Here is a 57,671-nt window from a genome sequence, read left to right as displayed (position 1 = left end):
CTGAACGGCCTGGTCAGCGAGCTGCTGATCTTCCTGGGACTGCTGCAGGGGGCCGCAAGCAGCGTCGGCAGCGCCGCCACCGCGCTGGCCGTGCCCGCCCTGGCGCTGATCGGGGCGCTGGCCCTGGCCTGCTTCATCAAAGTCTTCGGCGCCGTGTTCCTGGGACAGGCGCGCACGCCCGCTGCCGAGGGGGCCACGGAGGTTCCCTGGAGCATGCGCCTGCCCATGCTGGTGCTGGCCGGTGGCTGTCTGACCATCGGGCTGGCGCCCGCGCTTGTGGCGCCGCTGCTGGACCGGACCATCGACGCCTGGCTGCCGGCCGCTCCGCTGCTCAGCCCGCCCCTGGCCGGCGTTGACGCCCTGGGCGCCCTGGGTGTCCTGCAGCCGCTGCTGGCGCTGCTGGCCGCCCTGCTGCTGGCCGGCCTGCTCCGCCTGGCGTCCCGGCCGGCCGCGGCCCCCACCTGGGACTGCGGCTACGCCCGGCCCGACGCCCGGATGCAGACTAGCGCCTCCGGGCTGGCCCGCCCGCTGGTCCTGCTCTCCGGGGGCATCCTGCGCGCCCAGCGCCAGGGCCGCGAGGTGCAGGGGACCTTTCCGGGTCCGGCCACCCTGCGCACCGAGGTCCGCGACGGCGTGCTGGATCGCCTGCTGCTGCCGGCCCTGCAGCGGCTTAGCCGGCGGCTGAACTGGTTCCACCGCTTCCAGCAGGGACTCAGCCAGACCTACGTGCTCTACATCCTGATCGCCGTGGTGCTGCTGCTGGGCACGCTGCTGCCCGTGCAGGATCTGGCCGAACTCTGGCGCATGCCGGCCCAGCCGGGAGGGACGCCGTGAGCCCGTCCCTGCAGCTGATCCTGGGCGGTCTGGCCCTCTACGCCCTGAGTGGAGCCGCGGGACTGCCGGTCTCCACTCCGGACGGCCGGCGGCGCGCCCAGCGCTGGGCGGCCGGGCTGATGCTGGGGGGCGGAGGGCTGGGTCTGCTCGGGCTGGCGGCCTTTCTGCCCGGCGGCGACGCCGAGCTGCTGGAGGCGGCCTGGGGCATCCAGGGCAGCCGGCTGGCCCTGCGGCTGGACGCGCTGGCGGCCGTGTTCCTGGTGCCCGTGTTCCTGGTGCCGCCTCTGGCCGCGCTCTACGGCTTGGGTTACCGTCCCGCCCAGCATTCAAGCCACGGCAGCCGGCGGCTGGACGGCGCGCTGGGTCTGCTGGGCGCCTCCATGGGCCTGGTGCTGCTGGCCCGCGACGGCCTGCTCTTCCTGGTGGTCTGGGAGGCCATGGCGCTCGCCGCCTGGCTGGCCGCCACCGTGGAGGAGGAGGACCCCGCCGTGCGCCAGGCGGGCTGGATCTACCTGGTGGCCACCCACGCCGGCACCCTCTGCCTGATCGCCTTCTTCGCGCTCTGGCAGCGCCTCACGGGCTCGCTGCTGCTGGACGCCACCAGCCTGCCGGCGGTCGGCGCGGGCGTGCTCTTTCTGCTAGCGCTGCTGGGCTTCGGCTTGAAGGCCGGCCTGATGCCCCTCCACGTCTGGCTCCCCGGCCTGCACGCGGGCGCGCCCAGCCAGGTCTCGGCCGTGCTCTCGGGCGTGATGCTCAACGTGGGCTTGTACGGCCTGCTGCGGGTCAGCAGCCTGCTGGCGGGCCTGCCGACGGAGTGGGGGGCCGTGCTGCTGATTCTGGGCGCCGGCAGCGCCGTGGCCGGGATGGCGCGGGGTCTGGGGGAGCCGCAGCTCAAGCGCCTGCTGGCCTGCAGCAGCATGGAGAACATGGGCGTGATGGTGATGGGCCTGGGGCTGGCCCTCTTGGGGCGCGCGCAGCAGCAGCCGCTGTGGATCCTGCTGGGGCTGGGCGGCACGCTCCTGCACATGTGGAATCACGCGCTCTTCAAGTCGCTGCTGTTCTTCGGCGCCGGCGCGGTCCTGCACTCCACGGGCACGGGTCGGCTGGATCAGCTGGGCGGGCTGGGCGGGCGCATGCCGCGGGTGACGGCCCTGTTCGCGCTGGGTGCCCTGGCCGCCTGCGCCCTGCCGCCCCTGAACGGCTTCGTGAGCGAGTGGCTGCTCTATCTGGGTTGCTTCCGGGCCCAGGCGGCCAGTCCCGCGGGTCTGACGGGCGCGGCCGCCGCCGGCCTGGCCCTGGCGGGCGCGCTGACCCTGGCGGCCTTCGGCAAGGCGCTGGGCACGGGTTTTCTGGGCACGGCCCGCAGCCCCGGGGCGGAGCGGGCCCACGATCCCGGCGCCCTGATGCTGGCGCCCATGACCCTGGCGGCGACCCTGGCCCTGGGGCTCGGCCTGGCGCCCGGGCTGGCCCTGCCCAGCCTGCTGGCCGCGGCGGGGGTCTGGTCCGGCGCCCCGAGCGGTGGCTTCCCGGCCGACGCCCGGCTGGCCCTGGGCTGGCTCAGCGCCTGCGCCCTGTTGCTGCTGGTTCTGGGTGGGTTGATCGTGTGGCTGGGCCGGGGGCGCTTCCGCCGGGCGGCGCGCGGCCCCACCTGGGACTGCGGCTACGCCCGGCCCGACACACGCATGCAGACCACGGCCGGCTCCCTGGCGCAGACAGTGACGGGGCTGCTGGCTCCGGACCTCGGCCTGCACGCGCACCCGGCGCGCCCGCAGGGCCTCTTTCCCGCGCCCGTCCGCCAGCCCGCGCCCAAACCTGAATTGCTGCTGGAGCGCTGCCTGCGCCCGGCCTGGAAGCGCGTGACCGGTCTGCTGCAGGGCCTGCACGTCTTCCAGCAGGGCCTGACCCAGCACTACATCCTTTACCTCCTGGCCGCCCTGCTGGGACTCATGCTCCTGGCCAGCGTGGGGGAACCGCGATGAACCATCTGTTGCACATCCTGCTCCTGCTCAGCCTGCCGCCCCTGTTGTTTGGGGTGATCAACCGCACCAAGGCCTGGTTCGCGGGCCGGACGGGCCCGCCCCTGCTGCAGCCCTACCACGACCTGCTCCGCCTGCTGCGCAAGGACATGGTGTTGAGCACGACCAGCACCTGGATCTTCCGCGCCGGTCCGGCCACGGCCCTGGCCGCCACGCTGCTGGCCGGCCTGCTCCTGCCGCTGGGACCGCTGCCCGCCGTGATCTCCTTCCAGGGGGATTTGGTGTTGTTCGCCTACCTGCTGGGCCTGGCACGGTTCGCCACCACCGCCGCGGCGCTGGACACGGGCTCGGCCTTCGAGGGCATGGGGGCTTCGCGCGAACTGACCTTCGCCTGTCTCACGGAACCGGCGATCTTCCTGGCCCTGCTGGTGCTGGCGCGTCTCTCCGGCTCCCTTTCGCTGGGGACGATGCTGCAGCCCCTGGCCTCCGTCGGGTCGGCCGGTGCGGCGCCCCTGGCGATGATCTCCATCGGCCTCTTCGTCGTGCTGCTGGCGGAGTGCAGCCGCATCCCGGTGGACGATCCCAACACGCATCTCGAACTGACCATGATCCACGAGGTGATGGTGCTGGATCACAGCGGTCCGCTGCTGGGCGCCATCCACTACGGCGCGGCGCTCAAGCTCTTCGTGCTGGGCAGCCTGCTGCTGCAGGCGGGGCTGCCCTTCCACGCGGATTCCGGCTGGCTGGACGGACTGTGGCTGGCCCTGGAACTGCTGGGACTGGCCGTGCTCATCGGCGTGGTGGAGTCCGTCATGGCGCGGCTGCGCATGCGGCAGGTGCCCTACTTCCTGATGGGCGCCCTGCTCTTCTGTGGCTTCGGCTTCCTGTTGCTGGTGAGGTGACCGGTGATTTCCCTGCTCAACGCACTGCTGATGGTCGTGCTGGCGCTGAACCTGTTCGCGCTGGCCACCAGCCGCATCCTGACCGTGATCCGCACGGTGGCCGTCCAGGGCGCGCTGCTGGGACTGATCCCGCTCCTGTTGCACCACGACCTGGGCCTCGCCTCGTGGGCGGCGGCGCTGGCCGCCGTGGTGCTCAAGGGGGCCGTCTTTCCGCTGATCCTGGCGCGCACCATGCGCAGCGTGGACATCAAGCGCGAGGTCGAACCGCTCATCGGCCTGATGCCCTCCATGCTGCTGGGGGCCCTGGGAACGGTGTTCGCGCTGGTGGCCACTAGTCGCCTGCCCCTGGCGCCCGAGCACGCGGCCACGCTGCTCGTGCCCGCCTCCATCGCCACCCTGCTCACCGGGTTCATCTTCATCACCACCCGGCTCAAGGCCGTCAGCCAGGTGATCGGCTACCTGACCCTGGAGAACGGCGTCTTCATCTTCGGCATGCTGCTGGTGGAGGCCATGCCGCTCATCGTCGAGATGGGCGTCCTGCTGGATCTCTTCGTGGCCATTTTCGTCATCGGAATCATCGTCAACCACATCAGCCGCACTTTCTCGTCGCTGGACACGAGCCGGCTGGTGGCGCTGAAGGACTAAGCCATGGCCCTCGCCCTGATCCTCGCTCCGCTGCTGCTGGCCGCGCTGGCCTGGCTGCTGCCCGCCGGGCGGCGGCCCTGGCTGCTGCCGCTCTCCGCGCTGGTCCACGCCCTGCTGATCTGGGCCGTCCTCTTGTGGCCGGACCTGCTTCCCGCCGGCGAGTGGCTGGCGCTGGACGCACCGGGGCGGTTGGTCCTGCTGCTCATCTCCGTGCTGGATCTCAGCTGCGGGTTCTACGCCGTGGGCTATCTCAAGCGGCGGACGGAGCGCCCCAACCGCGTGTTCGTCTCCTGCCTGACGGCCCTGCCCGGCGCCATGGCGCTGGCGATCCTGGCCCAGCACCTGGGTCTGCTCTGGGTGGCCGTGGAGGCGACGGCGCTGTTCTCCGCGCCGCTGATCTGGTTCAACCGCACGCCGCGCTCCATCGAGGCCACCTGGAAGTACCTGCTGGTGGGTTCCGTGGGCATCGCCTTGGCGCTGCTGGGGACCTTCTTCCTGGCCTATTCCTCCTTCTACGGCGGTGGCGGGACCACCCTGACGGTGGGGCGTCTGCTGGAGCAGGCGCCGCTGCTCTCGCGGCCCTGGCTGCGGGCGGCCTACATCCTGCTCCTGGTGGGCTACGGCACCAAGATGGGCCTGGCGCCCATGCACACCTGGAAGCCCGACGCCTACGGCGAGGCCGCCGGCGTGGTGGGCGCCACGCTGGCCGCCGGAGTCACGGCCTGCGCCTTCCTGGCCCTGCTGCGGGTCACGCACCTCTGCCAGGTGGCGGGCGAGGGCCCCTTTGTCTCACGCCTGCTGCTGGTGATGGGGCTGTTCTCCATGGCCGTGGCCGGGGTCTTCATGATCGGGCAGCGGGACCTGAAGCGGCTGCTGGCCTGGTCCAGCGTGGAACACATGGGCATCCTGGCGCTGGGACTGGGTTTGGGGAAGGCGGCGCTCTGGGGCACCCTGCTGCACGTGCTGGCCAACGGACTGGGCAAGGGCGTGCTCTTTCTCTCCGCCGGCAACATCCATCGCGTCTACGCCAGCAAGCAGGTGGACGAGATCTCCGGCGTCCTGCGCCGCATGCCGGTCTCCGGCTCGCTTTTCCTGGCCGGGTTCATCGCCATCACCGGCTCGCCGCCCTTCGCGCCCTTCATCAGCGAGTTCTCGATCCTGCGCGGGGCCTTCCAGTCGGGTCAGTATCTGCCCGGCGCGCTGTTCCTGGGCTTTCTGTTGATGGTCTTCCTCGGGATGGGCGCCACCGTGCTGCGGGTCGTGCAGGGACCGGCGCCCCGGGACGACGCGGGCGTCGCGCAGGCCGCGGACGTGGAGGACCGGTTGACCGTCACGCCCATCCTGGTGCTGATGGCCCTGGTGCTGCTGCTGGGGCTCTGGATCCCCGCGCCGCTGCAGGCCCTGCTGGAGGACGCCGTCCGCTACCTGGAGGTGCCGGCATGAGCGCGAACCGGACCCGCGTCGAGTTGATGAACGGGTTGGCCCTGCCGCTGGATCAGGTGCCGCAGGTGGAGTTCCCCGCCTTCCGCGACCAGCTGCTCGAATCCGTCGCGGCCGGGCAGCGGGTCTCCGCGCTGTTCGCCCGCCGGCCCCAGCCGGGGCCCGAGGTGGAGCTCCTGCTGGTCTTGGCCGACGATGCGCGCAGCCGGCTGCACGTCTCACGCTGCCCGATCAGGTCGGCCGGCTATCCGTCCCTGACGCCCGACTGTCCCCAGCTCCACCTCTTCGAGCGCGAGATCGCCGAGGAGACGGGCCTGCGGCCGGAGGGCCACCCCTGGCTGAAACCCGTCCGCTACCTGGCCGCCCGGGAGGGCGATCCGGAGCTGCCGCCCGGGACGGGGGATTTCTACCGGGTGGAGGGCGACGAGGTCCACGAAGTGGCCGTGGGGCCCGTCCACGCCGGCGTGATCGAACCCGGCCACTTTCGCTTCCAGGTGCTGGGCGAGGAGGTGCTGCATCTGGAGATCGCGCTGGGCTACCAGCACCGCGGCGTGGAGCGCGCCCTGGCCGGCCACTCCGCCCGCGGCCTGCATCTGGCGGAGACGCTGGCCGGGGACAGCAGCGTGGCGCACGCCACGGCCTGGTGCCAGGCCCTGGAGGCGCTGGCCGACTGTCCGGCGCCCCTCCGCGCCCAGGCCCTGCGGGGCGTGGGACTGGAACTCGAGCGGCTGGCCAACCACGTGGGCGATCTGGGCGCCCTGGCCGGCGACGTGGGGTTCCTGCCCACCTCCTCGTGGTGCGGACGCCTGCGTGGCGACTTCCTCAACCTGAGCGCCCTGCTCTGCGGGAACCGCTTCGGGCGCGGGCTGGTGCGGCCCGGCGGGCTGGGTTTCGACGTGGACCCCGCGCGCATCTCCCTGATCCTGGAGCGGCTGGAGGGCTTCGAGCGCGACACGCGGGCGGCGATCACGCTTCTCTGGGACACGCCCTCGGCCATGGCGCGCTTCGAGGACACAGGCGTGCTGGCGCAGGAGACGGCACGGGAGCTGGGGCTGGTGGGACCGGCGGCCCGGGCTTCGGGTCTGGCGCGCGACGTGCGGCTGGATCACCCCGCGGGCATCTGGCGCTTCAGCCACATTCCGCTGGCCTCCGCCGGCGCCGGCGACGTCTTCGCCCGGGCCCAGGTGCGCTGGACGGAGATCCAACGCTCCCTCGAGTTCATCCGGGACCAGTTGCGCTCGCTGGCCGGCGGTCCCATCCGGGCCGCTGCCGCCGACGGGGCAGACCGGCTGACGAGCGGACTGGCGCCGGACATGCTGGCGGTCTCCCTGGTGGAGGGCTGGCGCGGCGAGGTCTGTCACACGCTGCTCACCGACGGGGCGGGCCGGATCGCACGCTGCAAGGTGGTGGACCCGTCCTTCCACAACTGGAGCGGGCTGGCCCTGGCGCTGCGCGGTCAGCAGATCTCCGACTTCCCGCTCTGCAACAAGAGTTTCAATCTCTCCTACTGCGGCCATGACCTGTAGGATTTCCGGGAGGATCCCCGCGTGCTGAAGATTCTGCTGGAGCGTCTGCGGCAGGGACACCGGACCATCGAGTGGCCCCAGGGCCCGCCGCCCGAGTTGTCCGACCGCTTCCGCGGGCGTCCGCGCCTGGAGCGCACCCGCTGTCCGGCGGAGTGCCAAGCCTGTGTCGACGCCTGTTCCACGGGGGCCATCGACCTGGCCGGACCGGGCCGCATCGATCTGGGCCGCTGTCTGTTCTGCCCGGACTGCGCCGAGGCCTGCCCCGCGGGCGCCATCGCGTTCGGGCCGGACCACCGCCTGGCCGTGCGACAGCGCGGCGACCTGGAATTGGCGGGGACCGAGGAGCTGCGGCTGGCCACGGCCCTGGACCACCGGCTCAAGCGGCTCTTCGGCCGCTCCCTCAAACTGCGCCAGGTGAGCGCGGGCGGCTGCAACGCCTGCGAAGCTGACATCAACGTGCTGGGGACCGTCGGCTGGGACCTGGGGCGCTTCGGCATCCAGCTGGTGGCCTCGCCCCGCCACGCGGACGGGCTGCTGATCACCGGCCCCGTGACACAAAACATGGCCCTGGCCCTGCGCAAGACCTGGGACGCCGTGCCGGCGCCCAAGCTGGTCATCGCCGTGGGGGCCTGCGCCATTAGCGGCGGCCCCTTCGCCGGCCGACCCGAGCAGCAGGACGGCGTCCACGACCTGCCCGTGGACCTCTACATCCCCGGTTGTCCGCCGCATCCGCTGACGATCCTGGACGGCCTGCTGCGCCTGCTCGGGCGGCTGGAATCAAACTGATTCACACCACAGAGGCACAGAGACACAGAGACACGGTTAAGTAAAGAGAGGGATGCGCGGGCATCCCTCTCTCGATCTGGTTTTGCTGTGTCCCTGTGTCTCTGTGGTAAAAACCAGAGACTCGGCAAGCGCTCAGGCCATCAGCGAGGCGATGGCCGCCACGTTGGCGATGTCGCTCCAGGAGCAGCCGCGCGACAGGTCCATGAAGGGTGCGGACAGGCCCTGCACCGTCGGCCCGATGGCCTCGGCGCCCGCCAGCCGCTGGGTCAGCTTGTAGCCGATGTTGCCCGCGTCCAGGTCCGGGAAGACCAGCACGTTGGCGCTGCCCGCCACGGAACTGCCCGGCGCCTTGGAGGCTGCCACCTTGGGCACGATGGCCGCGTCCAGCTGCAGCTCGCCGTCCACGGACAACTCCGGGTCGGCCTGGCGGATGATCTCCAGCGCGGCCAGCACCTTGTCCACGTCCGCGTGCTTGGCGCTGCCCTTGGTGGAGAAGCTCAGCATGGCCACCCGCGGCTCCGTGCCTGTCAGCGCGCGGTGGGTCTTGGCGGAGGCCATGGCGATGGAGGCCAGCTGCTTGGCGTCCGGCTGCGGCACGATGGCGCAGTCGGCGAAGGTGAACAGGCGCCCGTCAGGCATCACCATCAGGAAGCTGGAGGAGACCGTGTCGATGCCCGGCGCCATGCCCAGGGCGTGCAGGCCGGCGCGGATCACGTCGCCCGTGGTGTGCAACGCGCCGCCCACGCTGGCGTCGGCGATCTTGCGCCGCACCATGAAGGCGGCGAAGTACATCACGTTGTGCACGGCCTCCGTGGCCGCCTCCAGCGTCATGCCCTTGGCCTTGCGCAGGTTGAACAGCTCGTGGGCGAACTCCGAAGTCCACTCGCTGGCGGACGGGTCCACGATCTCGCGCGCCAGCAGGCTCAGGCCGTGCTCGGCGGCCAGCCGCTCCACCTCGGAGCGGCGACCCAGCAGGGTCACCCGGCAGATCTCCTTCTCCTTGAGGAACTTGGCCGCCTGGATGGTGCGGGGATCCTCGCCCTCGGGCAGCACCACGTGCTTGCCGCGTTCGCGGGCCTTCTGCTGGAGCGTGTCCAGGATATTCATGAGGCACTTCCTTTGAGTTGGTCCATGGCGCTGCGCACCACCTCCGGCACGAAGCGCGAGTAGTCGCCGCCGAATCGCCACAGCTCGCGGACGATGGAGGAATTGAGGTAGCTCCACTCCTCGCTGGGCATCAGGAAGACCGTCTCCACCTGGGGAGCCAGTTTCCGGTTCACGATGGCCATCTGGAATTCGTAGTCGAAATCGCTGATGGCCCGCAGTCCGCGCACGATGGCCGTGGCCTGGACGCGCTGGGCGTACTCCACCAACAGGCCGTCGTGGCAGTCCACCCGGACGCCGTCCAGCCCGGCCACGCTGGCGCGCACCAGTTCCAGCCGCTGCTGCAGGGAGAAGAGCGGGGTCTTGCCCGTGTTTACGGCCAACAGCACGACGACCTCGTCGAAGGTCCGCCGCGCCCGCTCCACAATGTCCAGGTGACCCAGGGTCAGGGGGTCAAAGGTGCCGGGGTAGATGGCCCGTCGCACGGCCGTCTCCTTCGCTTGGCGCGGCTCACTCATCCGCGCAGACCAGGGCCATCAGGGTCAGGTCGTCGGGAAAGCGCGTCACGCGCTCGTGCAGCCCGGCGTGCAGGCGCAGGGCCGCCAGCTCGTGCTGCAGCAGGCCGCGCGCGTCCAGCCGGCCCGCCTCGCGCAGGGCGTGGGCGATGCCCTCCAGCCCGAACTCCCGCCCGCCGGCGTTCTCCGTCTCGTTCAGGCCGTCGGTGTAGAAGAAGAGGCGGTCGCCGGGTTCCAGGTCCACCAGACCCAGTTCGTAGTGCACGTCGCGGAAGGCGCCCAGGATCAGGCCACCCGTCTCCAGGGACTCCAGCGCGCCCGTGGCCCGCCGCAGCAGCTGGGGCGGGTTGTGGCCGGCGTTCACGTAGGTCAGCCGGCGACTGGGGCGGTGATACACGCCGTAGAAGACCGTGACGAAACTGTCGGCCGCGGTGACCTCCAGCAGGTGCTCGTTCAAGTGGCTCAGCATGCCGGCCATGTCCAGCCGGTACTGGGTGAGGATGTGGATGCCCGTGCGCACGCTGGCCATCAGCAGGCTGGCGGGAATGCCCTTGCCCGCCACGTCGGCGATCACCAGCCCGATGTCCTGGGGCGTGATCATGAAGTGGTCGAAGTAGTCGCCGCCCACTTCCGTGGAGGGCAGGTTGAGCCCGGCCACCTCCACGTCGTGCAGGTGCAGGTCCGCCTTGGGCAGGAGCGAGCGCTGGATGCTGCGGGCCACCTTGAGGTCCGCCTGGACGCGGCGGCGCTCCTCGCGGTCCGCGCGCAGCAGCGTGTGCTCCACGGTCTGGGCCACCTGGCTGGCCAGCACTTCCATCAGCAGCCGTTCCTGTTCGCCGTAGCAGGCGGGGCGGTCCGATTCCAGGTTGAAGAAGCCGATGACCCGGTCCTCCAGCAGGATGGGCACCACCAGCTCGCTCCGGGTGCGGTCGCGGGCGTTGAAATAGCGCGGATCCACGCGCACGTCCGGCACGACCACGGATTCCTTGTGGCGTGCGATCCAGCCCATGATGCCGCGGTCCAGTTTCTGGCGCACCAGGTGCAGCTTGTCCGTGTCGTAGCCGCGCAGGGATTCCCAGCGGATGGTGGCGTCTTTGGGGTCGAGGAAGTAGATGCCGGCTGCGTCGAAGTCCACTACGCCGCCCAGGGTGTCCATGATCAGCAGGGCCAGGGATTCGCTGCCCAGGTCGCGCCCCAGCCGGCGGCCGATCTCGCGCAGTAAGCGGTTCTCCCGCAGGGTGCGGGCGGGTTCCAGCAGGTCGCGCAGGCGCGCCGTGCTGCCGTCCAGTTCCTCCAGGGCCTGCCGGACATGAAGCAGCCAGGCCGACGAGGCCTGGCTGCTCGGGGCGGGTTCTTGCTGCCGCAGCGCTTCCAGCCGCTCGACCAACTGGCGCAGGGCGTCCAGGACGTCGCGCCCGGGACCGGAGTAGTGGACGGACGAGGCCGACTCCGGCCCGGCGGGGTTCATTCGAAGGCTCGGCTCGCCTGCTCCACGTCGGGGAAACTCTTGAACACCTGGTAGAGCTTGGTGATCATGAACAGCGAGTCGATTTTTTCCGTCACCGAAGCGAGATGGAAATCGCCTCCGGCTTCGCGCACGGGTTTGAGGGCCTTGATCAGGATGCCCAGGCCTGAGGAATTCATCAGTTTGACATTGGACAGATCCAGGACGAACTGGCGGTTGCCCTTGTCCAGGAAGGACTTCACCTCATTGTAGAAGGAGTCCGCGTCAGGGCCCCCCAACAGGTTGCCCTTCAGGGTCAGCACCACAAGGTTGTCCCGGCTCTCGGCTGAGATCTTCATACACGCCTCCTTATGGGTCGAATCTATCAATCACCCCTGCCGGTGTCAATTTGAACCGGCGTTCCCGGACCCCTGCCGACGGCTGGCGGCGGGAGGGTGGCGGACGGGTGGGGTGCGGCGCCGCGTCCGGCCCCGGCCGACGGAAGGGCCAGTGGGCAAACCTGCCGGATCCGTTGTTACCTTGCAGGTGCCCGGCGTGGAAGGCTATGACAATCAACGACCCTTCCCGCGTTTTGCACAGGTTGAACGCCGCCGGCTACAGCTGCCGGCCCGGGCTGTCGATGACAAAGGAACACTACGGGAGTATCCATGCCGACCTTCAATGAGATTCGCGCCATGATCAAGGCCCGGGGCATCAAGCAGCCGCCCGGCGCCACGCGCGTGGAGCTGGTCCGCCTGCTGCAGGCCAGCGAGGGCAACTTTGACTGTTTCGCCACCGCCGTGGACGGCGTCTGCGACCAGCTGGACTGCGTCTGGCGGGAGGATTGTTTCAAGGCCGCCGGCACCAGCAGCTGAGCGCCGGATCCGGCGGCGGCCGGCCCGCCGTCCCGGACCCCGAGAACCCATAGCAGGCGCGAGACTCGATTCAGCAGCTCCGGGAGGCGCATGCCCGAACTTCGTCACGACCCCATCCAGCGGCGCTGGGTGATCATCGCCAAGGAGCGGGGGGCCCGCCCCCTGCAGTTCGAAGGTGAATTGCGCTTTCCGCGCAACCCCAGCTGTCCCTTCTGCGAGGGGATGGAAGGCACCACGCCGCCGGAGATCCTGGCCCTGGGCCCCCCCGGCCGCCAGCCCAACACGTCGGGTTGGGAGCTGCGCGTGGTGCCCAACAAGTTTCCCGCCCTGCAGGTGGAAGGCAACGCCGACCGCCGCGGAGTGGGCTATTACGACGTGATGAACGGGATCGGCGCCCATGAAGTGCTGATCGAGACGCCGCGCCACATGCAGCACATGGCGGAGATGAGCCCCGAGCAGATGGCGCGCATTTTCTTCGCCTATCAGGCCCGGCTGGTGGACCTGAAGCGTGACCCGCGCTTCAAGTACGTCATCATTTTCAAGAACTACGGCGCCGACGCCGGGGCGACCATCGCCCACCCGCACACGCAGATCATCGCCACGCCGGTGACGCCGCGCACGGTCTCCAACGAGCTGACCTCGGCGCGCGAGCACTTCCGGCTGAAAGAGCGCTGCCTGTTCTGCGACATCCTGACCCAGGAGCTGGAGTCCGGCGCGCGGCTGGCGGCCCTGACGGACCACTTCGCCGCCATCTGTCCCTACGCCTCGCGCTTCCCCTATGAATTGATGATCCTGCCCCGCGTCCACTCCTTCGATTTCGCCGTGGAGCGGCCGGAGATCGTGCAGGACTTGTCGAAGATCATGCACATCGTGCTCAAGCGTCTGCGCGGCGCGCTGGGGGATCCGCCCTTCAACTTCATTTTCCACACCGCGCCCAACACAGGGCACAGCCTGCGGCGCAGCAACTACTGGGACACCATCCAGTACGACTGGCACTGGCACGTGGAGATCCTGCCGCGCATGACCCAGCCGGCGGGCTTCGAATGGGGCACGGGCCTGCACATCAACCCGGTGGCGCCGGAGGTGGCGGCGGACCACCTGCGCAAGGTGCAGGTGGCATGAAAGAACCCCGGCGGGGCGTGCTGCGCGTGCTCTTCGTGGCCGCGGAAGCCGTGCCCTGGATCAAGAGCGGGGGCCTGGGCGACGTGATGGGCGCCCTGCCGCGCGAACTCTTCAACCTGGGACACGAGGTGGCCACGGTGCTGCCGCTCTTCGCCTCGGTGGACCGCGCCGAGGCCGGGCTGGAGCTGCTGGCCACCATCCACGTGCGCTTCCTGGGCAACGATTTTCCCACCCGCATCTTCGCCGCCAGCTATCCGCGCAGCGAGTGCCGGGCCCTGTTCATCGAGAACCAATACTACTTCGAGCGCACGGGGATCTACGACGATCCGCTGACCGGCAAGCCCTGGCCCGACGACGACGAGCGCTGGTTCTTCTTCCAGACCGCGCTGCTGGAGCTGGTCCGCCAGACCGACATGCAGCCGGACCTGATCGTCTGCTCGGACTGGCACACGGCGCTGATCCCGGCCCTGCTGCGCATCCGGCACCAGGAGAACCGCGCCCTCCAGCAGACGCGCTCGGTGCTGAGCCTGCACAATCTGGGCTACCAGGGCGTGCTGCCGGCGGAATCCATCACCAAGCTCGGCCTGCCCCGGGAGCTGCTCTTTCCGCTCAGTCCTTTTGAATTCTACGGCCAGCTCAACTGCCTGAAGGCCGGCATCAGTTTCGCCGACGAGGTGGTGACGGTCTCGCCCACCTATGCCCGGGAGATCTGCACGGCCGGGCTGGGCCACGGCCTCGACGGCGTGCTGCGCCAGCACGGCGAGCGCGTGCGCGGCATTCTCAACGGCATCGACGTGGAGGAGTGGAACCCGGCCACGGATCCGCTGCTCGAGGAGCCCTTCTCCAGCTCGCACCTGCCGCGCAAGGCGGGCAACCGGCCGCGCCTCCTGCGGGAGTTCGGCCTGGACCCGGGCTTCGGCGGGCCCGTGCTGGCCATGGTGACGCGGCTGACGGGGCAAAAGGGCATGAACATTCTGGCGGGCTGTCTGGATCGGCTGCTGCAGCGGGATCTGCGGCTGGTGATCCTCGGCTCGGGCGAGGCCCAGTTCGAGAAGTTCCTCAGCGACGTGGCCGCGGCCCATCCCGAGCGGATGGCCGTGCGCGTGGGTTACAGCGAGGCGCTGGCGCACCTGATCTACGCCGGGGCCGATTTCTTCCTGATGCCCAGCCGCTATGAGCCCTGCGGGCTCAGCCAGATGTACTCCATGCGCTATGGCACGCTGCCCGTGGTGCACGCCACCGGCGGCCTGAAGGACACGGTGATCCCCTTCCTGGAGGACGCCGACCGGGCGACGGGCTTCGCCTTCGAGGACTATAATGCCGAGGCGCTGCTGGAATCCGTCGACACGGCGCTCAGCGCTTGGCGCAACCCGCGCGCCATGCGGCGCCTGCAGAAGAACGCCATGAAGCAGGACTTCTCCTGGGCCCACAGTGCCAAGCTCTACGAGGAGCTGTTCTACCAGGTGCGCGAACACAGCCGCTGGGGCGAATAAGGAAGCCGCCATGACCTGCCCCGACGCCGCCCCGCCGGCCGACGTGGAATCCACCCCTCCCGCCGTCTGGGCCCTCAGCCAGGAACAGGTGGAGGCCGCTTGGGACCGGGCCGAAGCGGCCCAACAGAACGAGTCCTCCACGCGGGTGGAGAATCTGCTGCAGCAGCAGCGCGACCTGACCGCCTACCTGCTGGAGATGCTGGCCGGACACGACGAGGACGCCGCCGCGCTGGGTCTGCACCTCCTGCTGGTGGCTGTGGAGGCCTTCCAGGCCGCCCATCCCGGCCTGAAGCGCGTGCGCCGCCCGGCCATCCTGCGTCGCCACGCCGCCACCCTGGCGATTCTGGACTCCCTGGCCGCCAGCCCGGAGGCTGGCGGTCCGCCGGACTTCGCCGAACCGATCCTGATGGAACTGATGCTGGGCGTGATCGGCGAGGCCACTCCGGAACACCAGCCCGACCAGCCCGACGAACTGCGCCTGCAGTTGCTGCACGCGCTCTGGACCGTGAGCGAGGTCCTGCACGAGGCCGTCACCGCCGCGCCCGGCCACGCCCTGCCGGTCATGAAGCGCCGGCGGCGCTAAGCCCGGCGCCGGCAGGCCTTTCCGCAGCCTGCTCTGGCATGATGCCTGACACTACTTCTCGGATTTGTCCACTTTCCCGCCCGCATGCCGTCGCGAATCGATTTCGCTGGACGCCTTGACAAACCAAGTCAATCCTTAGTTTCTTTCCAGCAACACAGCACGCGCCGACTGCACGCACACACAGCATCCCCCCAGACCCTGCACCGGCTCCCGCGTCGCGCCCTCTCATGTCGCGCGCCAGAACCGGGAGAGAAAGGACTCCATGCCACCTCTTGCTCCGGCTGCGCTGGCGGCCATCGCCCCGGAACTGGCCAAACGCGGACTGGATCTGCTCAGCGGCGTCTTTCGCGGCGGGCCTGGCCCCCGCCTGCAGGAAACCACGGCGCTGATCCTCGAGCGGACCGGAATCGACATCCACGACGTGGCCGAGCAGAAGCTGAGCCCTGAGCAGTGGGGCAGCCTGAAGGAATTCGAACTGCAGCAACAGGATCGCCTGCTGGAGAGCCGCCAGGAAAGCGAGGCCGGCAGCCTGGAGCGCGAACAGCTGGCCGCCGCCGACCGCGCCGACGCCCGCAGCCTGCAACGCATCGCCCTGAGCAGCGACGACGTGGTGGCACGCCGTTTCATCTACTACTATGCCACCCTGCTCACGCTGCTCACCTTCGCCTTCATTTTCTACGCCGCCTTCGGTCCGGAGAACCGCTCGGAGTCCCAGCAGCGGATCATCGACACCGTGCTGGGCTTCCTGCTGGGCGTCTCGCTCTCGGCCATCATCCAGTACTTCTTCGGGTCGAGCGTGGGCAGCAAGGACAAGGATGAGAAGATGAGCCAGATCCGCCGCCAGCTCCCCGCCGCCACCGCCCCGGGCGGCGCCCGGAGCGCGCGCCGGGCGGGAGACCCGGCATGAGCCTGCTGCACGACCAATCCACCTTCCTGCTCCAGGTCACGGAGCTGATCTGCAAGGCGAACGAGCTGGGCTTCCACGTCACCGGCGGCGAACTGTACCGGACGCCCGAGCAGCAGGCCCTGCACGTGAAGAACGGGCGCAGCGCCACGCTGAGCAGCCAGCACGTGAAGCGCCTGGCCGTGGACCTCAACTTCTTCACCACCAAGGCCGACGGCCAGTGGAAGCTGACCACCGACCTGGAGGAACTGCGGCCGCTGGGCCGCTTCTGGGAGTCGCTGGACCCGGCCAACCGCTGGGGCGGCCAGTGGAATTCCTTCAAGGATGCGCCGCACTTCGAGCGCCGGGAGACGGAAGGCGCGGCCCCGGCACTGGCCCCGGCTGCGGCGCCGCCGGCGGAACCGAGCCCGGCGAGCACCGGTGGCACGGGTGGCGTGCCACGGGGTCTGGGTTTGCTGCAGAGCGCGGTGGGACCCCGGCGCGCCAACCCGCGCGACGACGTGGAGACCATCCAGCGCCTGCTCAATCTGGCGGCGAAGCAGGGTCAGTTCGCCCTGGACGCTGGTCCGCTGAACCCCGACGGCGCCTTCGGCACCAAGACATTGGGCGCCATCCAGGCCTTCCGGCGCGCCGTGCTGGGGGAGGCTGCGCCGGCCGAAAGCATCGAACCGCGCAGTGCAGCCCTGGCCCGGCTCTGCGAGAACCTGCCCGCAACCTGCGACACCACGCTGCTGGAACTGGCCTATCTGCGGGCGGCCCAGCGCGATGTGACGGAACTGGCGGCGGGGGTGAGCCGGACCCTGGCCGCCCGAAACATCGACACGCCGCTCCGGCAAGCGCACTTCCTGGCGCAGATCGGCCATGAATCGGGCGAACTGCGCTTCCGCGCGGAGATTGCCAGCGGCGAAGCCTATGAGGGACGGCAGGATCTGGGCAACACCCAGCCCGGCGACGGCCGGCGCTTCAAGGGCCGCGGGCTGATCCAGCTCACCGGGCGCGCCAACTACCGCGAGTACGGCCGCGCCCTGGGTCGCGAGGCCGAATTGCTGGAGCAGCCGGAGCTGGTGGAGACGGATGCCACCCTCTGCGTGGACGTGGCCGGCTGGTTCTGGGCCAAGCGCGGACTGAACGCCCTGGCCGACAAGGACGATCTGACGGCGCTCACCCGCCGGATCAACGGCGGCGTGAATGGACTCGCGGATCGCCGGCGCCTGCTCACTCGCTTGAAGGGCCTGCTGGGCTGCGCGTGAAGGTCGGCGCGCTCGCAATGTGCCGGCGTGGCTGACGCGCGCCGGCCTTTCCCCCGGCGGGGTCTCGCGCGCCGCCCAGCGAGCCACTGAGCATCAAGTTGATGCTCCGCGCTCCCGATACTGAAGCGTCTTCAGGTGGGCGTGCGCCAAGTCACGGCCCACGTCCGACCAACCGCGCACAACAGGCAACAAGGGAGCACACCGTGGCACAAATGGGTTGGTTGCCGGCGTACGATACCGGCGTTGAAGCCATGGATAAGCAACACCATCGGTTGCTTGAAATGTTGAACGAATTGAGTGCCGCGATCCACAGCGGCAAGGGAAATGCGGAAGGTGCCGTCTGGACTACGATCAACCAACTTTTTGACTATGCCAAGGTCCACTTCCACGATGAAGAAGAATTCATGCGGCGCTATTTTTACCCGGGATTACAGGAACACATCGTACAACATGGAATATTAGTCGAGAAGCTGGTTGAGCAGTTAGAGCAATTCAAACATGGAAAATTACCGCCAGTAAAATTGGGTATGTTCTTACGTGACTGGATTGTCAAACACATGGTGGAAGAGGACCAGAAGTACGGTGCGTTCTACGCCAAGCGGAAGCGCAGCTTGAGCTGATGATTGTGCGCCCCATGCGCGCCCCCATTCCACCGGCGTGCGTCCCGCGCGCCGGCCCAGCGCTTCACCACAGGCCCAGCAGGAGTTTCAAGGCCTGCTCCACTTGGCGCAGTTCCGACTCACTCAACCGCGTCAACGGGCCCTCGCCCAGCCGGGCCCGGTCCAGCGTGCGCGGCTGATCCACCAGGATGCGGCTGGGCTTGAGCAGACGATCCCGGGCGGGCAGCGCCAGCTGCCAGCGGGTGGGGGAATCCACCAAGGAACTGAGGGGCAGCACAACCACATAGGGCGTAGTCTCGGGACCCAACTGGTCGGCTTGGATGATCAGCGCGGGCCGCACCTTGCCCGTTTCCCGTCCGCGCGCCGGATTGAAGTTGGCCACCCAGACCTCACCCCGACGCGGGTTGTGGCATCCCTGCCTGCCCGCTGCAGCCGGGGTTAGCTCCACCAGGGGTCATCCGGATTCAACCCCGCCCGCCGTTCGGCGTCGATCCGGGCATCCAGGCCATCGAAGGGCGAGTCCGCCAGTTCCTCCAGCTCAGCCAAGCGAAGCGGATCCCCATAGCAGCGCTGCAATTCGGCCACCAGACCGCTCATCTCATGGCTCCGCTCCAGACGCAACAGATGAACCACCAGCGCCTGGCGTGCCAGCTCGGATTTGCTGAGCCCCAAGCGCTGTGCCACGCTGGCAAGGCGCACCTCCAGGGGCTCGGGCAGGCGCAGAGTCAGCAGGCTCATTCCACTCTCCTGTCTTACAAAACGTCGGACAAAAATGGAAACCCAGGCCATAGTCACAAGCAAATCCCAGGGGATATCAAAGACAGCGCTCCACGGCGCGCGTGGATTTCAGCAGAGCGCGGAAGGCGCGCAACATGTACGGAACCATTTCGCCAAGTTGACCCCGTCGCGCCCAATGCGGGAGTCCCCAGCGAATGTCCATCCCCTATCCTGACTTTTGCGCCCGCTGGTCTCAGGCCACGGGTGGTGAACGCGCCAACTACCAGCTCTTCCTGACTGAACTCTGCGAGCTGCTGGAGCTGCCCAAGCCCGAGCCCGCCCAGGCCGACCACCAGGAGAACGCCTACGGCTTCGAGCGCCGCGTGACCTGGTCCGGCGCCGACGGCAGCGTCACACCCAACTTCATCGACCTGTACCGGCGCGGCTGCTTCGTCTGCGAGGCCAAGCAGAGCGGGCTGGAGCTGGACACGGGCGGCTGGGACAAGGCCATGCTCAAGGCCCAGGCCCAGGCCGAGCGCTACGCCCGGGCCCTGCCGGCGGCGGAGGGCCGTCCACCCTTTCTCATCGTCACCGACGTGGGCCGCAGCCTGGAGCTCTACGCCGACTTCACGCGCTCGGGCGCGGCATACACGCCCTTTCCTGATCCCCGCAGCCACCGCATCCGCCTGACCGATCTGGTGAAGCCCGAAATCCGCGAGCGCCTGCGCGCCGTCTGGCTTGATCCCTTGAGCCTGGATCCATCCCGCGTCAGTGCGCGGGTCACGCGCGAGATCGCCGCGCGGCTGGCCGAGCTGGCCAAGAGCCTGGAGGAGGCCGGCCACCCGCCCGTTGCCAGCGCCAACTTCCTGATGCGCTGCCTGTTCAGCATGTTCGCCGAAGACGTGGGCCTCTTGCCCGCCGAGACCTTCAGCGGCCTGCTGCACGATCTGCGGGACACTCCGGAGGTGCTGGCCGCGATGCTCGAGCAGCTCTGGCACACCATGGACCAGGGCGGTTTGTGGGGCCGCACGGCCAAGTTCCTGTTGCATTTCAACGGCGGCCTCTTCCGCGACTGCCAGGCGCCCGTGCTGGAGAAGAAGCAGATCGACCTGCTGCTCCAGGCGGCCCGCGCCGATTGGCGCCACGTCGAGCCCTCGATTTTCGGCACGCTGCTGGAGCGCGCCCTGAACCCGCGCGAGCGCCACAAGCTGGGCGCGCACTACACGCCGCGGGCCTATGTAGAACGGTTGGTGCTGCCCACGCTGGTGGAGCCCTTGCGCGCCGAGTGGCTGGATGCCAAGACCGCCGCCCTGGCCCAGGACCAGCAGGGCCGGCCCAAAGAGGCCATCGCCGAGCTGATGGCCTTCCAGCAGCGCCTCTGCCGCGTGCGCGTGCTGGACCCGGCCTGCGGCAGCGGCAACTTCCTCTACGTGGCGCTGGAGCACCTGAAGCGCATCGAAGGCGAGGTCCTGACCCTGCTGGACGACCTGGGCGCCACGGGCAGCCTGGAGCTCGAGCACGTCACGGTGGACCCGCACCAGTTCCTGGGCCTGGAGCTGAACCCGCGCGCCGCGGCCATCGCCGAGATGGTGCTCTGGATCGGCTACCTGCAGTGGCACTACCGCGTCCACGGCCACGTGCAGCCGCCCCAGCCCGTCTTGCGCGACTTCCACAACATCCTGTGCCGCGACGCGCTGCTGGACTGGGACGAGCGCACCGTCGCCACCGACGCCGCCGGCCGCCCGCTGACCCGCTGGGACGGCAGCACGACCAAGCCCCACCCCGTGACCGGCCAGCCCGTCCCCGACGAGAGCGCCCAAGTCCCCGTCGAGCGCTTCGTCAACCCGCGCCAGGCCGCCTGGCCGGAGGCCGACTTCGTGGTGGGCAATCCGCCCTTCATTGGCGCCAGCACAATGCGACGGGCACTGGGCGACGGCTACGTGGACGCTCTGCGCGCCACCTGGAAGGCCGTGCCCGAGTCCGCCGACTTCGTGATGCACTGGTGGCAGCGCGCCGCCGAGCTGGCCCGCGCCGGCCGGATCCAGCGCTTTGGTTTCATCACCACCAACAGCATCCGCCAGACCTTCAACCGCCGCGTGCTGGAAGCCCAGTTGTCCGCCACGCCGCCGCTGACCCTGGCTTTCGCCATTCCCGACCATCCTTGGGTGGACAGTGCCGATGGCGCCGCCGTGCGCATTGCGATGACGGTGGGGACGGCTGAAAAGGTGGAAGGCGAGTTGCGCTTTGTGACGGAAGAGCGCGCCGAGAGCTTGGATGAAGTGGCCGTGACGTTTCGACAGCACCACGGCGTGATTGGTGCGAGTTTGTCGGTCGGCGCGGATGTGACACAGGTTTGTGCACTCCAGGCGAATGCTGGAGTCAGCTCGCCGGGAGTCAAACTCCATGGAGCCGGATTCATCGTTTCGGATGACGAGGCGCGGCAGCTGGGACTGGGGACTGTTGACGGTTTGGAACGGCACATCCGTCCCTATCGAAATGGCCGCGACTTGATGGATCAGCCGCGTGGTGTCATGGTCATTGACTTGTTCGGACTGACCGCGGAAGCTGTGCGCAATCGTTTCCCAGCCGTCTACCAACGTTTGATCGAGCGAGTGAAGCCGGGGCGGGATGCGAAGGGGAACACGAAAGATGGAGCGGGCTACGCTCGTCTGTGGTGGTTGCATGGCAAACCGCGCCAGGAACTGCGGCCCGCACTGGCAGGACTTTCTCGTTACATCGCAACGGTGGAAACATCCCGCCACCGGGTCTTCCAGTTCCTGCCCGCCGAAATTCTGCCGGACAATATGCTGGTCGCCATCTGTGTCACGGATCCAACCGTGCTTGGTGTTCTGTCTTCTCGAGTCCATGTCAGCTGGTCGCTTGCCACTGGCGCAAGGCTTGGCCTAGGCAATGATCCGCGTTACAACAAGAGTCGGTGCTTCGATCCCTATCCCCTTCCCGCTGTCACTCCACTCCAACATATCCGCTTAGCCGAGCTCGGCGAGGCCCTCGACGCCCACCGCAAGGCGAGCCAAGAGGCCCATCCCGGCCTCACGCTGACCGGCATGTACAACGTGCTGGAAGCCCTGCGCCAGGGCCAGCCCCTGTCCGCCAAGGAAAAGGATATTCACGAGCAGGGCCTGGTCTCCGTGCTGGCCAGCCTACATGACGACATCGATCGCGCCGTGCTGGCCGCCTATGGCTGGGAGGATCTGGCTCCCCAGCTGGTGGGCAAGCCCGGCGGCACCTTGCCTCTGGCCGATCCCGCTCCCGAGCAGGCGGCCGCCCAGGAGGAACTGCTGACCCGCCTGGTGGCCCTCAACGCCCAGCGCGCCGCCGAGGAAAAGCAAGGCCTGGTGCGCTGGCTGCGCCCCGAGTTCCAGTGCCGCGGGAAAGCTCCCGCCGCCCAAGCCGCAACCGGCGCCCAGGGCGAGCTTGCAGTTGCCACGCCCGCGCCAGAAGCCCCCGTCACCGGAAAAATGCCCTGGCCGAAAGATCTGGTAGACCAAGTCCGCCTGGTCCGCCAGGCCCTGCAGGCAGGCGCCAAGTCGCCGGATGAGATTGCCGCGCAGTTCAAACGTACTCCAACAAAGGGTGTGGCGGTCGTGCTGGAAGCCATGCGTGCCATGGGGATTGAATCGTAGTATTGGGCAATCACAAGTAAGCGGTATAAGAGAATGAAGCGCGAACCAACAAAAGATCAGAATATAGAGGCCATCCTTGGTCGACTTAATAGGCACCTAACCGTTGACCATGGCAAGCAGGTCTCATTCGGTATGTTTGAACTAGAGTCTGCAAAGACGGCACTGTGTTCAATATTTGAATTTAGAAGAGGATTTCCAGGTTTTTTGAAGCTAAATACCGTCTCAAAAGCACTATTTGAAACAGGAAAAGCTGGCAAACTAGATCTAATGCGTTTCAGACAAGCTGTAAATAAGGGGCAATCAGACTATTTTAAAAAGGAGGAGAAGCACTTTAGAGTAATCTATCGAGTTGCGCTCAAACCTGGGCATGATATTGGTACGTTCAGGTTTAAACATTGCACAATATCATTTAGGAATTCCAAAATCAATTATGATCTAGAAGAAATTGATGAAGCTAGGAAGAAATTGCAAATCCCTAGACTAAGTGCTTCAACACAGATTTCCGTTAGTGTAAAAGCGCGTTGTAAAGATAGTGCGGAGGAATTGGCTTCACACTATCTTAATCTATTACTAGGAATGATGAACTTCAGTCTTACCTATAATAGAACAACTTATAATTTTGGTGGATATAGAGTAGTTTCGAGAATACGACTGGACCCTGTTCACTCAGTTCACTCGCTTGATGGAAAAATGGAAGAAAATGGCATTTATTATAGAATTCATGTAGACGAAGATGTTTTAATTTTTGATGCCATTGGGAAAGAGAATTCGATTTGCAAGAATGTAAATAAAATGCGGAAGTTAATTTACAATCATCCTTACAAAGAAAGGATGGAAGAAGTTTTGTTGAAGTATTCTGCCATTTTTGAGTCCTCAGATCCGAGCGTTGTTTTTGGTGATTTATGGTCTCTTCTTGAGAAGTTAACTGGAGCGTATAAGCAATATGAATGTGTTAGAAGAGCTTCGTTCAGATATAGTGAAAGAGATTTTCATAAGGCAATTTTGAGTCATTTGCGCGAACTGAGAAATACTATTACACATGATAGTATTGGAATCGGACAGCAGTGGTATTCTATACATCAATTGAAAGCATATGTTGACAATCTTATTATTACTCATCTATTTTGGGGAAGAAAGTTCGGTGACTTTAATTCGGCTATAAGAGTTCTAGATTCAGACATGAGTTTAAAGGAACTGAAGATTGCTGCAGATTTGCTAAGCCGCTAACATTATATGCAGGCGTAATTACATCTATCACGTCGCTTGCCAGTTGGATTTGAAAAAACGTCGGTAGGAGTAAGACAAATGCCGCGCCAAGCGCGTCGCGGCTGAGGTTCACGATAGGTTGACTAAAGGACTACTCAGATCATGCTTCTCAATGACATCCCCCCCGGAATAGCTGCTCTAGTGGGAGCGATTACTGGTGGAATCATTGCCGAATTGCATTATTCTATGCAAAATGCAAGAGAGAGAAAGAAAGCGCTAAGGGTTCTCCTGTTTGAGCTATTAGAATTGCGATTTAAAATCGTAACAAACAATCCGAACAAAGTGATAGAAGAAGTGTTACGCTTCATGAGTGTTAGATATTGTTCTGATGGTTTCGGCGAACATCAAAATGAAACTCGCGAGATGTTGTTATCTTTGATGAAATTCTCGCAGGAAAACTCATTTTCAGTTTCTTTTAAAGTCGCAATTAAAGGATTAATACCACACGATCCAGTGCTTGCGTATCAGCTTTATGATATTGAGGAGATATCTAATCATGATAAGAGAATGCATGAATATTTTGAATCCATAAAAGTGAAGTTTTCAAGTAAGATGGCAGAAACTGATTTAAAATTGGTGGAAAACATGAAGGATGCAACGATAGATTGGGGTCGAGATCTCGCAACAGCAAGACTGTCAGAAATCATACTTGAGATTGCTCGAAAGATATCATGCCGGCTGTGGTTTAAATCAAGACGTATCATTACACGTCAAGACAAGATGAGCATAGATGATGATGTAATGGGGCAATATTTTGAGAAGATATTTGGCTCCTTGAAGACGTCTGAATAAATGAGCTTAACATCGTATGTAGAAGAATGGGTACCAGATCCTGCACCTGAGTTTGAAATTGAAAGAAATGTCGACAGTGAGTAAGCAAGCACCGCGCCCGAAGTGTCGCGGCTGAAGCCACCGCAAGCTGGACGAAGTCATTGATAGTTCGAGTCGAGAGAGTTATACTCGCGGTATGAAAACAGCAATCTCAATTCCCGATGCAGTCTTCCTGGCCGCCGAGCGACAAGCCCAGCGAAGCAGAAAGTCTCGGAGTCAACTTTACGCGGAAGCGATGGCAGAATATCTTTGTCGTCATGCGCCAGATGAAGTGACAGAGGCCATGAACCAAGTTCTGGCAGAAGTGGGCGAAGCGACGAATCCGTTCGTGCAACGTTCCTCTCGCAACGTGCTTGAGGAAACAGAATGGTAGAAGTGGTTCAGGGCGAAGTTTGGTGGGCGGACTTGGCAGAGCCGCAAGGATCGTCACCAGGGTTTCGCCGGCCGGTCGTCGTTGTTCAAGGTGACCCATTGAACCGAAGTCGAATCTCCACTGTGGTTTGCGTCCCGTTGACAAGCAACGTGAAATGGGCTGCGGCGCCTGGAAACGTGGCGCTTGCAGCGAAAATCACTGGGCTATCAAAAGACTCGGTTGCTAATGTTTCACAGATAGTGACAATAGACAAGGAATGTTTAGTAGAACGTGTTGGTAGATTGAATCCAGCAATATTGGCTCAAGTGATGAACGGCATTGATGTTGTCTTAGGGAAATAGCAGACTAACATGTGCTTGCAACCGACTATCCGCTTGTCACGGCGCTTTCCGTTCAGAATTAGAGTAAACGTAGATTGATGTAGGCAAGCGCCGCGCCAGGCGCAACGTGGCTGAAGTTCCCGTTGCCAGATCGAAATGCCTGAGTCGGTCTCGAGTTTTCCATTGACAATGCTACGCCAATGACGTACCCTGTGCCATGCGATTCATAGAAACGCCGATCTTCACTCGACTCGTGAAAGCCCTTGTCCCAGATGAGGATTACCGGGCCTTGCAGTTGGCTCTCATGCTGCGGCCAGAGCAAGGAGCTCTCATTCAGGGATCCGGGGGACTCCGCAAGATTCGCTGGGGTGGATCCGGTCGGGGGAAGAGCGGCGGCCTTCGGATCATCTACTTCTGGGACAACGAGCAGGCCGCATTTTACATGCTCCTGGCTTTTGCAAAAAACGAACAAGAAGACCTGACACCAGAGCAGCTCCGGATTCTGAGTCGGTTGGTCAGAGAGGAATTCAAATGAAGCAGCGAGACTTCGACGATCTCGTCGAAAGTGTCAAGCAGGCGGGGAAGATCCGTCGCAGTGAGGCGAAGCCGTCGCGCATCATTGCGTTCAAGCCTGCGGATATCAAGGACATACGATTGACGTTGGGCAAGTCCCAGGTCGAGTTTGCGTTGATGATCGGCGTAAGTGTCGCAACCCTGCGCAATTGGGAACAGGGCCGGCGTACCCCGGACGGTCCAGCCATGGCGTTACTCAAAGTGGCGGCAAAGAATCCCAAAGCCGTAGCCTCCGCTTTGAGCTAACGGATGGACCAAAGGCAAGTGCCGCGCCAGGCGCGCCACGGCTGAAGCTCGCAATAGACGGATAGACTGGAGAGCGAACTGATGTCCAGCGAATTGGAACGGCTGGCGGAACAGCTTCAGCTGGCACTGGAAGGCGATGCCTGGCACGGCCCTTCAGTGCTTGGCGGCCTTGACGGCGTCGCGGCGGAACAAGCAAGCAGCCACCCGATCCCGACTGCGCACAGCATGTGGGAACTCGTTCTGCACATCCGCAGCGATTACACCCTCATTCTGCGCCGACTGGCCGGGGATGGGCGCCCGTTCACGCCGGAAGAAGATTGGCCAGCTTGTCCGCCGGCCACGGCCGAAAACTGGCGTGAAGCCGTGGAAGAGCTTCGCCGCTTGAATCTGCAGCTCCGTGAAGCCGTGCTGGCATTTCCTGCGCACCGGCTTGACGAGCCGCTTGTTAGCGAGGTCCCGTACTCGGCGTACACTCAGTTCATTGGTGTGACACAGCACAACTTGTATCATGCTGGCCAAATATCTCTACTTAAGCGAGCACTGACAACAATCTGAGCAGTACGCGGAAAGCCAGGCAAACGACACAACGCGGGCAGGCGAGCTAACATCTCTCCGGCGTGCGTCACGCGCGCCGGCCGATCCACAAGCCCGGCACCCCCGCGCCACAACCCGGACAACCCCCCTTCACGAGCCGCACCGAACTCTTCCCCCACCCATCGCGCACCACGCAGACCACGCCGCAGGCGGGGCAGTGCGTATCCCGGCCCTCGGCCAGCGGCAGGTTGCCCAGGTAGACGAAGCGCAGGCCGGCGGCCAGGGCGATCTGGCGGGCGCGCAGCAGCGTCTCGGCCGGCGTGCGCGGAACATCCAGCAGCCGGTGATCCGGGTGGAAGGCCGTCAGGTGCAGGGGCGTGTCCGGACCCAGTTCGCCCGCCACCCAGCGCGTCAGATCGCCCAGTTCCTCGGCATTGTCGTTGTGGCCGGGAATCAGCAGGGTGGTCAGCTCCAGCCAGACCGTTGTCTCACGGCGCAGCCAGCGCAGCACGTCCAGCACCGGGGCCAGCCGGCCGCGGGTCAGCCGGCGGTGGGCGTCCTCGCGGAAGCCCTTCAGGTCCACGTTGACCGCATCGATTTGCCGGTAGATCTCGCGCGCCGCCGGCAGCGCCACGTAGCCGTTGCTGACCATCACGTTGAACAAGCCCGCCGCCCGCGCAGCTTCCGCGCAGGCCAGCAGGAACTCCCCGAAGATCACGGGCTCGTTGTAGGTGTAGGCCAGCCCCGCGCAGCCCTGCTTGTGGGCGGCCCGCAGGATCATCGACGGAGTGGCGCGCTCCATTCGCCCCAGCGCCGCCTTGGACTGGCTCATGGACGCGTTCTGGCAGTGCACGCAGCCCAGGTTGCAGCCCGCCGTGCCGAAGGAGAGCACGCGGCTGCCCGGCTGGACGTGATACAGGGGCTTCTTTTCGATGGGGTCGGCGGCGAAGCCCAGCCCGGCGTCCCAGGCGTCCGTGACCAGCCGGCCGCCCTCGTTGCGCCGCACCAGGCAGTAGGCGCGCTGGCCCGGCGCCGGGCGGCACTCGCGCGGGCAGAGTTCGCAGAGCACGCGGCCGTTCTCCAACGGGCGCCACCAGCGGGCCTCGTGGCCGATGGAAAGGGATGAGCTGTGGGTCATGGCCGAAGATACCACCGCGGGCGGGTCCGGCTGGCGGGCCGTTTGTGATTTCAGCACCTTGGGTCCGCGATTCCGCCACCCGCCGCGACCGGCACGTCGCCGGCCGCCGCCACTTCCAATCTGGAGGCCTCCATGCGTCTGCTCACCTTCCTCGTGCTCCTGCTCAGTCTGGCCTGTGGCCGCGCCAGCGCCGCCGGCGATCCCACCAAGCCCGCCCGGCTGGAATTCGTCTACCCTGGTCCGGGCCTGATGGCGCGGCTGGACGGCCAGAACCTGACCCCGGTGGAAGGCCGCTGTATGACGGAAGTGGGCGCGGGTCGGCACCTGCTCGAGGTCTACAAGCAGACCGGCATGTTCAAGGCGGACAAGGTGGCGGACACCACCGTCGAGCTGCCCGGCGCCATGATCACGCGGATCACCTTCAAGGACGGCCAGCTGCTGGTGCTGGACACCATCCCTGTGCCCGGGGCCGTGACACCCCCCACCGCCGCGCCCGCGCCCCAGGCCACCACCACGACGACCACGCGCACGGTGCGCAGCCAGGCCCCCGCCGAGCAGGTGACCCTCAACATGGGCATGCCCGGGATGGGGATGGGCAGCGTGACCATGCAAGTGAGCGGCATGAACGAGGGGATCGTGGAGGAGACGGTGACCACCACCACCAGCGGGCTGCCCGAGGAGAGCGACTCGCCCGCCGTGCCGCTGCGGCCCTCCAAACTGACCTTCCTTTCCGCGGAAGGCATGTGCACGGTCTACCTGGATGGCAAGAAGCGGGCCGAGCTGCCCCTCTCCGGCATCGACGAGATGGCCACGGCCACGATCTTCGACGTGCAGCCCGGCGCCTATCAGCTCAAGGTGGAAGGCTTTGAAGTCTGGTACGAGGGCGTGCTGCAGGTGGGGTCGGGCGAAGAGGTCAAGCTCCGCGTGGAGCCGCAATCCTTCAAGCTTATCGGCCGCAATCCGCTCTGAGAGCGCCCCGCCAACCCGTGAGACACGACGGGGGTCGACGCGAGCCGGCCCCCGTTTTCTTGTCCGCCCAGTCCGGCCGACAGATCAGTTCATCCGCTCCAGCAGCAGCGGCAGCATCACGGCCCAGCGCGCGGTGCCGCCGGAGTGGCCGCCGGGGTAACTGTGGTACAGCCGGTCGATGCCCAGCAGCCGGCAGCGCTGTGCGAAGACCCGCGCCCCCAGGTCGGCGTGATACTCGTCGCGGTCGCCGGCTTCCACGTAGAGCGTCTGCAGACCGGCCAGGGCCGCGCGCTCGGGCTCATTCGTCAGCACGCGTTCCGCCGGATCGTGGGTCTTCCAAAGCGCGAAGACCTCCTCGTCCAGCTCGCCGGATTCGGGGTCGATGGGCAGGCGGAAGCCCGGCGGCGTGTCAGATGGGGAATAGCTGGAGGCCTGGGCCAGGACGTTCAGGACGCAGGCCTCGTCCGAACCCAGATGGCGCAGCGCGGGCAGCCCACGCAGGAATTCGTCCAGCCCACCCAGCCGCTCCAGGGCGGAGGGCAGCCGGGCCAGCTCCGGCCGCGCGCTCATCTCGAAGTACAGGTCGCCGGAGCCCGAGGCGCAGTGGGCGAACAGGCCCGGCCGGGCCATCACCAGACGCAGGGCGCCGAAGCCGCCGCTGGAGCGTCCGGCCACCGCGCGTCCGGCCGCGTCGCCGCGCAGGCGGTAGTGCGCCTCTAGAAGAGGCAGCACCTCGTCCGCCAGGTGGCTCAGGTAGCGCCCCGTGCCCGGGGAGTCCAGGTACTGGCCGCCGCCGTAGCGCGTGCTGCAGTCCGGGAAGGCCAGCACGGCCGGAGGCAGCGCGCCCGCGGCGATCAGCCGGTCCGCCAGTTCGAGCACGTTCTCGTCGAAGGAGCGGAAGGCCAGCCAGCCTGCCGCGCTGCCGAACAGGCCGCCCAGGATCATCACAAGCGGATAGCGCGCGGTGGTGGTGTGATACGCGGGCGGCAGGTAGACGGGCAGATGTCGCACGGCCGGGTCGCCCAGCGGATTGCCCGCCAGCAGGCGGCTCTCCAGCCGGTCCACCACGACGGTGCCGCGCAGGCGCTCGTTCAGGAAGCCCAGGCTCATTCCTTGACCGCGCCCAGGGTCAGGCCGCTCACCAGGTAGCGCGAGAGCGCGATGAAGATCACCATCACGGGCAGGCTGACCAGCACGCTGGCCGCGGCGTAGTAGCCCCACTGCGTGCTCATGCTGGCCTGGAAACTCTTCAGCCCCAGCGGCAGCGTGAACAGGTCGCTCTCCTGCAGGATCTGCGCCGCCACGATGTACTCCGACCACGAGGCCATGAAGGAGAACAGCGCCGTGATCACCAGTGCCGGGCTGGCCAGCGGCAGCACGACCCGATAAAAAGCCTGGAAGCGCGAGCAGCCGTCGATGCGCGCCGCCTCCTCCAGCGAGGTGGGGATGGTGTCGTAGAAGCCCTTCATCTGCCAGAGGCAGAAGGGCAGGGCCGTGGCCGTGTAGAGCACCATCAGGCCCAGGAAGGTGTTCACCAGGTGCAGTTTGGCCACCATGATGTAGAGCGGCAGCAGCAGCATGGTGGCGGGAAACATCTGCGTGGTCATCAGCGCCAGCATGCCCGCGTCGTGGCCCACGAACTTGAAGCGGCTGAAGGCGTAGCCGCCCACCGCCGCCAGCACCACGCCCGTGGCGGTCACCACCACCGAGACCAGGATGCTGTTCCAGAGCCAGGTCAGGAAGGCGTGCTCCGTGAACAGCGCGATGTAGCTCTGCAGCGAGGCGCCGTCGGGGATGAGCGCAAGGTCCGTGGAGCGCAGCTTGTCGCCCGGGCGCAGCGAGATGGTGATCACGTTGAGCAGCGGGTACACGGCGATGACGCTGAACAGCAGCAGCACCAGGTGCCGGCCAAGAGTGAGGATGCGCGGTTCCTTCATGCGGTCTCCGGGCCTAGTAGACGGCTTTGGTGGCGCTGGTGCGCTTCAGGAAGGTGATGGAGAAGGCCAGCAGGATGAAAAAGATCACCATCGAGAGCGCCGCTCCGTAGCCGTACTGGTAGAGGTTGAACACCGCCTTGTAGACGTAGCTCACCAGGATGTGGGTCTTGTCGCTGGGCTCGCCGCCGTTGGAGACCAGCCACATCACGTTGAGCTGGTTGAAGGTCCAGACGGTGCCCAGGGTCACGGCGGGCAGCATCACGGGCTTGAGCAGCGGCAGGGTGATCTTGCGGAACTGCGTCCAGCGCGAGGCCCCGTCCACCCGGGCCGCCTCGTAGAGCTCCTGGGGGATGGCCTGCAGGCCGCCCAGGGCGATCACCATCATGAAGGGGAAGCCCAGCCAGACGTTGGTCGTGATGCAGGCGATGAAGGCCGCCAGGGGATCCTTCATCCAGTCGATCATCGGCAGGTTGAAGAGCTGGTGGCCGATGAGGTTGATCGCGCCGTACTCCGCGTTGAACATCCCGCGCCAGGTGAGCGCCGTGATGTAGGACGGCACGGCCCAGGGGATGATCAGCAGCACGCGGTAGAGGCTCTTGCCCACCACCGGGCCGTTGATCACGATGGCCAGGAAGACGCCCAGCACCACGTGGAAGCCCACGTTCACCACGGTCCAGATGATGGTCTTGAGCAGCACGCTCCAGAAGACGCTCTCCTGGAAGACCTGGGCGTAGTTCTGCAGACCGATCATCTCCCAGCTCTGGAAGTGCCGCAGGCTCATGTTGGAGAGCGAGAGCATGATGTTGTAGAAGAAGGGGTAGACGATGGTGGCGGCGATGACCACGAAGGAGGGCAGCACGAAGACGTAGGCCAGCCGGTGCCGGCGCCAGTCCCGCACGAACAGGCCGAAGCTCTTGCGCTGCCACCAGAGCAGGCCCGCCAGCCCCAGGAAGAGCAGGGTCTTGAAGACCGGCACGAAGGCCGTGGGCTGCAGTTCCTGGTTCATGGTCGCGATGCGGACCAGGGCGTCCGCCTGCATGCCGCGGGCGGCCTGCTCGGGAGTCTCGGAACCGCCCAGCAGCGCCTGATAGCGCGGCTTCATGGCGTCCCAGACCGCGCGCAGCTCGGCCACCACGGGCATGGGGCGGCCGTTGCGCATCTGGGCCACGCTGGCCCGCAGGGTGGCGTCGGACTCCAGCAGCGGATCGTTCAGCAGCTCGACGCGCGAGGGAATGGTTTTCAACTCCGCCATGAAGCGGCGCTGAGCGGGCGGACTGGTGAGGAAGCGCACCACGGCCATGGCCTCGTCGGCCTGCCGGCCTTCGGCGTTGACGTTGAGCGAGTAGCCCTTGGTGGCCACCATGGGCCCCATGGGCAGCCCGGTGGCCGCCACGATGGGCAGCGGCGCCACGTAGGCCTTGAGTTCCGGCCGGGCCAGGTAGTCGCCCCAGCTCCAGTCGCCGTTGATGATCATCGCCGAGCGCCCCTCCTTGAAGAGGCCGTCGGCGTCTTCGTAGTCGCAGGAGGCGGGCATCACCTTGTACTTGTCGCGCAGGTCCAGCACGAAGCGGTAGGCGGCCACGGCGCCGGGATTGTCCAGGTCCGGCGTGGTCTGGCCGGGGTCGTCCTTGTCGAAGACCCAGCTGCCGTAGCCGGTGAGGAAGGGGATCACGAAGAAGGGCTCGGTGAAATTCCAGGCGATGCCGTAACGGTCGATGCGCCCGTCGCCGTCCAGGTCCAGCGTGTTCTCCTGGGCCAGGCGGATGAAGTCCAGGTCCGTGGCCGGCGGCTGGGGGATGTAGTTGCCGTTGAGGACCAGGGCCAGGTGGTTGCCGATCCGGTCGCCCACCTGGAGCAGCTCGGGTGTCCCGGCGCGGCCCGGATCGCGGCTGGGCAGCCAGGTCAACGACCCCTCCACGTACTGGCCCTGCTCCGCCGCGGGCAGCCAGGGCGTCATGTCGCGGATGATGCCCATGGTCTGGAAGGGACCGATCACGTCGGAGGGTCCGTAGACCAGCTCCGGCCCGCTGCCCGCCAGGGCGGAGGCCTGGAAGCCGCTGCGCAGCTCTTCGGTTTCCTTGTAGAGGGCGCGGATGCGGATCTGCGGGTGGGCGTGCTCGTATTCCAACACCAGCTGATCGAGGATGGCGCGTTCGGCGGGGACCATCTGGTGCCACAGGGTGACCGTGACGTGGTCCCGGTCTTCCCCGCACCCCAGCAGCAGCAGGGGAATCAACCAACACAGTCGCTTCATGGCGTGCTCTCGTCTCAGGGTGACGCGTGCTTTCCCGGCCGGCAATGTAGCGTTCAGCGCTCCTTCACCAGCACGTGATAGAGATTGTCCAGCCCGCCGTGGGGCGGGGGATGGTCCGGTAAATGCTGGAAGCCGGCGTCGTAGATGGCGTCCAGCCGGAAGCCGCAGCCCTCCACCAGCTGACGGAACTCCGCGGGCTGCCAGAGCCGCGTGGTGTGCCGGGTTTCGATGATGCGCGGCTCGGGGGACTCCACTTCCAGCGTGCAAGTCTCGTGGGACAGACCGGCCTTGAGATCCTCGCGCGTGCGCCAGACCACCTGCAGCTGCACCGGGTCACGCCCGGCGCTCCAGCGGATGGTCCGTGGCCGCCGGCGCGGCGGCATGGCGTAGCTCAGGTCCACCACGTAGACGCCGCCCTTCACCAGCATGGCGGCCACGGCTTGCAGGTGGTCGCGGACCTCCGCGTCGGCGATCAGGTAGCGGAAGGAGTTGATGGCCGTGTAGGCGCCGTCGAAGCGCTCTTCCAGCCGGAAGTCGCGCATGTCGCCAGGCAGGGCGCGGCAGCGCTCCTCCAGGCCTTCCTCCGCCAAGCGGCGGGTGGCGAAGGCCAGGGTCTCCCGGTTCACGTCGTAGCCCACGGCCTCGAGGCCCATGTGGCCCAGGCAGACCAGGTTGCGCCCGGTGCCGCAGGCGGGTTCGAGGATGCGCGCGGGTTCGCCCGGGCCGTAGAACTCCATGCAGGTGAGGACGAACTGGAGTTCGCGCGTCACGTCCCAGTCGTAGGCGATGTCGTAGAGTTCGGCGTGGCTGTAGAGTTCGTGGCCGTGGCGGCCGGGATCCGCCGCCGGGGATGGGGGAGACGCGTCCGGGGTGGTGGCGCTGGAGGGATTCTCTTTCGTGAACAGGTGCGCCCTCCCACCTCCCCCCACCCGCCCAAAGGCGTTGGGGAGCGCGCGGCTAAACAGAGAATGGTGATTCAAGTTCCTGGCCGAGGAAGCCGAAATCAGGGCATCCAGGAAAGTCTGGCAACCTCGCTGGACAACTGGCGGCCTATTTGCCCCCGTGACAGGCGCAACCGCCCGCGCACCCGGAAGGCTTGCTCTCCGCGGACTCGACGGGGCATTCCGCCGGACCCTTCTTGCGCCGGTAGTCGGTCTCGTAGAAGCCCGACCCCTTGAAGATCATGCCCGTGCCCCGGGAAATCTGGCGCTGCAGACGCTCGGCGCCGCAGGCCGGGCAGAGGGTCAAGGGCGCGTCCTTCATGGACTGAAAGGCATCCAGCTCGTGTCCGCAGCCCAGGCAGCGGTATTCGTAGGTCGGCATAACTCCCCTTCACGGCTTGGTGCGCGTGGTGAAAACGTTGACCATGATACGAATTGAACAGGGGAGAGGGGAGACCCCGGCCATCTGTCAGCTTCGGCGGCCTTCGTAGAAGAGGTGCGAGGCCAGCCCGTGGGTCAGGCCGCGGCTGCAGACGCGCACGCGCGTGCCGCCGCTTTCCGCCAGCAGGCGCCGGCAGAGCCGCAGCGCCTCCAGCAGGCTGTCGCCGTGCTGGCCCACCATGGGAATCAGGTTGCGCTCGGGCACGCTCAAGCCCGCCAGCAGCTCTTCCAGCTTGCGCAGGCCGGCGGCATCCCACTCCGCCTCGTCCAGCAGGTCCAGGTCGTGGAAGGTCAGCCCCAGCTGCAGGGCGCCCAGCAGCCAGGCATGCTCGCCGCTGATGAACAGCGGCTGGCCGGGCGGCGCGCGGAAGCCGGGGAAGAGGCGCTCGCCGCCCTGGTCCAGGCCCTCGGGCATGCGGCTGGTGCCCGCCTCCCAGTCCAGCAGACGCGGCACGCGGCCCGGCTCCTCCCAGACGCCCAGCGAGCGCCAGAAGCCCGGCGCCACGCAGGCCAGCTCGCCGGACGGATAGATGCCGCGCACGCCGCGCAGCATCCACAGCCCCTCGTCCTGGGGCGTCAGCACGTGCAGATCCACGCCCAGCTGTTGCTGGAAATCCGCCACCAGCGGATCCTCCGCCGGCCGGCGCGGCGAGGTCAGCAGACTGGCGGAGACGGCCACGGTGACCACCTCCGCCAGGCTGCGGAAGTGGTCCAAGGTCTCGGCGGCCTGGCGCAGCATGCTGACCCGCAGCTCGTCCTGGAGGTGCCCCAGATAGCGCAGACTGAGGTCGGCGCCGTTGCGGATCTGCTCGTCGTGCATGACGAAGAGCCGGTTGTGGTGCTCCTCCTCCTGCGGGGGGCGGGACTCGAACAGGAAGGTCCGGGGTGTGGGCGCCGCCTCCAGATCCTGCCGGCGCGTACTGGCCAGCAGGATGTGGGTGGACCCCTCTCCCAGATGGATGACCAGCGCCCGCATCTAGAGCTCGCAATCCGGGCTGCGCACCACGCCCAGGGCGATCCACTCGCCGGCGCGGCGCAGGTCGGGCGGGGCCAGCTTCCACTCCGCCGCCAGCGCGCGGATGGCGTCCTCCTCGCTCTCCAGCAGGCCGGCCATCAGCAGGCGGCCGCCGGGTTTCAGCACGCGCAGCAGGTCGGGGAAGATCTCCTCGATCACGCTGCGCTGGATGTTGGCCAGCACCAGATCGAAGCGGTACTCGGCGCCCAGCTCCCGCGGGTCGCCCAGCCGGAAAAAGCTGCGCGTGCGGCAGTCGTTGACCCGGGCGTTCTCCCGGGCGTTCTCCACGGCCTCGGCTTCGATGTCCAGCCCCAGCGCGAAGGCCGCCCCCAGTTTGAGCGCCGCCAGCGCCAGGATGCCCGTCCCGCAGCCGGCGTCCAGCACGTTCCAGCCCGCCAGTTGGCCGTCCAGCTCGTCCAGCCACTCCAGCAGCAGACGCGTGCTCTCGTGGGTGCCGGTGCCGAAGGCGTTGCCCGGATCCAGCCGCAACACGTGACGGGTGTCCGTTTCCTCCGGCTCGATCCAGCTGGGGCAGATGCTCAGGCGCCGGCCGACGTGCTGCTGGCGCCACTGGGCCTTCCAGGCCGCCTGCCAGTCCTCGTCCACCTGGTTTTCCACCCGCACCGTCCAGGCCTCGGCGTGTCCGGGCAGCTCGGCCAGCGCGCGCAGGTAGGACTCGCCCGCGGCCTGCAGCTCGTCCGGCCGGGCCTCGGGGCCGAACCAGCCCAGCAGACCGTCCTCGCGTTCCTCCACGCCCTGGGCCCCCAGATCGAACAGGAACCCCGCCGCCGCGTCGCGCACGCCATCATCAACGGTGAGAATCACTTTCCAGCTCACAGTGTCTCCTGTTAGTTCGGCGGCGCCGGGCCCCCTCTACAACCCTTCGCGGATCAGCGTCTCCAGCACGCGGCCCACGGCCTCCAGGCTGGCGGGCGAGCAGGCGGCGGGCGTGTCCTGCAGCGTGTGCCACTGCGGGTAGTCGAAGTCGATGATGTCGATCATCGGCACGCCGCGCTCAATGAGCGGCAGGTGGTCGTCCTGCACGGCCGGACCGCTCTCGCGCACAAAGATGTGACCCAGTCCCAGGCCCTCCGCCAGGTCCCAGACCCGGTCCTGCAGATCCGGCGCGGCCTGGCGGCTGAAGGGCTCCAGCGGCAGGCGCAGATTCTTGTCGCCCACCATGTCCAGCAGGATCCCCGCCTCCGGCCGCGGCCGGCCCAGGTTGCGGGCGTAGAAGCGCGAGCCCAGGAAGTACTCGTCCAGATGGCCCTGCTCGCCGAAGTCCTCGCCGTCGAACAGCACGATGTCCACGCCCATCCCGGGTGGCTGGGCTTTCAGGCAGCGGGCCAGCTCCAGCAGGACGACCACGCCGCTGGCGGCGTCGTTGGCGCCCAGCACGGGCTTGACGCGGTTGGCCTTGACGGGATCCATGTCGGCGAAGGGCCGGCTGTCCCAGTGCGCGGCCAGCAGCAGGCGCCGGGTCTCCCGCGGGCGGAAGCGGCAGACCAGGTTGCGCATGCGCAGCCCGGTGGTGCTCAGGGTCTTGTCGCACCGGGCCAGCGGATGGCTCGCCCGGACTTTGTGGTTGAAGGGCTGTTCCCAGGCCTCGTCGCCCAATGCCTTGAGCTTCGTGAGCAGCCAGTCGCCGGCCTTGCGCGCGGTGGGCGAACCCGGGACGCGCGCCCCCAGCGCGCAGAAATCCTTCAGCTGCTGGTAGGCCCTGGCTCCCGAAAAACACGCCACGGGCGCCGCCGGACCCGCGGCCGGCAGACACAGCCCCAGCAAGAGCAGGCAGACCGGCACCATTCGTCTCATTTGCTGCGGACCTCGATGCGGCAGGTGAGCTGGAACTCCAGGTACTTCTTCTTGCCGTTGGCCTGGCTGGAGCGCTCCACGCCGTACTTCAGGCTGCCGCCGCCCTTGACGTTGCGCGAGAAGGCGTAGTCCGTGGACAGGGTCAGGCCCCAGTTGCGCTTCTCCAGCGGGGTGTTCCAGACCAGCACCTCGCGCGCCACCTCCTCCTCGGTCACCGTGCCGCGGGTGGACTTCAGTTCCAGATCCACGTTGTAGTCATAGGTGAGCTTGAGCGTGGTGTCGTTCTTGAAGCGCTGCTTGAAGCCCGGCAGTTTGAAGCCGTTCTTCAGCGCCTTCTGAGCCGAGAGCACCCAGCCGCGGTTCTGCTTCAGGGTCACCGAGCGCGTGGCGGCATCCGGCGCGTTGATGGTCAGGGCCCGCGTGTGCTTGTAGGTGGCGGAGCCGCCCCAACCCTTGTCCAGCTGGAAGTCCAGCCCGGCCAGCGGCGAGAAGTCCCGCGTGTAGCGCAGGCCGCTGCGGGACATGCCCTCCACGCCGACGCGCGAGTAGCTGGTCTCCTGCTTGCCTTTGTAGTCGTGGGTGAGGTTGAGCTCCTTGAAAGGCTTGGAGAGGAAGGGCAGGCGGTTCAGCTTGCGCAGGGAGAAGCTGTAGTTGGGCAGGCTCTTCAGCCCCGGGTTGCCCGCCACCAGGTCGCCCTCCTCGCGCGTGCCCTTGCCCAGCAGCGGGTCGTTCTCGAACACGTAGAACCCGGTCTGGTTCTCGGAGCGCGAGGTCTCGCGCTCGTCGCTGAACTGCTGAGAGAAGCTGAACTCGTAGCCCAGCCGCACGGGCAGCTCCTTGTGCAGGTTGACGCGCGTGCCCAGGCTGTAGTTGAAGCCGAAATTGCGCGTGGTGGTGAACACGCCGGTGCTCACGCGCAGCGTGTCCAGCCCGGTGTCCGGATCCAGGCCCAGCTGGTAGCCCAGTCCGGCGTGGCGCTGGCCCACGGGAGTCCAAGGGTAGATGGCCATGGCCGGATCCGTCCGGCTGGCGTCGCGCCCGAAGCGGATGTCCAGGGGCTCCAGCAGCGAGGTGCCCACGCCCGCCCGCCGCCAGACGCCGCCCAGCAGGCGTCCCACCACCTTCAAGCCCGCCCAGGAATCGCGCCGGGCCGTGCTGTCCGCGGCCAGGCTGTCAGGCGTGGCTGGCGCGCCGGGCGCGTCCTTGCCCGCCAGGGCCGGCGCGGGCGGCGGAGTACCGGCCGTGCGGATCAGCGAGTCCGCCAGGGCCAGCTGACCCAGCAGGCTGTCGGGCAGCGCCTGCAGCAGCGAATCCCCGGGCAGCGGCTGCAGGGTCTGCCGCACGGGCTCGGCCGGCGGCTCCTGCGGCGGCAGGGTCTGGGTCGGCGTCGCGGGTTCCGCCGCGGGTTGTGTCACGGGCGGCGTCGTCGGCTGCGGAAGATCCGGATCGGGCAGGTTCAGGTCGACCGGCGGTTCCAGCGGTCGCTTGGTCTGGCCGCGCTGGAGTTTGGGCGCGGTGGGAGCGGGCGCGTCATCGGGCAGCGCGGGCTGGATCTCGTCACCGGTGGGTGGCGCGGCGTCGTCCGGGACCGCCGGGGTCTCCCCGGCGGGAGTCACGCCCTTTTTCCGGGCGGCCTTCTCCTCGCGGGCCTGCTTGCGCTCCGCGGCCTTGGCCGTGCGCCGGGCGGCCCGCTGGGTGGCGGCGTCCGCCACCTCCTTCTTGGCCGCGTTGAAGCGCTCGTCGTTCATCCACATCAGCTTGCGCGCCAGTTTGCCCAGGTCGGGCTTCAACTCCGCCGTGAACTTGCCCGAGTTGCCCAGGTTGACGCCGCGCGCCGGGTCGGCCAGTTCCCGGCTCCAGGAATAGGTGGAGGCGTAGCTGAAGGAGGTGGTGGACCAGTCCACCAGTTTGGGTCCCCAGTTCATGTTGACGGATTGGCTGATCCGGTGGTCGCCATCGTGGAGCGTGCGGTCCTGCTGGATCCAGGACTCCAGCCGGGGGCGGAATTCCACCGACTGGGAATAGCTGGGATCGACGATCGGCAGCAGGTCCGGCACGCGGGCCTGATTGCGCCGGAAGCGCAGGTTGTTGTCGTAGCTGCGCTGCACGGTGAAAGAGAGCGTCTTCAGCGGCTTGAAAGCGGTGTTCCAGCTGCGGGCCAGGGTGTAGGTCTCCAGCGAGTTGTGCGTCAGATCCCGGCGCCACGTGTGCTGGATGCGGCGCGCCGTGTTGGCGTTCGCGCTGAAGCTCTCCGGGAAGTAGCCGATCTCCAGCGCCGCGGCCTTGCCCACCAGGGGCCAGTCCTTGGTGAAGCCCAGCGGCTTGAGCGTGTGCGTCCAGCGGAAACTGTTGCTGTAGCCCACGCGCACGTTCTGGGTGAAGGTCGTGTCCGCCGCCACCGTGGTGTTGCGGCTGACGGTGTTGGTGGCGTCCGTGCCCAGAGTGAGTTTGTCCAGGGTCTGTTTGATCCACTCGGACGTGCTGTTGCTCTTCTTCAGGGTCAGGCTGGCGCCCTGGGCCCGGCTCCAGGTCTCCACCAACTGGGGCCGGTTCTTCAGGTCCACTTCCCGGTCGTCGTTGGGATAGAACTTGGGCACGCTCAGCCGCTGGGCCGTGTTGACGGCCAGCTTGGCCGAGATGCCCAGGGAGGGCGGCAGCAGACGGCCCAGGTCCATGTCCGCGGAGGCGCTGAAGTTCTCCTTGAAGGTCGGGCTGGCGGGCATCCGCTCCTTCACCGTGTGGTAGTCCGCGTCCTGCTGCTCGTAGTTGCCGTTCAATGAGAGCACGTCGGAGAAGGCGGCTGTCACGTCGGCGCGCATGGCCCGGCTGGTCTTCTTCTTGACGTTGGAGACGCGCAGCTCGTTGAACCAGATCTGCGTGCGCGCCGGCGCGCTGCCGTGGTTGGTCACGCCCAACAGCATGGTGGTGATCCGCGTGATGGTCGGGTTGCCCATCACCCGCACCTGGCCGCCGTCGGGCAGCACGATGGGCTTGTCCGGGTTCTCGTGGTCGCGCTGGGCGCCCGTGAACTGGTCGATGGCCGTGATTTCGGCCAGGATCACGTGCATGTTGTTGAGGGGGTCCCAGGCCGGCCGCAGGTACTTGGAGTATTCGTAGTAGTTGCCCGGCGTGGACTGCAGGCGCAGGTGGTACTCCAGCAGGTCCGTGCCGAAGGCGTGCAAGTAGGCCAGCGAGTCCGCCGCGGTCTTGCCGCTGCCGCCGTGGGCGAACATCTTCAGCTCGCGGTACTCGCTCAGGTTGACCGGCAGGTCCAGGGTCTTGCTCACCCAGGCCGTGCGGCCGTAGGGCAGGTCCTCCAGCTCCAACACCAGGCTCTGCTCGCGGGCCTCCACGCCGGTCACCAGGTCCTGGTTGCCGGAGACGCCGGGCGGGCTGATGTAATCCTCGCTGTTGTCGAAGTTGTTCAGCACGCTCACGTCGAAGCCCGTCGTGTCGCCCTCCGAGGTCGTCTTCACCCACTCCGTGCCCACGATGTTCAGCTCCGCCAGGGTGACGGTCACCGGTTCGTGGAAGCCCGTGAACCAGAGCCGCAGCCCGTTGATCTGGTCCAGGCGCGGGCTGCCCACGCGCCGCTGGTCGGAGTCGTTCAGCGGGATGCGGATGAAGATCCAGTTGCTGCCCTCGATGGGCGAGACGTAGCTGTCGTAGCGCGCGTCCGCCGGGTTCAGCGGGACGCTGTAGCTGAAGTAGTTGTTCAGGTCGTCCAGCGAGAGGTTGCCGTTGCGGTCCTCCGAGTCCGGGTAGTACTGGTCCGAGTCCTGGGAGTTGCCCTCGCTGCCGTGGGACTTGTCCACGATCTCGCCCGCGCTGTCCATCCGCACCCAGTTGTCCATGGACCAGGGCTCCGCCGGGTCGCGGTAGTCGTCGCCGTCCACGTCCCACCAGTCGAAAGCGTTGTCCACGTTGGTGACGCCATAGGCGCCCAGCTGGGTCACCTGGTCGGCCGGCGTGCCGCTCCAGCTGAACAGCTCGTCGGGCAGGGGCCAGGGCGGATCCGCGCCGGAGCGCCCGTCCAGACCGATGTCCTCTTCCAGCGCCAGGATGTTGTCGTTGTTGCTGTCTTCCTTCTGGAGGCTGCCGTTGGGGATCACGTCCTCGGAGACCACGCCCAGATCGAGATTCAGGCGGCCGGAGAGGTCGCCCTGGAGCAGCAGGGTCAGCTCGATGAACTTCTTGCGGCTCAGGTCGTCGTAGGCGTTGCGGAAGTCGTAGTAGAGGCCGCCCCAGCTCAGATCACGCGAGAGCGGTTCGCCGCCCAGGGTCTGGTCGCTGCCGCTGGCCGCCTGGCTGGCCAGCAGGAAGGGCGCGTAGTCCACGCGCAGCACGCGCACCTCGTTGCTCACGCCTTCCTGGTTGCTCTCGTCGTAGTTGGGCCAGATCTCGCGCGAGGGCACCTTCGTGGCCGGGTTGACCCAGCCCATCCAGCCGCGCAGGCCGAGCAGCTCCTGCTCAGGCAGCGAGGAGAGCCCCCACTGCGTGTGGCTCAGCGAGAGCGGGATCTCCTGCTTGCTGCTCTCGAAGTCGTCCACGTAGGCCACGCCGTGGTTGTCCCCCGTGTCCGGGTTGTTGGAGGGGTTGGGGTCCGGCATCACCACGGCGTACTCGGTCTCGAAGGTCAGGCGCGAAGGCGCCTCGGCCTCGATGAAGGGCAGGGCATCCATCCAGCTGGTCATCAGCCGCGGGGAGAACACCAGCCGGGCGTTCAGGTCCAGCACGCTGTTCTTGATGGGCTCGTTGCCCAGCCGCACCTTGCGCTCGGCGCTCTCCTCGTTGAAGTAGATGTAGGCCGCGCCCAGCTTGCTGATGTCCTTGCCGTTGTCCCACAGCTCCAGCTCCGCCGTCACCCCGGCGAAGGTCTTCTTGCGCAGCTGGAAGAGCTGGGGCGTCTCGTAGCTCACCTGGATCTTCTGGTCTTCCTTGGTGTAGGCCGGATTGGTGATCCGGATCAGGCCCGCCTGCTCGTCCAGCGTGTAGTCGGAGTTCACCGCCAGGCGCTTGCCGTTGGCCGTCACCACCACGTTGGTCACGTTCCAGCCCAGGCTGATCACCTCCGTGCCCACCTTGGCCGAGGAGCTGAGCCGGTAGCGCTGGTTCAGCTCCTGCCACTTGGGATCCGGACTCTGGCTGTAGTAGCTGCCGCGCAGGTCGTAGAGCGTGTCCATCTCCGCGTCGGCGAAGCCCGCCACCCGCGTGAAGGTGTTCAGCGCCGGATCCAGCCGGTTGGGCGCGCGCACGTAGCCGTCGTAGAGGTCGGCGAAGGGATAGCCGGCCTCGGCCAGCGAGTTCTTCAGCGCGCTGTTGCCGGCCTGACGATGCAACACCCAGCCGGCGGGATCGTCGTCCGCGGCGAAGGGCAGCGGGCTGGGGAACCAGACGTTGCCCGTCTTGCTCTCGATCCAGCGCTCGTCCACTTTCAGGTCGTTGCCCTGGGCGCTACGCTGCAGGTCCCAGACGTCCAGGTAGAGCACGCTCAGGTAGTTGTCCGCGCCCTGGTTGATCTGGTTGGAGGAGCCGGAGACCACCTTGCCGATGCTCATCTCGAACTTGGTGGGGTCCATCTCCGTGCTGCCCAGGTTGAAGACGTTGCGCAGCTGCAAGTCCCACCAGGGCTTGCTGCTGGGGCTGAAGTGCAGGGGAAAGATCACCACCACGGGGTTCTCCCGGGCGGCGTCCATGGTGCCCGTGAAGATCACGGTGGAGTCCTGCCCGTAGTCGGCGAACCAGTCCCGCAGGGCCTGCGCGTTGCGCATCGTGTAGCTCATGGCGTAGTACTTGCCCGGCTGGATGCTGTTCAAACGCAGGATGCCGCGCTGCTTGTCCAGCGTGAAGGGCGGGTTGGGGTCGCTCTCGTTGCGGACCATCATCCGGTAGTTGCTGGCCACCACCCGGCCGCTGGGGTCGATCAGGGTCAGGTCGTTGCCCTGGTCGCTGGTGGTGAACTCGTAGAGCTGGAAGGCGTCGATCTCGAAGCGCGGGTCGCTGATGTAGTTCCAGGTGGTGGCCTCGAAGACCCGCGCCTGGTGCCGGAAGTACTCGTTGACGTAGAAGTAGCCGGTCTCGTGCTGGCCGGGACCCAGTTCGCGGGTCTGGTCCGAGGTCTGGCCCGTGAAGGTCTGCTGCTTGGACTCGTTCTTCTCCGTCGAGGCGATGCCCGTCAGCCGCAGCGGGCCGAAGCGGTTGATCATCTTCAAGCCGAACAGGCCGCCCGAGCGGTCGTTGAACTGCACGTACTTGGTGGACGGCAGGGCCAGGCTGATGTTGCCCGCCTCGATCTTCTCGATGATCTCCTCGGGCTCGCCCGTGTAGGTGATGGACAGGTTGTTCTCGAAGTCGAAGTTGCGCTCGGTGTTCTGGTCGATGTGGACGTCCACCTTCTCGCCGATCTTGCCCACCACCGTGAACTGCTGTTCCTGATCCAGCCGGAAGTCGTTCTGGTTGTTGGCGAAGGAGCTGGCGGACTCGGACTCGTTCTTCTCCGAGCGGTAGGTCCCCTTCAGGTTGATGTTGCCGTGCACGTTGAGGCCGATGCGCCCGCTGCCGAAGATCCGGCGGAAGGTCTTGCTCTTCACCTTGAAGGGGATGTCGATCTCGATGTGGTCCTTGCCCGCCGTGGCCGGCTTGAGGGCGTTGTCCGCCAGGCCCTGGCGCAGGCTGCGGCTGTTGCCCGCCCCCACCCGCGTCAGCAGTTCCTGGTCCAGCGGCAGCAGACGCGTGCCCAGCAGGCGGCCGTCCTTGCCCAGCGCCTGGTAGACCAGGTTGAGGCCCAGGGTGTCCACCTGGAATTCCAGCGGCAGCTCCCGGGGTAGCAGGGGCAGGGTGAAGTCCTCCCGCGCCGAGCGGCGGGGCTCGGGTCGGTTGGGGTCGGGCGGGTGGAGCAGCTGGCGCGAACTCAGCCCGTAGCCGGACGCCTCCCCGGCCCGGACCCCCAGCAGGAGCAGGCAGAGCAGGAACCAGACGGGCAGAAGTGGAGCTGCCAGGCGGCTGTGACGAGGGTGGTTCAAGAGTTCCGCTTCAGTTGCCGCCCGCGATTCGGCCCCGACGGTGCGGCGCACGCCCGGGCTGGTCCTGGATCATGTCGGTCGGGCTGGGCCAGATCCGACTGGCTGCCTAAGGGCCGCCCGCGACCTGTGTTCAACTCCGGAGCCAGGTTCGATCGCAACTCCTGTGAATGGATGGCAGAGGGAATGTAGCAAGCCAAAGCGCGTGCACACAGGCTGCCCCGGCCTCGAAAGCCCATGGATTGTATCGGGTGCCGACGAGGGCGAATTCGCTCACCCAGAAGCGGAAATCAGCTCAGGTTCAGGGCCGCATACAACCGGCCGAGCATGTCCATGAACTCCGCCCGGAAGCTGGGCATGCGGTCCAGGTCCCAGAGTTCGAACTCGAAGTGGCCCAGGGCCTGGTATTCAAAGGTGTGCAGCAGGTGTTCGTCCCCCAGCGGCAGGATTCCCGGCCGATGCCCGCGCAGCCAGCCCAGCAGCTCGCGGCGGTGCTCCGCCAGGAATTCAGGATGCATGACGATGCGCGCGGCCCAGTCGAATTCCACCCGCACCTCGCGCACGGGAGCCGGCAGGTCCGCCCCAGGCGCGGCGCCATCCAGCAGTTCCGGCGGGCAGAGGCCGCTGAGAGCCAGTCCGCGCGCGCCGGAGGCCGTCAGCCAGGCCGCCATCCGCTCCTCCGGCCAGTTCCGGGCCGCGCCGTCCAGGGTGAGCAGCAGCGGCGCATGCTCGCGCGTCAGCCGGTGCAGGGCCGCCAGCAGTTCGGGAGTGTCGGCGTCGGCGCGGCCGTCGGGTTCCGCCACGCGCAGGCTCACCGCCAACCCCAGGTCCGCGGCCTGCTGCAGAAGGGCGCGCAACTCGCCGTGGCTGCGGGGCCGCAGCAGGCCTGCCGGCGAGATGCGCAGCACGGCGTTGCCCAGCTCGGCGCCGGCGGCCGTGGCCAGCCGGTCGCCCAGGGATTCCGCGTCCACGCCGGCGGGCAGCAGGTCGCTGGCCAGCGGCGGAAGTCCGCAGCGCAGGTAGAGGGGGGTCTGCCAGTTTTCACGCAGCGCGGCCGCGGCCAGCAGCGCCGAGAACTCCCAGGGGCTCTGGCCCGCCCAGCCCTGCTCGAAGACCAGTCCGGACACGCCGCGCTGGCGTGCCGAGCGCAGTACCAGCCGCGCCAGGTCGTAGCAGTGGCCGCCCAGCCGCACGGCCAGCAGGACGCCGCCGCCGCTCTCATGCGGGACGGCGGTCTCCAGCGAGGCCAGCCGGATGCCCTTCCAGGCCGCCGCCGAGCGCAGGATCTGCCGCAGTTGGGTGCGAATGGTGGCGTCGGGGTTGAAGACGGCGTTGCGCGCCAGGGCGTCCACGGCCCCCGGCGGCAGCTCGTCCGTCCGGAAGCCCGTCACCCGGCCTTCCTCCAGCAGCAGGATCTGGGCCAGGGATTGCCGCATGTCGTCCAGATCGCGAAACATGGTGCCTCCTTCCCGGGTGTCGGTCATCGCGGGCCTGACTGCTGCCAGACCCTGGCCGCGCCAGGCGCCCGCTTAGCGGTGGATGAGGAGCAGGTCCTCCTGATCGGTGCCTTCCGCCACCCGTACTTCGCCGTCCAGGTCGATGACCAGATTGTATTCGCTGCGCAGGCCATACTCCGGCAGGTAGATGCCGGGCTCTACGGACATGACCGTGCCGGGCAGCAGCGCGCGCTCCTCGCGCGTCTCCAGGTTGTCCAGATTGGCCCCGCTGCCATGCACGGACTCGTCGATGCTGTGGCCCGTGCGATGGATGAAGGAGCCGGACAGGCCCGCGTCGCGGATCAGGCTGCGCGCCGCCTCGTCGGCCTCCCAGCCGCGGATCTCGTGTCCCACGGCCAGCCGGGCCCCCACCAGGTTGCGCACGGAGCGCCGCGCGTTGCGCACCAGGCGCCAGTGTTCCACCACGGGATCGGGCGCGCTGCCGCCGGTCCAGGCCATCCAGGTCTGGTCCGCGTAGATGCAGCCCGCCTGCCGCTCCTTGGCCCACAGGTCGATGAGCACCAGCTGGCCGGGCTGGATGAAGTTCTCGCTGCCCACTTCGTGGTGGGGAATTGCCGTGTGCGGCCCGCAGGCCACGATGGGCGGATGATCGGCCTCCAGCTCGGCGCTCTCAAAGCGGTTGAGGATCCACCCCTGCAGGTCCTTCTCGCTGATCCGGCGGTTCTCGGCCAGCGCCCGGCCGATCTCGCCGCAGGCGTCCCGGACCACCTGCCGCAGGACTTCCGCCGCGCGGAAGTGGCTGCGCAGCTGCTCGGCATCCAGCCGGGCGGTGAGGGTCTGGGCCAGATTCTCGCTCGAGACCACCTCCGCGCCCAGGCTGCGGACCAGGTCCACGGTGCCGGCGTCCACCAGCGACAAGGCGGGAATGGCGGCCAGCGGGCTGGTCTCCATGGCCACGCGCCGCGCGCCACCCAGAATGCGGCCCAATTCCTGGCGCAGGGATTCATAGGACAGGTAGGTCCGCCGCAGGCCGGGCACTCCCGCCAGGGTGCGGCACTCGATGGCGTGCTCCAGCCGGATGGGCGTGCCGCTGGCGGGAATCCAGTAGAAGGCCCGCCGCGTGCGGATCTGCCCGGGCGGCAGGTCCAGCACCCGCTCCGCCACCGGGTTGCGATTCTGCAGGACGAAGAGCAGCCAGCCGTCCAGTTCCCGTTCGCGCAGCTGTTCCTGGACCTGGCCCAGTGTCCACGCCATGGGTTCCCCTCCGCTGTTGTGGATTCCGTGACGACTCGGCCCCGAGACCGCTGACGGGGACGTGGTTGAATTGTGCGGCCATTCTCGCATTTTCCGCGCTGGAACCCAAGGTCTGAACACGCTTCGAACGGCGCCTTGCGCCCAACGGGAGGACGGATGATCTATCTGGATCACAACGCGTCGACGCCCCTGGCGCCGGAAGTGAAGGCCGCCATGCTGCCCTGGCTGGATGGGGCTGTGGGCAATCCGTCCAGTGGCCACGCCTTTGGTCAAGCCTGCCGCGCTGCCGTGGAGCTGGCGCGCCGGCAGCTGGCCGCCCTATTGGGTTGCCATCCCTACGACGTGCTGTTCACCAGCGGCGGGACGGAGTCCAACAACTGGGTCCTGCAGGGACTGGCCCGGCGCTTCGGCCCCTGTCACATGCTGGTCAGCGCCGTGGAGCACCCCGCCGTGCTCGAGGTCTGCCGCTTCCTGGCGGGCCAGGGCGTGGAGACCACCCTCCTGCCTGTGGACGAGCAATGCCGCGTGCGGGTGGAGGATGTGGAACGCGCCCTGCGGCCGGACACGCGCCTGCTCAGCGTGATGCTGGCCAACAACGAGACCGGCGTCCTGCAGCCCGTGGCCGAGCTGGCCGCGCTCTGCCGCGCCCGCGGCATTTTGTGTCACACGGACGCGGCCCAGGTGCTGGGCAAACTGCCCGTGGACGTGAACGCGCTGGGCGTGGACCTGCTCAGCGTGGCCGGCCACAAGCTCAACGCCCCCAAGGGCGTGGGCGCGCTCTATCTGCGCGGCGGCGTGGAACTGCCGCCCCTGCTCTACGGGGCCGGCCACGAGCGCGGTCTGCGGCCGGGCACGGAGAACGTGCTGGAGCTGGTGGGGCTGGGCGCGGCGGCCCGGCGCTTCGTGGAGGACGGCGACGGCATCACGGCCGAGCAGCGCCGGTTGCGCGACCGGCTGGAGGCCGAGCTGCGCGCCCGCATTCCCGGTCTGCGCATTCACGGGGAGGGCGCCGAGCGGTTGCCCAACACGATCAGCGTCTATCTGCCCGGCCGGCGCGTGGACGATCGCCTGGCCCGCTGCCCCGAACTGGCCGCCAGCGCCGGCGCCGCCTGCCACGCGGACAGCGCCTCCCCCAGCCACGTGCTGACGGCCATGGGCCTGCCGGTGGAGGTGGCGGAGCGCACCCTGCGCCTCTCCGTGGGTCTGGGCAACACGGAGGAGGAAATGGTGCAGGCGGCGGAGATGCTGGCGGGGTGAGGGAGTTCTCACGGGAAGACGCGAAGGAACAGCCAAGAAAGGCAGCTTTTAAATTGATATATAAGTATATTATAATGATATGTTTATTATCGCTGCGAGAATTTTATACGAAATCAACTCTTATGGTTAATCATTAAGCCATATTTGAAAACGGCGGAATAACGATAATTAACAAGTCAATTATTTCTGTAAACACAATATATAAGTGTTCGAAAAATCCAACAACCTGCTGTTCCTTTGGATTTCTTCGTGTCTTCCCGTGAACTCCGTTGCCCCGGCCGGTGGATCAGTAGTCCGTCAGGTTCCGCTTCAGGCGCTCCGCCACCGGGCCCGGCTCGGCTTCGAACACGTGTCCCGTGATCGCCTCGAAGGCCTCGATGTACTTGTGCGCCGTGGAGACGCGCACCTCGTCGGTGATCGGCGGCAGCTCGCCGTCGCCCAGAAAGCCGCGATCGGCCAGCCAGGTGCGCAAGTGATCTTTGTCGATCCGGCGCTGCTCAGCGCCCCGCTCGAACAATTCCTGGTAGCTGTCCGCGTACCAGTAGCGGCTGCTGTCCGGCGTGTGGATCTCGTCCATCAGCGTGATCCGGCCCTGGGCGTCCAGTCCGAACTCGTACTTGGTGTCCACGAGAATCACCCCCTGCCGCGCCGCCAGCTCCACGCCGCGCCGATACAAGGCCAGGCTGATTTCCACCAGGTCCGCCATGATCTGCGCGGGCACGTCGCCTCTGCGCACGATCTCCTCCGGCGAGACGCTCTCGTCGTGCGCGCCTTCCGCCGCCTTGGTGGAGGGCGTCACGATGGGCGCGGCCAGCTGCTGGTCCTTGCGCAGCCCGTCGGGCAGCCGATTGCCGCAGAACTCCCGCACGCCCTTCTGGTAGTGCGTCCAGGCGCTGGTGCTGGTGTTGCCCGTGATGTAGCCGCGCACCACCATTTCCACTTTAAGCGGCTCCAGGTCCATCACCACGATGGCGTTGGGGTCCGGCACCGAGAGCACGTGGTTGGGCACCAGATCCCGCGTGTGCTCGAACCAGAACAGGGCCAGCTGGTTGAGCACCTGGCCCTTGAAGGGAATGGTGGCCAGCACCCGGTCGAAGGCGCTCACCCGGTCGGTGGTGACGATCAGCCGCCGGCCCTCCCGGGACCAGGCCTCGCGCACCTTGCCGATCTGGCGCTCGCCCGGCAAGTCCAATTCCACGCGGTCCAGCGTGTGCGCCAGCTGCGCTTGGATGGTGCTCAGATCCATGTGGCGATTCCCTCGACTTGGATTGTCATCCCAGCGCAAGCAGGGATCCTGTTCGGTTGCGCGAGTGCCTGCCGAACCCATGGGATCCCGGCTTTCGCCGGGATGACAGGGACGTTAAAAATCGCAGTTGCCCGGCGTGCGCGGGAAGGGCACCACGTCGCGGATGTTCTCCATGCCCGTGATGTACATAATGGCGCGCTCGAAGCCCAGGCCGAAGCCCGAGTGGGGCGCGCTGCCGAAGCGCCGGCTCTCCAGGTACCACCAGTAGTCCTGCTCGTGCAGACCCATTTCCTTGATGCGGGCCAGCAGGCGCTCGTGGCGCTCCTCGCGCTGGCTGCCGCCGATGATCTCACCCACGCCCGGCACCAGCAGATCCATGGCGGCCACGGTCTTGCCGTCGTCGTTCTGGCGCATGTAGAAGGCCTTGATCTCCTTGGGATAGTCCGTCACGAAGACGGGCCGGCCCACGTGGGTCTCCGTCAGCCAACGCTCGTGCTCGGTCTGCAGATCGATGCCCCACTTCACCGGGAATTGGAAGGCTTGGCCGGAGTTTTCCAGCAGACGGACGGCCTCGGTGTAGGGAATGGTCTCGAAGGCGCAGGCGGCCACGTTCTCCAGCCGCTCCACCAGCCCCTTCTTCACCCACTGATCGAAGAAGGCCATGTCCTCGGCGCAATCCATCAGCACCGCGCGGATGATGTACTGCAGGAAATCCTGGGCCAGCCGCGCGTTGTCCGCCAGATCGTGGAAGGCCATCTCGGGCTCGATCATCCAAAACTCGCTGGCGTGGCGCGTGGTGTTGCTGTTTTCCGCCCGGAAGGTCGGGCCGAAGGTGTAGATGTTGCCCAGGGCCAGCGCGAACATCTCGCCGGAGAGCTGGCCCGAGACCGTCAGGTTGGTTTGGTGGCCGAAGAAATCCTGGCTCCAGTCCACCTCGCCCGCTTCCGTCCGGGGCGGATCCGTCGGGCTCAAGGTGCTGACCCGGAACATCTCGCCCGCGCCCTCGCAGTCGCTGCCCGTGATGATGGGCGTGTGCACCCAGACGAAGCCGCGCTCGTGGAAGAATTGGTGGATGGCGAAGGCCAGCCGATGCCGGACGCGAAACACCGCGCCGAAGGTGTTGGTGCGCGGCCGCAGGTGCGCGATGGTCCGCAGGTATTCGAAACTGTGGCGCTTCTTCTGCAACGGGAAGCCCGCGTCGCACTCGCCCAGCAGCTCCACGCCCGCGGCTTGCAGCTCCACGCTCTGACCCTGCCCCTGGCTGGCCACCAGCACGCCTGTCACCTTCAAGCAGGCGCCGGTCAGGATGCGCGCCACCGCCTCGTAATCGGGCAGGCTTTCCGCGCTGTAGACAACCTGCAGGCCCTTCAGGCAGGAACCGTCGTTGAGTTCGATGAAGGAGACGGCCTTGCCGGCGCGATTGGTGCGTACCCAGCCCATGACCGTGATGGTCTGACCCACGTGTTCCGGGTGCAATAGCGCATCTTTGATGGTGATCCGGCCCTGCATGGTCTGCTCCTCAGCTTGTTCGCCAGAAGTAAGCAATCCGCGACCGGTGCGGTGCCAGGCCAGTGCCAGGCCGGTGCCAGAGCATTGTCCATATCTGGCGCCAGCAGAAAGGCGGAAATCAAGGGAAGGCAAGTAGCCGAGACGAGCCATGGGATCCCAGCTTTTGCTGGGATGACAGTCACCTTGCCGGTGACGAATCGGATGTGCAAGGTGAAGCCCGCAGGGCTGAACCAGAACTTGGGTGAAGCGCAAAGCGCGAACCAACTACACAGTGGCAGGAAGGCCGAGCTGCCGCCAGCGGAAGCCCGCCGGGAGGCGGGCTGACTCTGGCGGGTGAGAAAAAGCGCCTCTTTGGCTCCACCTTTCTGGCGCCAGCAGAAAGGTGGAAAACATGGTGTCCGGCCGGTGCCAGACCGGTGTCCGGCCGGTGTCCGGCCGGTGCCAGGCCGGTGCCAGGCCGGTGCCAGGCCGGTGCCAGGCCGGTGCCAGACCGGTGCCAGACCGGTGCCAGGCCGGTGCCAGACCGGTGCCAGAGCACTGTCCAACCATCCATCCAACCGCCCGCCATCCAGGCCGCGGCCCGCCGAATTGACAACGGGTCCACACGGCCGACCCTATCTTGCCGACCAACCAGGCCGGGCAGCCGGCGGAAAGGACCCATGGCAGAGCGCCGCTTCCGTTTCGACAATCTCTCCTGCGCCTACGACGATCCCCGACCGCCGCGCGAACTGCTGGCCCGCCGCCTCAAGGTCGCCCCGGAGGAGATCGGGCAACTGGAGGTGCTGCGCAAATCCCTGGACGCCCGGCACAAGCCGCGCCTGATCCAGGTCTTCAGCCTGGCCTTCAACCTGGAGGAGGGCCGGCTGCCTGCCGGCGAGACCCAGGTTTCGCCCCACGCGGATCCGGCCCTGCCGCCGCTGCCCGCGCTGCCCTGCGCCACCCGGCCCATCGTCGTCGGCGCCGGTCCCGCCGGCCAGTTCGCCGCGCTGGGACTGGCCGCACGCGGCTACCGCCCGCTGGTCCTGGAGCGCGGCCGCGCCATCTCCGAGCGCCGGCTGGATGTGCGCCGGCTCTGGCTGCAGCGCGAGCTGGACCCCGACTCCAACGTGCAGTTCGGCGAGGGCGGCGCCGGCACCTTCAGCGACGGCAAGCTCACGAGCCGCAACAGCAACTGGTTCACGCGCCAGGTCCTGCACTGGTTCTGCCGGCTGGGCGCGCCGCAGGACGTGGTCTACAGCCACCTGCCCCACGTGGGCACGGAGGGCATCCGCCGGGTGGGCTCGCGTCTGCGCGCCCTGCTGGAGGAGGCAGGCGTGGAGTTCCGCTTCTCCGCCCGCGTGCAGGATCTGCGGCTGCAGGACGGCCGCGTCTGCGGCGTGGAACTGGCGGATGGCGAGCGCATCGCCACGGACACGCTGCTGCTGGCCATGGGCCACAGCGCCCGGGACACGGCGGAGGCCCTGGCGCGGGCGGGCGTGCTGCTGGAGCTGAAGCCCTTCGCCATGGGCCTGCGCGTGGAGCACCCGCGCGACTTCATCGACGTGGCCCAGTACGGCGCCGGCTGCCGGCTGGAGCTGACAGGCGCAGCCACTTACAAATTGGCCGTGAAGAGCGCCGGCCGCGGCGTCTACTCCTTTTGCATGTGTCCGGGCGGGATGGTGGTGCTGGCCGCCAGCGAGGACAAGCGGCTGGTGGTCAACGGCATGAGCTGGTCCTCGCGCCGGATGGCCTGGTCCAATTCCGCGGTGGTGGCCCAGGTGGAGGCCCAGGATCTGCAGCGCTGGGGCCAGGCCTGGGGTCTGGCGGATTCGCCCCTGCTGGGGCATCACATCCAGCAGCGCCTGGAGGAGCGGGCTTTTCAGCAGGGCGGCGGCCAGTGGAACGCGCCGGCCCAGCGGGCGCGGGATTTCCTCCACGACCGCGTGTCCAGCGGACTGCCGGCCTCCAGCTACCGCCCGGCGCTGAGTTCCACCCGCCTGAGCCGGCTCTTTCCGGATCCTCTTTCCGGCGCGCTGGCGGAGGGCCTGCGGCTGTTCGAGCGGCAGCTGCGCGGCTTCGTGGACGAGGGGTTGCTCATCGCACCGGAGACCCGGACCTCCTCGCCCCTGCGCGTGACGCGGGATCCGGAGCTGCGCCACAGTCTGTCCACGGCCGGGCTCTTCCCGGTGGGGGAGGGCGCGGGCTACGCGGGGGGAATCGTCAGCAGCGCGGCGGATGGGCTGCGCACGGCGCTGGGATTCGCGCCCGTCGGGGCCAGCCGGGTGTCGGAGCGGCCGCCGGAGGAGTGGGAGTAGCCGGAATCTCTTATGCGCTGTCACCCCTGTGTGCTGTCACCCCAGCGCAAGCTGGGGTCCCGTGGGTCGTGCGGCGATCCCGGTTTGCTGTCACCCAAGCGCAAGCTGGGGTCCCGTGGATCGCGCGGAATCTCTCACCTGCGGACTGCCTGTCTGTGGACTTTGCGTGGACTCATTTCAACACAGAGACACAGAGACTCAAAGAGGTGTTGGGCGGGCTCGATTTTTTACCCACAGCGCATGACACGGCGTTCCGCCCCATTATTCAGCAGAGCTGCAATTCTCTTGCGAACAGCGGGTGATTATGCTCACTTGGCTCGCCAGTCGCCGCGACTGCTGCTTTCCACTGAAGGCCCTCCGGTCGAATCGGATACTAGAAGGACATTTTCAAAGGCCGTGAAAACAACAAACCCAAAAGTTGCACATAAGCGACAAATCAAGAGATCATTCAATAAGATCATGTCTCAGTACGAGAGAGATAATTTAACGGTATTCAATAGTGATTCCTCGAAATACGAATTCTTCTTTAGCGAGTATAAGAGACTCCAAGCTGCCTGGTCCAATTCGCGGCGCTGCATCTTTAGAGACTGTAATGAATTTAGCATTGCGAATTCACATTCTATATCAAGATCATTCTTGGCTAATATTGCTGAGCGTGGAATGGTATTAACGCCGGAATTCAATACAAAGGCAAATTCATATCTAATGAGAAAACGCGGAATTTCTGAGGCATCTACATTCCCAGGATTTTGTGTCAAGCATGAACAACTATTCAACGAATTCGAGCAACGAAAATATATGACTTGTGACAATGCTATTGTCCTTCAATTTTATCGAACAATATGTCGTGAGATAGTTAGCAAAGGAATCGAAAAGAGATTCTGGGAAGGCATCCTCACCAAATATGAACTTCTCCGTGAATCTGAATTAAGCAATAGAATTTCTAGAGATCTTATGAAGTTTGGAATTAGTGAAAATCATGCGTCGGTAAAATCGCTAAAATTTTCTGGTCATAATTCAATTACAGGACATTTTTTATGCAAATTGTATGACCTTAATAAAGATCTTAACAACTTAATAAATTTCCATAAGAATAGTCTTGAAAAAGTAATTATGGGATGCGAAGAGGAAAACGCGTCCTTTTGCGTTACGCAAATCGAAACAAAAATACCGGTCGCCATCTCTGGATTGGGTGGCTTTACCATTACTGAGAACTCCAATTCTCATGATGTGTTTTTTGCGATGACTGTAATACCAAATTTTGACAGCACTGTAATCGCGATGTACTCCACAAATGAAGATTTTGATGCCGTGAAAAAGTACTTTGAGAGATATCTTAACGAGATAAAGATCATAAGTCTAGTCGAGAGTTGGATGATCAATTTCACCGACAATTGGTTTCTCTGTCCAAAAATATGGAATTCGATGTCCGAAAATAAACAAGACCTAATTCTGAAAAGACTCCAAGACAAGAAAAGGACTGAATTGAAGGAGTTTGAACTCTCAATATTTGATGATCTCAGAGGTGTGATGGTAAATGATTGTGGCAACAATCTAATGGAGAGTCCTAACAATTATCAAGTTCGGATATTTTTGGAAGAGGAAAGGTCAAAACTCTTGGCTGTGACATGATGCCTTCTAACAAAGTTTGCAGCTAACTTTTGCGCATGTCACGGCGCTTGCATTCGGAATTGAAATCTACGAAGGTGGGAAAAGGAGGCGTCGCGCCAGGTGCGTCGCGGCTGAAGCCACCGTTAGGCAAATTGTTTGCGCCGAAGAACTGGCAATAGAATAGAAGTGCACCGTGGACAAAGTGTCTGAGACATTTAATGTTACAATGGGAAACATCCCACTGATTAATCTACGTCTAGATTTCAACACTCAGTACTTGGAAATGAAATCAACGTATTTTAGGCGACAATTTGTGGGAGCAATTAATTGGCCAATAAAATCGCAAAATATAATCTGGAATACTATTCCTGGAGGCTTATTAACAATTCTTTTACAGAGATCAACATTTGGCGTCGAGGCTTGGGTTTCTGGAATCGTTCATACAGCGCTTGGGAGGATTGATAAGCTGACAGATGAGAGTCTGCGATTCACCTCTTGTCCAAGTGCAATGCCGGGCCGATCAATGTCGAGTAAAATATATAATAAGCTTCCAGCTCTTTTAGCAAAGGAGTTTGCGATGGCTGAAAGTGATCCGTCGCTTTATGAAAGGGTGAAGCGATATTACAATGAAGTTAGAAATCCGATTATGCACGGATATGAAGTTGACTCTCATTCATACGACGGTGTAGTTCTGTGCTTTGATCTCATTAGTGACATATATGCATGGACAGATTCGTGGTTCCCAGCAGATTCAATTGTACCGCCTTTCATGAGCTTCAATGTGAGGGAGTAGAGGGAATTGCCTAACAAGAGCTTGCAGCCGACGGCTTTGCTGTCACGCCGCTTGCTGAAGGAAGGCGAAGAGAAAGACAAAGAGGGCGAAGGCAAGCTTCGCGCCAGCGCGCCACGGCTGATGTCAAGGTCATGTGCAGATAGCTTGGATGCTCGTGTCGAATATGATAGTATCATTTGAAACTATCAGAGCAGGTGAAGGTTGAAGCCTCCCTACAGCATCAGCAATACCGTTTTGGCGTTGGTTGCCTCGATCGCGGAAAAGGTTGGGGAGATCAATGCCGCCAAGCTGGATCTGCCACCAACCGAGCTGCGCAAGCGGAACCGGATCAAGACGATCCAGGCATCGCTCGCAATCGAGGGCAACCAAATGACCGAAGGACAGGTAACGGATCTGCTTGAGAATCGGCGGGTTCTTGCCCCGGAGCGGGACATCTTGGAAGTCAAGAATGCGATCGAGGTCTATCAGCGCTTGGCAGAATGGGACGTCTACTCCATTTCATCGCTCTGCCAAGCCCATCAGATCCTGATGCAGGGTCTGGTGGAAGGTCCTGGGAGATTTCGCGGTTCGACTGTCGGGATCATGAAGGGGCAGGAATTGGGACACATTGCTCCACCAGGACGGCAAGTCCATGCTCTGATGGACGGTCTTTTCGACTACCTTGCTCATGATAAAGAACTACTTCTGATCAAGAGCTGCGTGTTTCACTATGAATTTGAGTTCATTCACCCTTTTCTTGACGGAAATGGGCGGATGGGGCGGCTGTGGCAGACCTTGATCCTTCGAGAATATTCCACAGTTTTTGGTCACCTTCCTGTAGAAGTGTTGATCAAGGAACAGCAAGAAGAATATTATCAAACTCTAGAAAACTCTGACAAGCTGGGGGATTCGACCTCTTTCATCGAATTCATGCTTTCGTTGATTGATCGTGCGCTTGAAGACCTTCTTCGTACCCAGCGTGTCACCTTATCAAGTTCGGAGAGGATCACACGTTTTCGAGATCGCAGCGGGAACTCGTCGTTTACAAGAATGGACTATCTTCGCGCCAACAAGCAGATTTCACCGGCAACGGCAAGTCGCGATCTCAGTTATGCCGTTTCTCAAGGACTTGTGAAGAAAATTGGCGATAAGCGGACAAGTACTTATACGTTCATCCAATGAAGTCCCTGCGGCTTGCCAAGGACAATCTCCTGCTGCCGGCGGCTAGAGTGCGGTGGTTGACGAGCTGGCGGCGGCGCCCTGCTGGGTGACTGCGGCTTGGGTTTTGGGGAGTGACACATGCGGAATCAACCTGCCAGGCTGTCGGGGCTGACCCTTGCCCTGCTCGGTTGGCTCGGTCTGCTGCCGGGCGCGGGCTGCGAGCGGCGCGTGCCGCTGGCCGCCAACTTCCCGCTGGGGGAAACGGCCACCGTCGTGACTTTCGCCCATCCAGTGCTGGGCGGCGCCCACCGCGCGCTGTGTTTCCGCTTCGAGCGCCCGGAGGATGCTCGCCTGGCTCGCGAGCTGGAGATCGTCCTGCTGACGGCCGACGGCGGCGAGGATTCGCTGCGCGCGGCCTGGGACCAGACCGGCGAGGCTTCCCTTTGCCTGCACGATTCCAGCGCGCTGCGCCCGATTTACACCGCGGCCCGCATCCGCGCTCCCCGCGCGCTGCAGGTCCGGCGGCTGGATTGGGGCGGCAGCGAGTAGGCCCGTCCATGCTCGATCCCAATGGATTGCGCCCCCACGACGTCCCCTCAGCCCAGAATTCCCACGAAGTTCTTGAAAAAATTGAGCGGTCCGGCTGGCGCTGTCCGTGAACGATTGGTCACTCTGATGGAAAGAATGGCCTCGTCCTGGCGGGGTGAACTCCATGACCCAGCTCACAATCCGCGCAAAAATTGAGAATTCTGCGCCAAGGGCCCTTGACTCACGGGGCGGAGGCGCCTATCTTGAGGGTCTTCCGTCGCGAAAATCTGCGGCCTGGCCGCGGAGCGACGACAAGATGCTCTTTGACAGTTCAAGGGAAGCAAGAATGACCATGCCACCGTGGTGTTCATCTGGCAACAGATGGCATTGCGGTTCCCGGCCCACGCGAGTGGGCTTGGATGAACAGGACAAACACATTTGACAATGGAGAGTTTGATCCTGGCTCAGGACGAACGCTGGCGGCGTGCTTAACACATGCAAGTCGAACGGGATCCAGGCTTCGGTCTGGT

General features: G+C 65.5%; 48 protein-coding genes and 1 rRNA gene (1 of these 49 running past the window's edge). 29 read left to right on the top strand and 20 right to left on the bottom strand.

All coding sequences use genetic code 11. The features are described from left to right. The 7 genes in view from WC326_12540 to WC326_12510 are tightly spaced (at most 21 nt apart) and all read left to right on the top strand, a layout consistent with a single transcriptional unit that may run on beyond the window. A protein-coding gene (locus tag WC326_12540; GenBank protein ID MFA7331889.1) for a proton-conducting transporter membrane subunit crosses the window boundary here: on the top strand, positions 1–834 show its 3' end. Its footprint begins 1,179 nt before the window's first position; only the last 834 of its 2,013 coding nucleotides appear in the window; its start codon lies off the left edge, out of view; its stop codon occupies positions 832–834. Beyond that, positions 831–2,813 carry a proton-conducting transporter membrane subunit gene (locus WC326_12535; GenBank protein MFA7331888.1) on the top strand — a complete coding sequence of 661 codons (1,983 nt, stop codon included), beginning with the start codon at positions 831–833 and terminating at the stop codon, positions 2,811–2,813. Before WC326_12540 ends, WC326_12535 begins: the two co-directional genes overlap by 4 nt. Further along, positions 2,810–3,712, top strand: coding sequence for an NADH-quinone oxidoreductase subunit H (locus WC326_12530; GenBank protein ID MFA7331887.1), 903 nt, complete (start codon positions 2,810–2,812; stop codon positions 3,710–3,712). The genes WC326_12535 and WC326_12530 overlap by 4 nt, the downstream gene beginning before the upstream one ends. A 3-nt stretch (positions 3,713–3,715) precedes the next feature. Continuing rightward, the gene (locus tag WC326_12525) at positions 3,716–4,357 is read left to right on the top strand and encodes a hydrogenase (protein MFA7331886.1); all 642 of its coding nucleotides are present in this window, start codon (positions 3,716–3,718) and stop codon (positions 4,355–4,357) included. 3 nt (positions 4,358–4,360) lie between these two features. Beyond that, complete coding sequence (locus tag WC326_12520) at positions 4,361–5,800, top strand: proton-conducting transporter membrane subunit (protein ID MFA7331885.1); 1,440 nt, start codon at positions 4,361–4,363, stop codon at positions 5,798–5,800. Then, positions 5,797–7,323, top strand: a complete 1,527-nt coding sequence (locus WC326_12515) for a hydrogenase (GenBank protein ID MFA7331884.1) — start codon at positions 5,797–5,799, stop codon at positions 7,321–7,323. The genes WC326_12520 and WC326_12515 overlap by 4 nt, the downstream gene beginning before the upstream one ends. A gap of 21 nt (positions 7,324–7,344) precedes the next feature. After that, positions 7,345–8,109: a 4Fe-4S dicluster domain-containing protein gene (locus tag WC326_12510; protein MFA7331883.1), complete on the top strand. Its 765-nt coding sequence runs from the start codon at positions 7,345–7,347 to the stop codon at positions 8,107–8,109. Positions 8,110–8,241: 132 nt separating this feature from the next. Here WC326_12510 and pta read toward each other — a convergent pair whose 3' ends face one another. Genes pta through WC326_12490 form a run of 4 tightly spaced genes read right to left on the bottom strand, consistent with a single transcriptional unit; the run spans position 8,242 to position 11,531 of the window. Beyond that, entirely contained in the window at positions 8,242–9,216 is a 975-nt protein-coding gene (pta, locus tag WC326_12505) for a phosphate acetyltransferase (protein MFA7331882.1), read from the bottom strand. Beyond that, positions 9,213–9,698, bottom strand: a complete 486-nt coding sequence (coaD, locus tag WC326_12500) for a pantetheine-phosphate adenylyltransferase (protein ID MFA7331881.1) — start codon at positions 9,696–9,698, stop codon at positions 9,213–9,215. Before coaD ends, pta begins: the two co-directional genes overlap by 4 nt. Before the next feature lie 25 nt (positions 9,699–9,723). After that, positions 9,724–11,196 carry a GAF domain-containing SpoIIE family protein phosphatase gene (locus WC326_12495; protein ID MFA7331880.1) on the bottom strand — a complete coding sequence of 491 codons (1,473 nt, stop codon included), beginning with the start codon at positions 11,194–11,196 and terminating at the stop codon, positions 9,724–9,726. Next, positions 11,193–11,531 carry an STAS domain-containing protein gene (locus tag WC326_12490; GenBank protein MFA7331879.1) on the bottom strand — a complete coding sequence of 113 codons (339 nt, stop codon included), beginning with the start codon at positions 11,529–11,531 and terminating at the stop codon, positions 11,193–11,195. The genes WC326_12495 and WC326_12490 overlap by 4 nt, the downstream gene beginning before the upstream one ends. Before the next feature lie 309 nt (positions 11,532–11,840). Between WC326_12490 and WC326_12485 the strand changes: the two genes are divergently transcribed. The 7 genes from WC326_12485 to WC326_12455 all read left to right on the top strand — a co-directional run bounded on the left by WC326_12485 (position 11,841) and on the right by WC326_12455 (position 18,019). Beyond that, a complete protein-coding gene (locus WC326_12485; GenBank protein MFA7331878.1) occupies positions 11,841–12,047 on the top strand; it encodes an SAP domain-containing protein in 207 nt (68 codons plus the stop codon). Between the two features lie 90 nt (positions 12,048–12,137). Further along, positions 12,138–13,169, top strand: coding sequence for a DUF4931 domain-containing protein (locus WC326_12480; GenBank protein ID MFA7331877.1), 1,032 nt, complete (start codon positions 12,138–12,140; stop codon positions 13,167–13,169). Next, positions 13,166–14,662, top strand: a complete 1,497-nt coding sequence (gene glgA, locus WC326_12475; protein ID MFA7331876.1) for a glycogen synthase GlgA — start codon at positions 13,166–13,168, stop codon at positions 14,660–14,662. The genes WC326_12480 and glgA overlap by 4 nt, the downstream gene beginning before the upstream one ends. Positions 14,663–14,672: 10 nt before the next feature. Continuing rightward, the gene (locus tag WC326_12470) at positions 14,673–15,245 is read left to right on the top strand and encodes a hypothetical protein (protein MFA7331875.1); all 573 of its coding nucleotides are present in this window, start codon (positions 14,673–14,675) and stop codon (positions 15,243–15,245) included. A 262-nt stretch (positions 15,246–15,507) separates the two neighbouring features. Next, positions 15,508–16,152, top strand: a complete 645-nt coding sequence (locus WC326_12465) for a hypothetical protein (GenBank protein ID MFA7331874.1) — start codon at positions 15,508–15,510, stop codon at positions 16,150–16,152. Further along, a complete protein-coding gene (locus WC326_12460; protein MFA7331873.1) occupies positions 16,149–17,399 on the top strand; it encodes a glycoside hydrolase family 19 protein in 1,251 nt (416 codons plus the stop codon). Before WC326_12465 ends, WC326_12460 begins: the two co-directional genes overlap by 4 nt. Before the next feature lie 212 nt (positions 17,400–17,611). Next, on the top strand, positions 17,612–18,019 hold the full coding sequence (locus tag WC326_12455) for a bacteriohemerythrin (GenBank protein MFA7331872.1): 408 nt from the start codon (positions 17,612–17,614) through the stop codon (positions 18,017–18,019). Between the two features lie 64 nt (positions 18,020–18,083). Here WC326_12455 and WC326_12450 read toward each other — a convergent pair whose 3' ends face one another. Together WC326_12450 and WC326_12445 are read right to left on the bottom strand one after the other, a co-directional pair. Next, complete coding sequence (locus WC326_12450; protein MFA7331871.1) at positions 18,084–18,467, bottom strand: type II toxin-antitoxin system PemK/MazF family toxin; 384 nt, start codon at positions 18,465–18,467, stop codon at positions 18,084–18,086. Then, complete coding sequence (locus WC326_12445) at positions 18,458–18,757, bottom strand: CopG family transcriptional regulator (protein ID MFA7331870.1); 300 nt, start codon at positions 18,755–18,757, stop codon at positions 18,458–18,460. Before WC326_12445 ends, WC326_12450 begins: the two co-directional genes overlap by 10 nt. A gap of 194 nt (positions 18,758–18,951) precedes the next feature. Here WC326_12445 and WC326_12440 point away from each other — a divergent pair, with 194 nt between their 5' ends. From WC326_12440 to WC326_12410, 7 genes are all read left to right on the top strand, one after another. Continuing rightward, entirely contained in the window at positions 18,952–22,380 is a 3,429-nt protein-coding gene (locus WC326_12440; protein ID MFA7331869.1) for a DNA methyltransferase, read from the top strand. Between the two features lie 33 nt (positions 22,381–22,413). Then, entirely contained in the window at positions 22,414–23,607 is a 1,194-nt protein-coding gene (locus WC326_12435; GenBank protein MFA7331868.1) for a hypothetical protein, read from the top strand. 141 nt (positions 23,608–23,748) lie between these two features. Beyond that, positions 23,749–24,438 carry a hypothetical protein gene (locus WC326_12430; protein MFA7331867.1) on the top strand — a complete coding sequence of 230 codons (690 nt, stop codon included), beginning with the start codon at positions 23,749–23,751 and terminating at the stop codon, positions 24,436–24,438. Between the two features lie 405 nt (positions 24,439–24,843). After that, on the top strand, positions 24,844–25,191 hold the full coding sequence (locus WC326_12425) for a type II toxin-antitoxin system PemK/MazF family toxin (protein ID MFA7331866.1): 348 nt from the start codon (positions 24,844–24,846) through the stop codon (positions 25,189–25,191). Positions 25,192–25,387: 196 nt separating this feature from the next. After that, positions 25,388–25,705: a type II toxin-antitoxin system RelE/ParE family toxin gene (locus WC326_12420; protein MFA7331865.1), complete on the top strand. Its 318-nt coding sequence runs from the start codon at positions 25,388–25,390 to the stop codon at positions 25,703–25,705. Beyond that, positions 25,702–25,989, top strand: a complete 288-nt coding sequence (gene nadS, locus WC326_12415; GenBank protein MFA7331864.1) for a NadS family protein — start codon at positions 25,702–25,704, stop codon at positions 25,987–25,989. The genes WC326_12420 and nadS overlap by 4 nt, the downstream gene beginning before the upstream one ends. Positions 25,990–26,070: 81 nt before the next feature. Next, entirely contained in the window at positions 26,071–26,544 is a 474-nt protein-coding gene (locus tag WC326_12410) for a DinB family protein (protein MFA7331863.1), read from the top strand. 67 nt (positions 26,545–26,611) lie between these two features. Here WC326_12410 and amrS read toward each other — a convergent pair whose 3' ends face one another. Continuing rightward, positions 26,612–27,718, bottom strand: a complete 1,107-nt coding sequence (gene amrS / locus WC326_12405; protein ID MFA7331862.1) for an AmmeMemoRadiSam system radical SAM enzyme — start codon at positions 27,716–27,718, stop codon at positions 26,612–26,614. A gap of 75 nt (positions 27,719–27,793) precedes the next feature. Here amrS and WC326_12400 point away from each other — a divergent pair, with 75 nt between their 5' ends. Further along, positions 27,794–28,630: a hypothetical protein gene (locus WC326_12400; protein ID MFA7331861.1), complete on the top strand. Its 837-nt coding sequence runs from the start codon at positions 27,794–27,796 to the stop codon at positions 28,628–28,630. Positions 28,631–28,714: 84 nt separating this feature from the next. Here WC326_12400 and WC326_12395 read toward each other — a convergent pair whose 3' ends face one another. The 11 genes from WC326_12395 to WC326_12345 all read right to left on the bottom strand — a co-directional run bounded on the left by WC326_12395 (position 28,715) and on the right by WC326_12345 (position 46,763). Next, complete coding sequence (locus WC326_12395; protein MFA7331860.1) at positions 28,715–29,740, bottom strand: alpha/beta hydrolase-fold protein; 1,026 nt, start codon at positions 29,738–29,740, stop codon at positions 28,715–28,717. Then, positions 29,737–30,567 (bottom strand): sugar ABC transporter permease, encoded by an 831-nt coding sequence (locus WC326_12390; GenBank protein ID MFA7331859.1) that lies wholly within the window; start codon positions 30,565–30,567, stop codon positions 29,737–29,739. Before WC326_12390 ends, WC326_12395 begins: the two co-directional genes overlap by 4 nt. 13 nt (positions 30,568–30,580) lie before the next feature. Next, entirely contained in the window at positions 30,581–32,821 is a 2,241-nt protein-coding gene (locus tag WC326_12385; protein MFA7331858.1) for an extracellular solute-binding protein, read from the bottom strand. Positions 32,822–32,874: 53 nt separating this feature from the next. Beyond that, the gene (locus WC326_12380; GenBank protein ID MFA7331857.1) at positions 32,875–33,801 is read right to left on the bottom strand and encodes a class I SAM-dependent methyltransferase; all 927 of its coding nucleotides are present in this window, start codon (positions 33,799–33,801) and stop codon (positions 32,875–32,877) included. A gap of 70 nt (positions 33,802–33,871) precedes the next feature. Continuing rightward, positions 33,872–34,144: an FmdB family zinc ribbon protein gene (locus WC326_12375; GenBank protein MFA7331856.1), complete on the bottom strand. Its 273-nt coding sequence runs from the start codon at positions 34,142–34,144 to the stop codon at positions 33,872–33,874. Positions 34,145–34,231: 87 nt separating this feature from the next. Continuing rightward, positions 34,232–35,179: a hypothetical protein gene (locus WC326_12370; GenBank protein ID MFA7331855.1), complete on the bottom strand. Its 948-nt coding sequence runs from the start codon at positions 35,177–35,179 to the stop codon at positions 34,232–34,234. Then, positions 35,180–36,055 carry a 50S ribosomal protein L11 methyltransferase gene (locus WC326_12365; GenBank protein ID MFA7331854.1) on the bottom strand — a complete coding sequence of 292 codons (876 nt, stop codon included), beginning with the start codon at positions 36,053–36,055 and terminating at the stop codon, positions 35,180–35,182. A gap of 36 nt (positions 36,056–36,091) precedes the next feature. After that, the gene (locus tag WC326_12360) at positions 36,092–37,033 is read right to left on the bottom strand and encodes a M28 family peptidase (protein MFA7331853.1); all 942 of its coding nucleotides are present in this window, start codon (positions 37,031–37,033) and stop codon (positions 36,092–36,094) included. Further along, positions 37,030–44,055, bottom strand: a complete 7,026-nt coding sequence (sprA, locus tag WC326_12355) for a cell surface protein SprA (GenBank protein MFA7331852.1) — start codon at positions 44,053–44,055, stop codon at positions 37,030–37,032. Before sprA ends, WC326_12360 begins: the two co-directional genes overlap by 4 nt. 287 nt (positions 44,056–44,342) lie before the next feature. Next, the gene (locus tag WC326_12350) at positions 44,343–45,509 is read right to left on the bottom strand and encodes a hypothetical protein (GenBank protein MFA7331851.1); all 1,167 of its coding nucleotides are present in this window, start codon (positions 45,507–45,509) and stop codon (positions 44,343–44,345) included. 72 nt (positions 45,510–45,581) lie between these two features. Beyond that, positions 45,582–46,763 (bottom strand): M24 family metallopeptidase, encoded by a 1,182-nt coding sequence (locus tag WC326_12345; protein MFA7331850.1) that lies wholly within the window; start codon positions 46,761–46,763, stop codon positions 45,582–45,584. A 156-nt stretch (positions 46,764–46,919) separates the two neighbouring features. Between WC326_12345 and WC326_12340 the strand changes: the two genes are divergently transcribed. Next, entirely contained in the window at positions 46,920–48,020 is a 1,101-nt protein-coding gene (locus tag WC326_12340) for a cysteine desulfurase family protein (protein MFA7331849.1), read from the top strand. A gap of 286 nt (positions 48,021–48,306) precedes the next feature. On the opposite strand, the gene WC326_12335 is transcribed toward WC326_12340, so the two are convergent. Both WC326_12335 and asnS read right to left on the bottom strand, forming a co-directional pair. Further along, a complete protein-coding gene (locus tag WC326_12335) occupies positions 48,307–49,266 on the bottom strand; it encodes a phosphoribosylaminoimidazolesuccinocarboxamide synthase (GenBank protein MFA7331848.1) in 960 nt (319 codons plus the stop codon). 114 nt (positions 49,267–49,380) lie between these two features. Beyond that, positions 49,381–50,775: an asparagine--tRNA ligase gene (gene asnS / locus WC326_12330; GenBank protein MFA7331847.1), complete on the bottom strand. Its 1,395-nt coding sequence runs from the start codon at positions 50,773–50,775 to the stop codon at positions 49,381–49,383. Between the two features lie 659 nt (positions 50,776–51,434). On the opposite strand from asnS, the gene WC326_12325 reads away from it, so the two are divergent. The 6 genes from WC326_12325 to WC326_12300 form a co-directional block, all read left to right on the top strand. Further along, positions 51,435–53,069, top strand: a complete 1,635-nt coding sequence (locus tag WC326_12325) for a hypothetical protein (protein ID MFA7331846.1) — start codon at positions 51,435–51,437, stop codon at positions 53,067–53,069. Between the two features lie 240 nt (positions 53,070–53,309). Beyond that, a complete protein-coding gene (locus WC326_12320) occupies positions 53,310–54,701 on the top strand; it encodes a hypothetical protein (GenBank protein MFA7331845.1) in 1,392 nt (463 codons plus the stop codon). A 172-nt stretch (positions 54,702–54,873) separates the two neighbouring features. After that, on the top strand, positions 54,874–55,473 hold the full coding sequence (locus tag WC326_12315; protein ID MFA7331844.1) for a hypothetical protein: 600 nt from the start codon (positions 54,874–54,876) through the stop codon (positions 55,471–55,473). 201 nt (positions 55,474–55,674) lie between these two features. Beyond that, on the top strand, positions 55,675–56,634 hold the full coding sequence (locus WC326_12310; protein MFA7331843.1) for a Fic family protein: 960 nt from the start codon (positions 55,675–55,677) through the stop codon (positions 56,632–56,634). Positions 56,635–56,751: 117 nt separating this feature from the next. After that, a complete protein-coding gene (locus tag WC326_12305) occupies positions 56,752–57,162 on the top strand; it encodes a hypothetical protein (protein MFA7331842.1) in 411 nt (136 codons plus the stop codon). 420 nt (positions 57,163–57,582) lie between these two features. Beyond that, positions 57,583–57,671 (top strand): 16S ribosomal RNA (locus WC326_12300); the annotation flags it as partial.

The sequence above is a fragment of the Candidatus Delongbacteria bacterium genome (assembly GCA_041675285.1).
Lineage (GTDB): Bacteria > CAIWAD01 > CAIWAD01 > CAIWAD01 > CAIWAD01 > CAIWAD01.
Note: the sequence above shows the minus strand (reverse complement) of the source record. Positions and strands in the feature narration are given on the sequence as shown.

Excerpts from the sequence above, each read along its gene's own strand:
- WC326_12340 (MFA7331849.1), top strand. The coding sequence starts at position 46,920 with ATGATCTATCTGGATCACAACGCGTCGACGCCCCTGGCGCCGGAAGTG.
- WC326_12470 (MFA7331875.1), top strand. The coding sequence starts at position 14,673 with ATGACCTGCCCCGACGCCGCCCCGCCGGCCGACGTGGAATCCACCCCT.
- WC326_12460 (MFA7331873.1), top strand. The coding sequence starts at position 16,149 with ATGAGCCTGCTGCACGACCAATCCACCTTCCTGCTCCAGGTCACGGAG.
- WC326_12520 (MFA7331885.1), top strand. The coding sequence starts at position 4,361 with ATGGCCCTCGCCCTGATCCTCGCTCCGCTGCTGCTGGCCGCGCTGGCC.
- WC326_12395 (MFA7331860.1), bottom strand. The coding sequence starts at position 29,740 with ATGAGCCTGGGCTTCCTGAACGAGCGCCTGCGCGGCACCGTCGTGGTG.
- pta (MFA7331882.1), bottom strand. The coding sequence starts at position 9,216 with ATGAATATCCTGGACACGCTCCAGCAGAAGGCCCGCGAACGCGGCAAG.
- WC326_12345 (MFA7331850.1), bottom strand. The coding sequence starts at position 46,763 with ATGGCGTGGACACTGGGCCAGGTCCAGGAACAGCTGCGCGAACGGGAA.
- WC326_12305 (MFA7331842.1), top strand. The coding sequence starts at position 56,752 with ATGCGGAATCAACCTGCCAGGCTGTCGGGGCTGACCCTTGCCCTGCTC.
- WC326_12440 (MFA7331869.1), top strand. The coding sequence starts at position 18,952 with ATGTCCATCCCCTATCCTGACTTTTGCGCCCGCTGGTCTCAGGCCACG.
- WC326_12425 (MFA7331866.1), top strand. The coding sequence starts at position 24,844 with ATGGTAGAAGTGGTTCAGGGCGAAGTTTGGTGGGCGGACTTGGCAGAG.
- WC326_12400 (MFA7331861.1), top strand. The coding sequence starts at position 27,794 with ATGCGTCTGCTCACCTTCCTCGTGCTCCTGCTCAGTCTGGCCTGTGGC.
- WC326_12430 (MFA7331867.1), top strand. The coding sequence starts at position 23,749 with ATGCTTCTCAATGACATCCCCCCCGGAATAGCTGCTCTAGTGGGAGCG.
- WC326_12325 (MFA7331846.1), top strand. The coding sequence starts at position 51,435 with ATGGCAGAGCGCCGCTTCCGTTTCGACAATCTCTCCTGCGCCTACGAC.
- WC326_12445 (MFA7331870.1), bottom strand. The coding sequence starts at position 18,757 with ATGAGCCTGCTGACTCTGCGCCTGCCCGAGCCCCTGGAGGTGCGCCTT.
- glgA (MFA7331876.1), top strand. The coding sequence starts at position 13,166 with ATGAAAGAACCCCGGCGGGGCGTGCTGCGCGTGCTCTTCGTGGCCGCG.
- WC326_12515 (MFA7331884.1), top strand. The coding sequence starts at position 5,797 with ATGAGCGCGAACCGGACCCGCGTCGAGTTGATGAACGGGTTGGCCCTG.
- WC326_12320 (MFA7331845.1), top strand. The coding sequence starts at position 53,310 with ATGACACGGCGTTCCGCCCCATTATTCAGCAGAGCTGCAATTCTCTTG.
- WC326_12490 (MFA7331879.1), bottom strand. The coding sequence starts at position 11,531 with ATGAAGATCTCAGCCGAGAGCCGGGACAACCTTGTGGTGCTGACCCTG.
- WC326_12375 (MFA7331856.1), bottom strand. The coding sequence starts at position 34,144 with ATGCCGACCTACGAATACCGCTGCCTGGGCTGCGGACACGAGCTGGAT.
- WC326_12360 (MFA7331853.1), bottom strand. The coding sequence starts at position 37,033 with ATGAGACGAATGGTGCCGGTCTGCCTGCTCTTGCTGGGGCTGTGTCTG.
- WC326_12465 (MFA7331874.1), top strand. The coding sequence starts at position 15,508 with ATGCCACCTCTTGCTCCGGCTGCGCTGGCGGCCATCGCCCCGGAACTG.
- WC326_12485 (MFA7331878.1), top strand. The coding sequence starts at position 11,841 with ATGCCGACCTTCAATGAGATTCGCGCCATGATCAAGGCCCGGGGCATC.
- WC326_12435 (MFA7331868.1), top strand. The coding sequence starts at position 22,414 with ATGAAGCGCGAACCAACAAAAGATCAGAATATAGAGGCCATCCTTGGT.
- WC326_12495 (MFA7331880.1), bottom strand. The coding sequence starts at position 11,196 with ATGAACCCCGCCGGGCCGGAGTCGGCCTCGTCCGTCCACTACTCCGGT.
- WC326_12385 (MFA7331858.1), bottom strand. The coding sequence starts at position 32,821 with ATGAAGCGACTGTGTTGGTTGATTCCCCTGCTGCTGCTGGGGTGCGGG.
- WC326_12410 (MFA7331863.1), top strand. The coding sequence starts at position 26,071 with ATGTCCAGCGAATTGGAACGGCTGGCGGAACAGCTTCAGCTGGCACTG.
- WC326_12370 (MFA7331855.1), bottom strand. The coding sequence starts at position 35,179 with ATGCGGGCGCTGGTCATCCATCTGGGAGAGGGGTCCACCCACATCCTG.
- WC326_12455 (MFA7331872.1), top strand. The coding sequence starts at position 17,612 with ATGGGTTGGTTGCCGGCGTACGATACCGGCGTTGAAGCCATGGATAAG.
- WC326_12350 (MFA7331851.1), bottom strand. The coding sequence starts at position 45,509 with ATGTTTCGCGATCTGGACGACATGCGGCAATCCCTGGCCCAGATCCTG.
- asnS (MFA7331847.1), bottom strand. The coding sequence starts at position 50,775 with ATGCAGGGCCGGATCACCATCAAAGATGCGCTATTGCACCCGGAACAC.
- WC326_12530 (MFA7331887.1), top strand. The coding sequence starts at position 2,810 with ATGAACCATCTGTTGCACATCCTGCTCCTGCTCAGCCTGCCGCCCCTG.
- WC326_12480 (MFA7331877.1), top strand. The coding sequence starts at position 12,138 with ATGCCCGAACTTCGTCACGACCCCATCCAGCGGCGCTGGGTGATCATC.
- nadS (MFA7331864.1), top strand. The coding sequence starts at position 25,702 with ATGAAGCAGCGAGACTTCGACGATCTCGTCGAAAGTGTCAAGCAGGCG.
- WC326_12390 (MFA7331859.1), bottom strand. The coding sequence starts at position 30,567 with ATGAAGGAACCGCGCATCCTCACTCTTGGCCGGCACCTGGTGCTGCTG.
- WC326_12335 (MFA7331848.1), bottom strand. The coding sequence starts at position 49,266 with ATGGATCTGAGCACCATCCAAGCGCAGCTGGCGCACACGCTGGACCGC.
- WC326_12420 (MFA7331865.1), top strand. The coding sequence starts at position 25,388 with ATGCGATTCATAGAAACGCCGATCTTCACTCGACTCGTGAAAGCCCTT.